Below are 57,671 nucleotides of genomic sequence, written 5' to 3'. Positions count from 1 at the left end.
CAATTTGTTGAGATAATGAACAAAATGCCTCAGGCTCCGCTTCGCATTTCCCGAAACGATTTGGCCACAACCGCTGGCATAGCAACGGAAAGCTTGATAAGAACACTTTCTGATTTTAAAAAAGACGGTCTCATTGAAATTGAAGGGCGCGATATTCGCATTATTGATTTGGAAAGTTTGCGGAATATTGAATAATCTCCACTGCATTTATTTTTTCCGTTAAACTGATTTTTATCATTTTCTGAACCGACCCATACAGATATTTTTGTCGGTAAGATTATGTTATAATGAAGAATGTTTTAATCCCGACAGATTTCTCTGAGAATTCACACAATGCCTTGCGGTATGCGTTGGATTATTTTGCGGATATTCCCGTGAATTTTTATATTCTTCATGTTTCGCTTAAAACTCCACATTACCAAGACGAAGAACCCGAAGGTTTTTTTGAGGAATTTGCAGAAAACCACACTATACATAGCCCAGGCGCACTTTTAAAAGAAGAACTGAAAACCTGCAGGTTACTTGCTAAGAATCCAAATCATGTTTTTTATCCGTTGCATGAAAATATATTGTTGGTGGAAGCGATCAGAAAATATGTTTCCGAAAAGGAAATCCATTATATTTTAATGGGAACCAAAGGATCTTCAAAAATGAACCGTAACGAAATTGGCAGCAATACCAGTGAAGTAATTACAAAAGTGAAATGTCCCGTATTGGTAATTCCTGAGCACGCGAAATTTACTAAAATTAAAAATGTGGCGTTCCCCACAGACTATAATTGCATGTATAAAAACCGTGTAATTAATACCATTTATGAAACCTTGAAACTACAAAAAGCCGCGTTGCGAATTCTAAATATAAAATCCACTAATCACGAATTTACCCATACACAGATGGAAAACAAAGGATTTCTTCAGGATTTTTTAAAGGAAACCAAGCACAGTTTCCATTTTTTGGAAAGCAAAAACATTGAGGCTGGAATACAGGAATTTGTGGAAACTTGGGAAATAGATATGATTGCCATGGTTGCAAAAAACCTGAATTTTATACAGCGATTGCTCTTCCGTCCAACCGTGAAATCAATTAGTTACCACACTAAAATTCCTTTTTTGGTGCTTCATGAATAGTGGTCAATGCTCAGTAATCTGCATTCAGTTGTGCGTTGCAGTATTTGTTACTTAAAACTTGACCAATTTTTAAATTATTCCTCTCGGCCAATGGGGTGGTCTTCATAAAAATCCTTAAAGGTTTTGGTTGTGGTATAATTGTCTTTTAAAACCTTAAAGACCGTAAATATTAAAAATGCTTGACCCAAAACGGTCAAATAGAATATCCAATTGAACGGAAAATCCAAAGCTGTAAAAAGGAAAACTGTTAGCAACAAAAAGGTTGTTGCGATTAAAAAATTTATGGCTGAAAATTTCATGATTTTTTATTTCAATTTACAAAATTTTGCGCGTTGATATTCTTAACTATTCCTTAAATGTCAATGGGTTAGCTGATATTTATCATACTTTTTTTGAAGTGGAATGGTTAACTTTACATATCGAATTTTATAAGAATATGCCATGCGAAAAGTTTTAATCCCAATTGATTTCTCTGAAAATTCAATGAACGCAATAAAGTATGCCACAGAGCTTTTTAAATATGACCGTTCTGAAATTTATTTGCTTCACGCCTTTTCTGAATCGGTCTATGAAGATAAAGCTCGACTGGCTGATTCGGTTTTTGAGGAATTGCAGCAAAAAGCACTTCAAAAAGCGAAAGATAATTTGGAGGAAACAGAGAAGCAAATCCTCAGTTTTTCACCAAACCCGAAACACAATATACACACCATTGCAGAATTTGGTTTGCTGGTAGATTCAGTAAATGACTGGGTGGAAAAAGAAAATATAGATGTGGTGGTTATGGGCACTAAAGGCGAAACTGCCGATAAAAAGATAACCTTCGGCAGCAACACGCTTCAGGTAATTAAATATGTAAAATGTCCCGTACATGCTATTCCGGCAGTTTATGGCGATGTGCATCCAAAGAATATATTGTTTCCCACAGATTATCAATTGCCATACAAACGCCGTGAATTAAAATTGGTGAGCAGTATTGCAAAATGCTTTGTTTCCAAAGTTGATTTCCTTTACGTTTCAAAATTTCCTTCACTTTCTTTGCGGCAGCAGGATAACAAGAAATTTTTGGAAGCTTCCTTCTGTGATAACCAAATCAATTTCCATCAAAAGAGCGGTACAAATGTTACTAAAGCCATCAATACTTTTATAATTGAAAATCCCATTGATATGCTGGTGATGGTCAATACGCGCCATTCTTATCTGGAAAACATACTATATCAATCCACCATTGAAAAAATAGGATTGAAAATAGATATTCCTTTTTTAGTACTTCAAAATCTACCTAGATAAAACTTTTAAAAATTATTGAAAATGAAAAAAATACTTGTTCCCACAGATTTCTCAAAAAACGCTTATGCAGCATTGTTTTACGTTACAAAACTTTTTAGTGATGAAGCATTGCAAATTACAATTCTACATTCCTTTGGTGAAGAAGTAGGTAAGCTAACAAGCCGTGTGGATATTGGCCGTTCCGAAAATATAATTGAAAAATTGTACCGTCAATCTGATGAAGACGGCAAACAATTGGTGCATCAAATTACGCTAGATTCTCCCAAGGTAGCACACAGTTTCGAAGTCATTTCCACGCCTGCAACTTTGTCGAAAACCATCAATAAACTAGTTTCTACCGAAGGCATAGATTTAGTGGTTATGGGTAGCAAGGGACGCACGGGAGCCGAAGAAGTTCTAGTGGGGAGCACCACGGTTAAAATCACAAAAACGCTGGAAGGTTGTCCGCTACTTATAGTTCCGCGCGAGGTAGATTTTGTTATTCCAACAAACATCGCTTTTGCCACAGATTTTAATGATTTTTTCCAACTTTCAAAATTGCGTCCTATAGTTCGATTGGTGCGCCAGTATAATTCAAACCTGCATATTGTTCACGTAGGTACCGAAGAAGGGCTGGATTTCAAACAAAAACAAAATTTGGAACAGTATAAAAATGATCTTACGGAATATGATACAGATTTTCACTTCATCCCCAAAAAAGACAGTGTTTCAAAATCACTTCACAATTTTATAGATACTAAAGGAATAGACCTTTTGGCATTAGTTTACCACAAAAATGCATTTTTAAAACAACTCTTCCGAGAGCCCGTGGTTAGTAGGGTAGGGAAGCATACTCACGTTCCAACCTTGGTTATTCCAATAAAAAGTTAGAAGTAATAATTTAAAAAATTAAAAATTATGAAAAAGCGAATATTAATTCCCACAGATTTTTCCAAAAATGCTTGGAACGCTATCAAGTATGCGGTAGAACTGTATAAAAGAGAATATTGCGAATTTTATATTCTTCATACCTATTTTCATTCGGGTTTTTCCAATGACAATTTGCTTATTCCAAAACCTACCGAGGCAGCACTCGGAATAATGCAGACTGTTGCGGAAAAAGATATGCAAAAGTTGAAGTTGCTGATGGGCTATTGTGAGGAAAATGAAAACCATAGCTTTCAGTATATAAATGAATTTGGGCAATTCTTCGATGTTTTAAAAAAGACAATTGAAAAGGAAGATATTGAACTCATTATCATGGGTACCCGTGGAGAAACCGATAACAAGGATTTTATTTTTGGAAGCAATGCCGTGAATGTGATGGAAAAAATGCGCAATTGTCCTGTGATGGCAATTCCCGGGAATGTAATCTACAAAGACCCGAACGAGATTGTTTTTCCCACCAGTTTTAAAACCCATTACAAACAAAAGGAGTTAAAAACCCTTATTGAAATGGCAAAATTAACCAATGCTCCCATCCGAATACTGCATATTCACAAGGGTAAGCCATTAAGTAAAGAGCAAGCGGAAAATAGAATATTATTGGAAAGTATTCTTGATTCGGTAAAATATACCCATCATCAGTTATACGATGTGGATTTACAAACTGGCGTACGCTGTTTTGTGCAAAGTAGGGAAAGTGAAATGATTGCTATCGTCAATAAGAAACACCATTTATTTGGAAGTGTTTTTTCCAACCCGATGGTCAAAGAACTCGGCAAACACAGTAATGTGCCACTTTTGGCAATGCACGATTTAAGAAATTGAGCAAATGGCAAAAAACCTTCCGGATATTGAAGTAATTAAGCATTCTGGCCAAAAGGCGAAATTTTCAATTGAAAAATTGAAAACTTCATTGCGAAAAAGTGGCGCGGAAGAAGCATTGGTCAATGAAATTGCTAATCACGTTCGTGATGAACTTTATCAAGGTATTTCAACTAAAGAAATTTACAATCGTGCTTTTGCGCTTCTCAAAAAAAAGAAAAAGGGATATGCTTCAAAATATAAGTTGAAGAAAGCAATTTATGAGCTCGGGCCCACAGGTTTTCCTTTTGAAAAATTTGTTGGAGCAATCCTTTTTTACAGTGGTTATGAAGTAAAAATAGGGCAATTTTTACAGGGAAAATGCGTAACCCACGAAGTAGATGTGGTTGCACATAAAAACGGACAGTATATTGTGGCTGAGTGTAAATTCCATAGTGATGAGGGGCGTAATTGTGATGTAAAAGTTCCACTCTATATACATTCCCGCTATCGTGATATTCTAAATTTTTACGGCGATAGTAATAAAGGTGAAAAACCAAATGAAGGTTGGGTAGTTACCAATACCCGTTTTACCGAAGATGCTATAAAATATGGGGAATGTATTGGCCTCCACCTTTTAAGCTGGGATCTTCCGAAAGATAACGGTATCAAGGATCGCATAGACCGATTGGGGCTCTATCCTGTAACCGTTTCCACTCTGTTAAGTCAGCGGGAAAAGCAGTTTTTGCTCAGTCGCGATGTCGTGCTTTGCAAACAATTGATAGATGATCATTTCTATTTGGACCATTTGGGAATTTCAGAAAAAAGAAAAGAGAGAATATTAAGTGAGATTGAACAATTATGCAAAAAATAAAAATCCATTTCCTCGGTGCAGCTGGAACCGTAACGGGTTCCAAATATTTAATTGAAACTCCCGAAAAGAACATTTTGATAGACTGCGGAATGTTTCAAGGTTTAAAGGAACTGCGTGAAAAAAACTGGGAATATCTTCCAATTGATGTTTCAGAAATAGATGTGGTTTTGTTGACGCACGGACATTTGGATCATACAGGTTATTTGCCGCGATTAGTAAAACAGGGTTTTCGCGGAAAAATTATTGGAACTGCACCAACGCTTGCAATTACAAAAATAATTTTGTTGGACAGTGCAAAAATCCACGAGGAGGAAGCTGAAAAAGCAAATGAAGAAGGCTATTCAAAACACAAACCCGCCGAACCGTTTTACAACGTTGAAGAAGCAGAGTTTACGCTAGGTTTTTTCCACGCTGAAGAAAAGGACAAATGGATTCAACTTTCAGAAAATATAAAATATCGGTTTAGGTATAACGGACATATTATCGGCGCCACTTTTATAGAACTTGAAATTTTCGGAAAAATCTTTGTGTTTTCGGGAGATATTGGGAGAGAACACGATTTGCTACTTTCTCCACCCGAAAAACCGGAGTGGGCAGATTATCTTTTTATGGAAAGTACCTACGGAAACAAACTCCATCCACAGGAAAGTGTTTCAGATAAATTGGTGGAGCTTATCAATAAAACCATCCACAATCGTGGCAATTTGATAATTCCATCCTTTGCGGTGGAGCGTTTACAAACTTTGATGTTTTTGCTTTGGAAGCTGTACGATGAAAACCGAATCCCAAACATCCCAATTTTTATTGATAGCCCGATGGGCAATAATGTGCTTTCGGTGTTTCAAAATTTTCCGGATTGGCACAAACTACCTATGAAGGATTTTAACGCAATGAACAATCGGATGAACATAATCACTTCCTATAAGGAAACTTGGGAAACCATAGATAACCCACAGCCAAAAGTGGTTATTGCGGGTAGCGGAATGGTTACTGGCGGAAGGGTTTTGACATATTTGAAGCAAATGATTGACAAGTCAAACACCACCGTTTTATTGGTTGGCTATCAAGCTGAAGGAACTCGCGGCCGACAACTTTTGGAAGGAGCTTACGAGTTAAAATTCTTCGGAAAATACTATCCCGTAAAAGCTGAAGTCCATCATATTGAAAGCCTTTCCGCCCATGCAGATCAGCAGGGACTTTTGGATTGGACGAGCAATATAAAAAATATACCCGAAGAAGTATTTCTAATTCACGGCGAGCCTACAGCGCAAGATGCTTTTCGGGTGAAATTGCGTGATACCTATGGATGGAATGTAACCATTCCGAAATTGTATGAGATAAAGGAAATTATGGTTTAGCGGTTTTCAATTCACTTTTTTATAGCTCCAAACCGCCAAACCGTTCATTATAATTGCATATAGCAACGTTTTCCAAAGTTGTGGTAAAATATCCATAAAACCGGAGCCTTTTAGCATTACCATTCGTACAATTTCTACAAAATATTTTATTGGGTTGAATTCGGTAATTAGCTGTGCCCACTTAGGCATACTTTCTATTGGCGTAAACAAGCCACTCATCAGAATAAAAATGACAATAAAAAACCAGGAGATGAACATTGCCTGTTGCTGGGTATCTGTGAAATTCGAAATCAGCAGCCCCATTCCGAGAATTACTAAAATATAAATAGAGGTGAAGCCATAAAGAAGAATAATATTGCCTATCATCGGAATATTAAAAATTACTTTTGCGAGAATCAATCCTATGGTTAAAAGTCCCATTCCTATTACCCAAAATGGAAATAATTTCCCGATAATAAATTGGCTTTTACGAATGGGCGTTACGTTTATTTGTTCCAAAGTGCCTATTTCTTTTTCCCGAACAATATTCATCCCAGAGAGAAATAGGGTTATCATGGTTACCAACAAAACTAAAATACCGGGCACCATAAAGGTTTTATAATCCAAAGTTGTATTATACCAAAAGGAAGGGATGCTCTCAATGGTGACGGGCTGTGCAATTTTATTGGATGTATTCCTAAAATTCATTTTTACATCTTTATTAAAACTTTGCACAATTTGGTTTACATAAACACTTTCCACACCAGCCGCCGCACCGTCAATCGCATTAATAGTGATGGATAAATCGGTGGTTTTTTCTTTTAGTAGCTTTTTTTCAAATTGATGTGGTATTTCCAGCACCACGTCAACTTCTCCAGCTAGCATTGCTGAACTTGCTTTTTCTTGTGAAGGAAAATCGGTTAAAACATCGAAATAGGTTGAAGCGTTGAACTTTTCAATTAAAGAGCGGGAAGTTGAAGTGTGATCGTTATCAATGTATGCGAATTTTATGTTTTTTACTTCATAGGTTGCCGCATTGGAGAGAATGACGAGCTGCAAAATCGGAAGGATAAAAATTATAGGCAACATCCCTTTATTTCTAAAGATTTGTTTGAATTCCTTTTGTATTATGTAGCCGATGGTCTTCATTATTCCAACCGGATTTTATATTTTTTCACACTTAGCCCAATAAAGAAAAGCGTCATTCCAATCAAAATCAACGTTTCTTTCCAGATAAAAGCCATTCCGACGCCTTTCAGCATTATCCCTTTTATAATGATGATAAACCATTTTGCGGGAATTATGTTACTGATTATTTGTAGTGGAACGGGCATACTCGATATTGGAAAAATAAACCCGGAAAGTAATATTACCGGTAGCATCAAACCCATTAAGGAAATCATCATTGCGGCCTGTTGTGTTTCTGCGATGGTTGAGATTAAAATTCCCAATGCCAAGGATGTGATTATGAATAAAACACTTTCCAACCCCAACAGAAGCAAACTTCCTTGGACTGGCATCTTAAATATAAAAATGCTCAAAACAACTATTACGATAGCATTTATAACAGATAGAAAAATATAGGGAACCACTTTCCCGATAATAACCTGAAAAGGTTTTAAGGGTGAAACTAGCAGAATTTCCATTGTGCCCAATTCCTTTTCGCGGGTGATGGAGATTGAAGTCATCATTGCCGAAACCAACATTAAAATAATCGTCATTACGCCGGGCACGAACATAAAAACACTTTTAAGTTCTGTGTTATAAACCATCCGCGTTTGGGGAATGATTTGATAGTCTATTTGAATGCTTTTATTTTCTGACTGCTGATAATTCTGAAGTATGGAATTTACGTAATTGGTTATCGAATTTGCGGTATTTGGGTCGGTGGCGTCAGTTATTATTTGAATGGTAGCTTTTCGTTCTTTGATTATATTTTTGCTGAAATCTTTTTCAAAATTCAGCACTGCTTTTATTTTTCCTTTTTTAAAAGCGGGTTCAATTTCCGCTTCGTTAGCGATCATTTGTTTTATGGTGAAGTATTTTGAAGCTGAAATTTTATTGATAATTTCTTCGGTTGAAGCATCTTTTGAGTGATCCAAAATAGCGATATCTACATTATTGATTTCATTGGTAATGGCAAATCCGAAAAGTAATATCTGGGCAATGGGCATCCCAAAAAGTATAAACAATGACCGCCTATCCCGAAAGATATGGTAGAATTCCTTTTTTATAAAACCTATAAATCGTTTCATTTTCCCCTCTAACTCCCCAAAGGGGAGAACTTATTTCATTGTTAATTTTTAATTGCGATCGATATTTTCTCCATTTCCTTTGGGAAGGGTCGGGGATGGGATTCTCGCCAATTTCAAAAACACATCGTTCATAGAATCAACCCTAAATTGCTCTTTCAATTTCTTTGGTGTGTCCAAAGCTTCTATTTTTCCTTCCACCATTATGGAAACTTTATCACAATATTCCGCTTCATCCATATAATGTGTTGTTACGAAAATAGTGGTGCCTTGATTGGCTGCTTTATAAATCATTTCCCAAAACTGTCTTCGGGTTATTGGGTCAACGCCGCCCGTGGGTTCATCCAAAAAAACAATTTTTGGTTCGTGTAAAAGTGAAACCGAAAAGGATAGTTTTTGTTTCCAGCCCAAAGGCAAGGAGCCAACCAATTTGTTGCTGATGTTTTCCAAACCCAATTCTGAAACTAATTCTTCCCTTTTCTCCTTAATTTTTTTCCTGGATAAACCGTAAATTCCTCCAAAAAAAGTAATATTTTCTTTTACGGTTAAATCATCATAGAGTGCGAATTTCTGGCTCATGTAGCCTATGTTTCTCTTTATTGATTCAGTTTGGGAATACACATCAAATCCTGCAACTTTCGCAGTTCCCGATGAAGGTTTGGAAATACCTATCAACATTTTCATAGCCGTAGTTTTTCCAGCGCCATTCGCTCCCAAAAACCCAAAGATTTCACCTTTTTTAACTTCAAAACTGATTGCATTTACAGCTGTAAAATCACCAAATGTTTTGGTTAATTGATTGACTTCTATTACATTTTCTTCTTTCATTACCGCGCCAATTCCATAAAGGCATCCTCGATGTTCGGTTTTGCCGTTTCAATGCTGATATCCGCCAGGCCCTCTTTTTCCAGATAGGATTGCAGATCGGCCATTTCAAATGAATCCCTTTTGTCAGTGTAGTGCACAAATTCGCCAAACGGAAAGACGCTATATACGTGCTCGTATTGCTGCAGCGATTGTATCAATTTGTACATATTATCTGCGCCCACATTGTAAATGGTTTTGGGGAATTCGCTTACAATGGCGTCGGGTGTGTCGATTTCCAAAATCTCGCCGCCCTGTATCAAGGCAATCCTATCGCATAATGCCGCTTCGTCCATATATGGAGTTGAAACCAAAATGGTAATCCCTTTTTTCTGTAAACGTTTCAACATTTCCCAAAATTCCTTTCGCGAAACGGGATCTACGCCGGTCGTGGGTTCGTCCAAAAAAAGTACTTTCGGTTTGTGGATCAAAGCGCAGGAAAGGGCGAGTTTTTGCTTCATCCCGCCAGAAAGTTTCCCTGCACGTCGGTTTTTGAAAGGTTCAATTTGAACGTAAATATCTTCAATCAAATCGTAATTTTCTTCTATGGTTGTTCCGAAAATAGTGGCGAAAAAAGTTAAGTTTTCTTCTACCGTTAAATCTTGATAAAGCGAAAACCGTCCTGGCATATAGCCTACGGAATTACGGATTGCTTTATAATCCTTAACAACATCAAATCCGGCAATGGTGGCCCTGCCTTCATCGGCAATTAACAGCGTGGTCAAAATCCTGAAAATGGTGGTTTTCCCAGCGCCATCGGGGCCAATGAGGCCAAAGAGTTCACCCGGATTCACATCAAATGAAATATCCTGAACCGCTTTCACCTTTTTATAGGATTTGCTGATATTGCTGAGGGAAATACTCATTTAAGCCTCTATTTTGATCGTAACCTCCATTGTAACCTTCGATTTTATTGAATTTGAAATCAAACAAGCCGCTTCAGATTTTTGGAGGATGCGTTCTGCGCGTTCCCGATCCTTTTCATCTTTGATGGTTACAGTGGGTTGTAGAATTACTTCCGTCATTAAATATTTGCCATCTACTTTTTCCAAAATGCCTTTTGATTTGCAGCTGAATCCTGTGAAATCCAGTTTAGAGTTTTCTGCAATCGCCAAAAAAGTAGTCATTAAGCAACTGCTAACTGCTGCTGTAAAAAGATGTTCGGGCGACCAAATATTAGGCATTCCCTTTGGAAATTCCGGCGGGGTGGCAACTTCAATACAATTTGCTGAATGCGCGTCGCCTTCTTTCAATTCTGGTGAGCACATCATTCCCTTTCGGTCTTGGCGCCAAGTGATATCTACGTTATAATTATGTTTTTCCATGATTTTGAATTTTATTTATTGAAAGTAATTGTAATAACCTTCCAGGTTTTCCTTGATGCTTGCTAAAATTTCAGCGCCTTCATCTGTAGTTGATATTTTTCCCAGAGCCTCTATTTTTTCAATAAGTGGATGTAAAAAAACATGCAGGTTGTCGTGCGAAGGACCTTCCATAGTACATTTTTTAACTACTACATTTTTATTGTCGTTCAGTTTTGAAGCAAGCGCGTGATAATCTTCCACGGTTTTGGGGGCGCTGGATTTTACCAAATTGAGCATTTTGTCCACCCCTTCAGTTGTTTCCAGATTGGCTTGCCATTTGTTGCCGTTGTCCAGTTGTATTTCGTTTACCCAAGCATTGTTCATCGTGTGGGTTTCGGCTGCCATTTCTTCCATTTCATGCTCATGAATTCCTTCAGTGGTTTCAACGATGTCGTTGTTTTCGGTTTTGTGCTTTGTTTCGTCACAGCCTATTAATAAAGCGGAAACGATTGCTGTTGTCAAGATTGTTTTTTTCATAATGTAAAATGTTAGGGGTTTATAGTTTAGAGTTTATTGTTGTTTTTGCAAAAGCTATGATATGGCCGTCAGGATCGGCGATATATCCCACAATGTCGCCCCAATCGCGAGCTTGTAATTCACTAATGTTCTTTCCGCCCGATTGAATGCCGCATTCCAAATAATCGGCGGGATTTGTCACTTTTAAATATAACTCGCAACGCGGGATGCCGTTTGCAATTTTGGGATGGGGCATCGCTGGACAAATAATATTCGAGATGCCACTTTCGGGCATCAACCCAAGTTTTACGGTTTTTGAAAGGTGGAACTCTGTCATGCCCGGCACATTCAAAGTAGGAGTTAAATCAAGCAATTTTCCATAAAATTTAGTACTCCGCACTTGCTCTGAAACATATAATATAAATTCAACTGTTTCCATATTTTTTTTGTTTTTTTTCCTACTGACTACTGAGAAATCCACATTTCCGCAGGCATACCAATTTTCAGGCTTCCGTCGTTTTTAACTATGATTTTTACGGCATAAACAAGGTTCACACGTTCTTCTTTGGTTTGAATTATTTTTGGAGTGAATTCTGCCGAAGCCGAAATCCAACTTATGGTTCCGGTATAATCTTTCATTGCTTCTCCAGAATCGATTTTTACGGTTACTTCCTGCCCAATTTTGATGTTCGGAAGCTGAGTTTCGCTTACGTAAACACGCAGCGTCATTTCTTCCAAATCGGCAATTTTGTATAGCGGTTTTCCAAAGGAGACAATCTCGCCCGGCTCGGCATATTTGGTCAAAACCGTTCCATTTATTGGGTTTGTAATTTTACTGTTTTCAATCTGTTCTTCAATTTGAGCAACCTTTGCACCGATGGATTTTACCTCGTTAACGATAGGTGAATTTTGGGTTTCCACATTTTGAATTTGTTTTTTCAAAACGTCCACTTGACTGTTGGCTTGATCCAATTGGCGCTGGGTGGCAGCATTTTCATTGAACATATTTTGAATGCGTTGTTGCTCCGTTTTTGCGGTTTGCAATTGTTGGTTCAAAACACTCACTTGCGACCAAACGCCGCCCGATTTTGAAGCAGCCGTTTCCTTTGAGGCAAGCAATTGCTGCTTGTTCAAATAAAGTTGAAGGGTATCTACGAGTCCGACGACTGTTCCTTTTTCCAAAATTTGTCCTTCCTCCAGATTCAAAAATTCCAACTTTCCCTTTGCTTCGGAAGAAATTGTGATTTCAGTGGCTTCAAAATTGCCGTAACCATCGGCTTTTTCACCGTTGGAACAGGAAGAAAGAAATCCAATTAGGATTGCTGTTATAATAATATTTGATTTTTTCATGTGAATTTTATTATTGTCTATTCGAGCCCTTCGGCATCGCTCAGGATAAACTAAAGTCGACAACTTCAACTTTTATTTATTTTATTGAGGTCTCGACTGCGCTCGACCTGACATTATGCTCTTTATTTAAAACTTCCTTTAATTATTCTGTAATTTGCCTTTGCGAGCGCCAATTGAACTTCGTGTAATTGTTGATCAATTTTCGCTTCGTAAAGATTGTTCAGTTCTGTTATATATTCCGAAGAAGTGATTGCACCATTCTGCAATTGGGAAGTCGTGGCCTGTAAAACTTGCTCACGCAATCCAATGATTTCTTCGTCTTTTTTTAACATTACTTCATATTTATTTATGTCACTTTCGGCTTCTTTTTGTTGAATTTCATTGTTTAACAAAAAGGTTTTCTTTTCGGTGGAAACTATTTCTTTTGAAATATCAACCGCCTGTTTTTTCTCCTTTATTTTTCCCCAATCGAAAATGTTCCAGTTCAATTTCAAGCCAACCATATAAAAATCCTGAAATGAATTGTCCAGCATATTCAATCCAGGATTTCCATAACCAGCCTGTGCGAAGCCTAATAATTTTGGATAATTGCTTTTGGAAATCACTTCTTTTGAAGTTTCCAACTGCATTTCCTGCAAATTGAAAAGTTCCAGTTCAGGTCGCTGCGATTCATTTTCTACCGGAACCAAAATCTCTGGATTAGTTAAAGTTGTAGTATTGTCCAAATTCTGAAAAATCAACAAGGAGAGGTTTTTCAAAGCTTTTTCCCTGTCGAAATTTACTTGCGAAAGTTGCTGTTCCAGTTTCAGTTGTTCGGCTTTCAATAGCTGCTCGGAAGCGGGAAGGATTGCGCCATATTTTACCCCGACGCTTGTTTCTTTTAAGCGTGCTTCGAGCTGTTCCATTTTTGAAAGCAGCAACTTTTCCTGTTCTTGAAAAAGTAAAACGTTGAAATAATTTTGATTAATCCGTGACTTTAATGTGTAAAGATTTACCGCAATTTGTTGTTGTTGCGCTGCAAGTTCGGCAGTTTTCAATTTTGCATTTGCAGAAATATTTCCGCCGTTATAAATCAATTGGTTGGCATCCAGCGTGGCGCGATATTGGTCTTTGTTGGGCGGTTCAATATTTGAATTTGGAATTTGCAGAGGAAACTCAATAACATCTGACTGATAAGTGGCCTGCGCATTCAAATCCAGTTTCGGCAGCCTTTCTTTTTCCAAAACCTTGATTTCAGAATTTGTTTTTGCTTCCAATAAAGCGGTTTGCTTCGCAATAGGATAGTTTTTTTCGGCAAGCGAATAACATTCTTCCAAAGTCAAAACTTGCTGTGCAGAAAGGAATAGGGGAGCGAGGCTGAAGATTATAATGAGAAGCCGTTTCATTTTTTACTTTTTTATAGAATTGATTATAAATTCAGAAACAGAAACCTTTCGGTCTTCCATCATTTTTTTGAAAGCCTTGTCGTCAATCTTCAAAAACCCTTTTATTAAAGGCGTTGCCACAAAAGGAAAAATATTCAGCGAAATAATATTTACGAAAAGTTGCTCTCCATCGATGGGTTTCAGAATGCCCTTTTCAACTTCCAATGTCACTTGGTTTTTAAATTTATCCAGTGTGGGAAACGCTGCGTTTTGTTGGATTTTCTCAAAAAACTTTGGATTCCGATTCAATTCTTGAATTATGAAATTGGGCAGATAGGGATGCTTTGATATAAAAGTGATGTAATTGTGAGTGAAATTTTTCACTTTGTCTTCAATGGAAGAATCATCGTTCAAAATTTTATTGAGTTGAGGCGCCAAAAGTGAAAATGCCTTCGTAAAAACTGCCTCAAAAAGCAATTGTTTGTTGCGATAATAATAATGCAACATCGCTTTGTTTATGCCAGCCTCGTCAGCAATTTCCTGCATGCGCGCGCCATCCATTCCTTTCTTTTGGAATACATTTTCAGCAGCATTCAATATTTGCCCTTCCGTATCCTGATTTTTATTTGTCTTTGCCATTTTTTAACTTTATGGTTTAACCATTTGGTTAACAAAGATACATATTATATCTTTACACAAAATATTTTCAGCAGAATTTTAAAAATTTAATAGCGATTGATGAATGTCATATATAAGCTTGAGGAAATACTTTAAGTTTATTATTTCTTTTGAGATTTCATCAAAATTTGAAAAAAGAGAAGCGTATATTTACAAATACTTGATTAACAAGGGTGTGCGATTCTGAATATTAGACTTTAAAATAAACTTCTATGCAAAAATTATTGGCAACAGCAGTATTTTCAGTACTTCTTCTGGGTTGTTCAAGCAGCCGTTTGGTTGATGAATACATAAATATAGAAGCACCAAATTTTCAAGCTAATAAAGTTTTGGTAGTTGGTTTAACACCCGATGAAGGACTGCAGCGCCAATTTGAGTACAGTTTGCAACAAGCTTTGGAAGCCGAAGACGTGGTTGCTATAAAAAGTGTTGATTATTTTGAAAGTAGTTTCAACGAAAACAATCAATCTGAAGAGAATTTGGGCAATATTGAGAAGGAACTTTTAAACGCTGGATTTGATGCGGTTCTATTTTCAAAAGTAACGGGGCAGGAGAGCAAGGTTACCATCGGGCAATCCTACCGAAACCTCACAAAATCCTTTGAGTCATTCAGTGATTATTATAATGAGAATAAACCTATTTACGGCAACTCACAAACTGAGGATTATCCAGTTTATAATACCGAAACTTCATTATATTGTCTTTGTCCCGGAAAAGAGCAGGATTTAATTTGGCGCGGAAAGATAGACATTGTTGATCCGCCGGGAGCGGCTACAAGCATTCGCGATTATGTAAAAACATTGGTGGGCACGCTTAAAAAGAACAATCTTTTAATTATAAAATAGTTTAATTATTTATTGGTGAAGTATTAAGATTGGGACGGAAGAACCGTAGCTTATTTTTGAGGTCTCCGACCCAAAAATGAAGCGGTCCAAAAAGCTTCTGCGCTCCACAACCATTGCGTGAAGCTGTATTGGAATTAATTGCTCAAACACATTTATTGCCATTGCTGCAGGAATATTCTTAATTGAAAACCGTTCAAAACCTATTTCCTTAAAAACTTCTTCAGTGTAGTTCCTTTTTGTGGCAAGTTCAATGCTTTCTTCCTCAATTTCAAGAATTTTTAGGGATGCTTTGTGTTTTTTCACTATTTCTGAAATAATATTTAGGGATTTTTCCGAAACTATATATTGATAATTAAGCGACAGCAATACGGATTCTATTTTGCTGAAAGTATATCCTTGCGGAACAGCAATAACGGGGCAATTAACATTCCTAATTATTTTAAGTGTATTGCTCCCAAAAATAACCTCGGCAGCACCAGTTGCGCCGTTTGTTCCCATAACTATTAATTCGATATTGTTTAAAGCTACCGCTTGATTCACGGCATCCACGATATTGTCAAAATCAATTTTTGGGACGAAGGTGTACTTTTCCTTTTCAGCAATCGATTCACAAAACCGAATCGTTTTTTCAAGTTCAATTTTATTATCGTTCAAAATCGCTTCATGGATTGTAGTGCCGGGGGATCCATAGAGCACATCTGCAGTAATATAGCTTGAGGGTTTTTGCGAATTGAGTATATGGAAAGTACAGGTTTCACCCTCAAAAAAATTCATCGCAAACCTAATCGCATTCTTCGAATTTTCTGAAAAATCTGTTGGTAGAAGTATGTTTTTCATTTTGAAAAGTATAAAAATAGATCCATCAAAAATAAGGTCTATTAATTCCTTTAAAAATGATTTTCCTCATAAACCCATAAAGGGATTTTTTCAAACTTTGTTTCAAAATAACCGAAAGACTAATAAAATCCATTATTGAAAATAAAAAAGATAAAATTATCCTTTAGTATGATAAAAATCATATTCTGTGTCTGTTCTGATGGCTAATTTTGTGATGTAAATTAAATCTAACAACAATGAAAAACATAATGAAATCACTTGCTGCAGTTGCAATCTTAACCTTGATAAGCTGTGGCGGAAAAGAAGAAAAAAAGAAAGATAGCATTCAAATTGGCCAAAAGCCAACTGCCACCGAAACTCCAAAAGAGGAGCCAGCTGTTACTGAAACCAAACCTTCGGAAACTATTGATTTAACAAACAAAGGAGTTGGACCAATTAAAAACTTGGAACTTCCGGCTGAAATTGATCAAGCTATGGCGGCGAAAGGGATGGAGGTTTATAAAACAAAATGTATGGCTTGCCACAAACCGGACAAAAAGTTCATCGGGCCAGCGCCAAAAGACATTTTGAAAAGACGTACGCCAGAGTGGATTATGAATATGATTTTAGATCCTGAGGATATGATTCAAAAAGATCCATTGGCCAAAGCACTTTTGATAGAGTTTAACGGTTCGCCAATGGCAAATCAAAATCTTACCGAAGAAGAGGCGCGACAAGTACTTGAATATTTTAGAACACTTTAATATACACTTAAACAACCAAACCCCCTTGCAGGGTTTATAGCCCTGCAAGGTTTTAAAAAATCAGAAGTAAAATGAAAACAACACTCAAACTGCTATTTTTTTCAGCTGCAATTCTCGTGTTTTCAGCTTGTAAAAACGAAACAAAGACCGAAGGGGAAGAAACCGTTTTGGAAACTTCCGCAAAAAGTGATGCCCAAACCGGAAAGCAGGGCCAAGCTTTTATTGAAAATGATGAATCTGTACCTAACGTACTTCAAATTGCAATAGGTTCACCAGATCACACAACGCTTGTGGCCGCTGTTCAAGCAGCAGGATTGGAAAATTCACTTGTAAATGCTGGGCCATTGATGGTTTTCGCTCCAACAAATGTTGCATTTGATGCACTACCAGCCGGAACAGTTGAAAACCTTTTGAAACCTGAGAACAAAGAACAACTAGCTTACATTTTGAAAAACCATGTTACTCCGGGCAACTATTCAAAGGAATTTCTGAAAAAATTCAAAAAACTGGGACAAGCAAGTGGCGAAAGTATTCCCGTGGAAGTGAAAGGTGAAGATGTGTATGTGGGCGGGGCTAAAATTATTGCAAGCGTGCCTGCAGGTAACGGGATTGTTCACGTGGTGGATAAAGTGATATTGCCAGCAAACTAATCAATTAATTATATAAATAATAGAACAATGAAAAGAACAATCAATATTTTGGTTTCCCTGATTATGGTCGCCGGTCTGGTGAGCTGTAACAACGGCGGAGACAAAAAAGGAAACAAGGGAAAAGGTGGCTTGGCTACCAACGCCGCTGAAAAAGTGTACGTAGCTCCAGGAGAGCACGATGAGTTTTACGCCTTCATTTCAGGTGGATTTAGTGGACAGCTTTCTGTTTACGGATTGCCATCGGGACGTTTGTTTAAGGTAATTCCTGTGTTTTCACAAGATGCTGAAAAAGCTTGGGGCTACAATGAAGAAACCAAACCTATGCTGGAAACTTCCTATGGTTTTGTGCCTTGGGACGATAGCCACCACCCGGATATTTCGCAAACAAATGGAGAATTGGACGGACGTTGGGTTTTCATAAACGGAAACAATACACCACGTATCGCACGTATCGATTTAACCACTTTTGAAACTGCTGAAATTATTGAGGTGCCAAACAGTGCCGGTAACCACAGTTCTTCTTTCATTACTGAAAACACGGAATATGTTGTTGCTGGAACTCGTTTCTCTGTGCCAATTCCGCAGCGTGATATGCCTATTAAGGATTATAAAGGAAACTTTAAAGGTGCGCTTTCCTTCATTAGTGTAGATCCCGAAAGTGGCCGTATGGCTATAAAATTCCAATTGATGATGCCGGGTTTTGATTACGACCTTTCTCACCCTGGCCGTGACAAATCTCACGGTTGGTTCTTCTTTACCACTTATAACACCGAAGAAGCAAATACTTTGTTGGAAGTGAACGCTTCACAAAACGATAAGGATTTCATCGCAGCCGTAAACTGGAAAAAAATTGAGGAATATGTGAACAATGGCGGTGGAATAAAAGTTCCTGCAAAATATGCACATAATGTGTATGACGATGAAACCCACACGGCAACTTCAACAATGATGAACGAAGTGCTTACCGTAAACCCATTGGATGTTCCGGGCGCGGTATATTTCCTTCCAACTCCAAAATCCCCACACGGTTGTGACGTTGACCCAACGGGTGAATACATAGTAGGTAACGGAAAACTTTCAGCCGATTTAACGGTTCACTCCTTCACCAAAATGCTTGCGGCTATTGAAAACAAAAAATTTGATGGCGAAGCTTACGGTATTCCAATCCTAAAATTCGAAGATGTACTTGCCGGAACTGTAAAACAACCAGGCTTAGGTCCATTGCACACCGAGTTTGATGGAAAAGGAAATGCTTATACTACCTTCTTTATTTCTTCCGAAGTTGTAAAATGGAAAGTTGGAACCTGGGAAGTTGTTGATCGTCAACCAGCATATTATTCAGTGGGTCACGGGATGATTCCCGGTGGAAATTCACGTAAGCCTTTCGGAAAGTATTTTGTTTCGATGAACAAGATTACCAAAGACCGTTACTTACCAACGGGTCCAGAGGTTACACAATCTGCGCAGTTGTATGATATTAGTGGCGATAAAATGGAACTTTTGCTGGATTTCCCAACCATTGGAGAGCCACACTACGCTGCCGGTATTCCTGCAGATATTGTAGCCAAAAATTCAAGACAGATTTTCAAACTGGCAGAAAACAAACACCCTTATGCCACAATTTCAGATGGTGGTGCAAGGGTAGAGCGCAAAGGAAACGAAGTGCATATTTATATGACAATGATTCGTAGCCACTTCAACCCAGATAATATTGAAGGTGTGAAAGTGGGCGATAAGGTTTTCTTCCACGTAACAAACCACGAACAGGATTATGACGTACCGCACGGTATCAGTATGATTGGTGCAAACACTTCAGAATTGTTGATAATGCCCGGACAGACTGAAACCTTCGTTTGGGAACCAAAACAAGTTGGGGTATGGCCATTCTATTGTACCGATTTCTGTTCCGCATTGCACCAAGAAATGCAAGGATATATTCGCGTAAGTCCAGCAAATTCAAGCACTGAACTTAAATGGTCTTTAGGCGAAGATTAAAAGATTTTTTTAGTTGTGAAAATACCTGATTAGTGATTTTTATCACGGTGTTTTCAGTCAAAAAAGACGGGGGTTGTTGATTTCCCCCGTCTTTTAAAAAAGCTTTCAAAAATCAGCAATCTAAATATCCGCACAAATACTTAAACAAAACCGACCACACTGAAGTTTAAGATTTTAAATTCAAACAAAATGAAAAAGGCAGGAATAATAATGATAATTGGCTCCTTGCTGCTGTTGGGACTTTTTAAATTCCCTCTGTGGAACATTATGCTGGGCGCTCCCCAGTACCCAGATCCGCTGGGAATGGATATTTATATAGAAGGAATAAAGGGTGTGCAGGAATTCGACATTAAAAATATTGACGGATTGAACCATTATATTGGGATGAAAACCATTCCCGAACCAAAAGATATGTGGGAATTTCAAGTATTCCCGATGGTAATTGGCGTTATGGTTGCCATTGGCGTTATCATCGGGTTGCTTGGATTCTTCGGAAAAGTAAGCTATAAATGGTTTATTGGTTGGTTTTTAGTGATGTCAATACTGGGAATTATGGGAATGTATGATTTCAATTCCTGGCTCGCTGAATACGGAAGCGACCTTAATCCAAAAGCTATTATGAAATTGCTCAATCCAGACGGCACCCCAATGACATACAAACCACCGTTAATTGGCTACCAAAAAATGCTTAATTTCGATGTGGATTCCTGGCCCGCAATGGGCGCGTATATGATGTTTGTTGGGATGATGTTAACTATAGTAGCATTCTTCGTTGGAAAAAAAGAATACAAAAAAGTAGCAAAAAAACCAATTTTAAAAACTGTAACCGCATAATGAAATATTTCATCTTTATAGGATTAATTACTGCGCTGCTAGTTTCTTGCAACGTAAGCCCGCAGCAAATAGAATACGGCACGGATGCTTGCCACTACTGCAATATGACCATTGTAGATAGACAACACGCCTCACAGCTGGTAACCACAAAGGGTAAAGCCTATAAATATGACGCCATAGAATGCATGGTCCATTCCCTAAAAGACGAATTGAAAGACACCGAAATCGCTTTGCATTTAACTGCAGATTTCAACCACCCGGGAGAATTGATGGACGCAACCATGGCTTCCTATCTTGTAAGCGATCAAATTTCCAGCCCGATGGGTGAAAATCTTTCCGCTTTTGAAAACGAAAAAGCAGCCCAAAAAGCACAGGAAAAATTCACTGGACAATTGTTTTCTTGGGAAGAAATTCAAAATCACTTAAAGCAATAAAACTATGTATCAAATAAACGATACCATTAATAATCAGGGTTTCAACAAGCTTCAAGTTTCAAAATTGAACAATGGGCCTGCTGAAACCCTTCTTATTACATTGGAAAAAAATGCTCTTTTTCCCGAACACACTTCGCCACGCGATGCACATTTAATTGTTTTGGAGGGCGAAATACAATTTCATATTAATTCTGAAGTATTCAATTTAAAAAAGCATCAGGATTTTAAATTTCCAAAGGAAACCCCTCACTGGGTAGAAGCTGTGGAAAATTCAAAATTCTTGATTATACGTTAAGTTCAAAATTTCACTTCAAACTTGAAAAAATCTCTTCAAATATTTATTTCCCTTTTCTTGGTTTTTTGCACTGCCCAAGGTTTTGCTAAAACCATAACGGTTTGCAATTCATGTTCCGCGAAAACAATTCAGGAAGGAATTGCCCAAGCCCTGGACGGCGACACGGTTTTGGTGAAAAAAGGAATCTATAAGGAAGTAAACATAATTATCGACAAAAGTATAATCCTCTTGGGCGAAAATTTGCCAACCATCGATGGCGAGGACAAAGGCGAAATTATTAAAATAACAGCTGATAATGTTACTGTTGACGGTTTCAAAATTATAAACGTTGGCACCAGCTATACTTCAGATTACGCCGCGATTCGTGTTATAAAACGAAACGGATTTTTAATCCAAAATCTGCAGCTCGAAAAACTTTTCTTCGGAATTTATCTCGAAAAATCAAACAACGGAAAGGTGCTCAACAACACAATTATGGGTGATGCCGTGAACGAATACAATTCCGGTAACGGTATTCAACTTTGGTATTGTAAGGGAGTTGAGGTTCGTGGGAACAAGGTTCAAAACGTTCGCGATGGCATTTATCTTGAATTTTCAGACAACATTAAAATCAGCCACAATCTCAGTAAAAATAACCTACGCTACGGATTGCATTTTATGTTTAGCAACAATAACATTTATGAATACAACACTTTTGAAAACAATGGGGCAGGAGTGGCGGTGATGTTTTCGAAATTTGTGGAAATGAACCACAACGTTTTTAAGGAAAATTGGGGCACAGCGGCGTTCGGGCTACTTTTGAAAGAGATAAACGACGCCAAAATAACCAACAACGTTTTTAAGGAAAACACGGTTGGGATAAATATTGAGGGCAGCAACCGCATAGATTATAAAAACAATGATTTTATAAGTAACGGCTGGGCCATAAAAGTGCGCGGAGCCTGCTATACCAATAATTTCGAGAACAACAATTTTCTCTATAATTCCTTTGATATTTCATATAATAGCAACCTGAACGACAATAAGTTCAGCCATAATTTTTGGAGCAATTATACTGGTTACGATTTGGACAAAAACGGCATTGGAGATGTGCCGTACCGTCCGGTAAAACTGTTTTCGTACATAGTGAACCGCACGCCGGAAACCATTATTTTATTGCGAAGTCTTTTTATAGACATTATTGATTTTTCAGAAAAAGTTTCTCCAGTTTTTACACCAGATAATCTGGTGGACGAAAACCCAAAAATGAAGACCATAAACCATGATAGAAGTTAAGGATTTATATAAAAGATTCGGCAAAAACGAAGTATTAAAAGGCATTGATCTTCACATTCAGCGAGGCGGTATTTTCTCGGTTTTGGGCCCGAACGGTTCCGGAAAAACGACACTTATAAAATGTATTTTGGGAATGGTTTTGCAGGATTCCGGACAAATTTTTATCGACAAAAAACCCTTGAAAAACAATTTCAAATACCGAAACGAAATTGATTATCTGCCGCAAATTGCCAATTTCCCTGGAAACTTGAAAGTGAACGAACTTATTGCGATGATAAAAGATCTTCGCGATTCAAAAGCCACAAAAGACGGAGAATTAATTGAGCTTTTCAAACTTCAACCTTTTCTAAATAAAAAACTGGCGAACCTTTCCGGGGGAACAAAACAGAAAGTGAATTTGGTACTGACTTTTATGTTTGACAGTCCGCTGATTATTTTGGACGAACCCACGAACGGTCTCGATCCCATTTCGCATTTGCGGTTAAAAAACCTTATAAATGCTGAAAAAGCAAAGGGAAAAACCATTTTGATCACTTCGCACATTTTGAGTTTTGTTGAAGAAGTTTCGGACGAAATTGTGTTTCTTTTGGAAGGAAAAATCTATTTCAAGGGAAGTATTTCAGAACTGAAATCAAAGACCGAACAGCCCGATTTTGAACACGCAATAGCCTCCATTTTATCCGCTAGTTATGCTTAAAATATTAAAATACAGTTTTTACGATTTAATGCGCAGCCGTTGGAGCTACGTGTATTTTCTGTTCTATTTACTGCTTGGCGTTGTGTTGTTGTTTTTGAACAACGATCTTTCAAAAGCCGTAATAACGCTAATGAATGTAATCATTATTTTGGTGCCGCTTATCGGGACCATTTTTGGGGTGATGTATTATTACAACTCCCGCGAATTTACCGAACTGCTCTTGGCACAACCCGTAAAACGCAGTTCCATCTTTTTGGGGCAATATTTTGGGGTAGCAACCTCGCTTTCTATGAGTTTGGTAATTGGCCTCGGAATGCCTTTCGTTTTCTACGGAATTTTCAACAGTAGCGCCATTTGGGATTTTTCACTTTTGCTAATAACCGGAGCTTTTTTAACTTTTATTTTTACTGCGCTGGCTTTTGTGATTGCGCTTCGTAATGAAAACAAAATAAAAGGTTTTGGGTATGCCATTCTGCTTTGGTTGTTTATGGCGGTAATTTATGATGGCATCTTTTTAATGTCTTTGCTCTATTTTGAAGATTATCCGCTCGATAAGTTTTCACTCGTGGCCACAATGCTCAACCCGGTAGATTTATCGCGCGTATTGATACTTTTAAAACTTGATATTTCTGCACTGTTGGGTTATACGGGTGCTGTTTTCCAGAAATTCTTCGGAACCAATTTTGGGTTAATCCTTTCTTCGGCTTTATTGGCGCTTTGGGTTTTGGTGCCTACTTTCTTTATTTGGCGGATTGCTAAGAAAAAAGATTTCTAACGGTCTCGTATATGAAAAGTAGCGTGTAAAAAGACACTAACTTTTCGGATTAAACACGAGCCGAATTTTTAAATTTTCTTTTTATCATAAATTTCTCAAAAAGCCAAATTTAAATTTGGCGGTCTTAACAAATATACAAAAGCCTTTCGAAAAGCCTGTAATAGCTATGTTTTATATACATTGTTAGCACAAGTACTTATTCCAAATGTTTAATCAGCCTGTTCATCTACTTCATAAACAGACTTAATTAATTCCATAACTTCCGTTTCTATATCGTCATCATCTTCAAATTCTCTCTCAAAGAAATAAAAGAAGACTTTGTTGTATTTAGGTATTTCAAGATGTATGAACCGTCCTGATTTATGGAAATAATTAAATGTTTTAACTTTAGTTGTTCCAACAATTAGGGAATTAGCTCTTTTACTTTTGTCCTTTGTCGAAATCCTTTTTAAGGATAATCTGGCATTGGATTTAATAGTTCGAATTGAGAAATCTCGCATTTCCGCTATTGAGAAATCAGCTAAAAAGGGTATATATCCAGCCTCTTTGTGAGCTCTAAATTTCGTTGTAATGTCCATTAGCTGAAATTTATAATCAATAGTCTCAAGCCACCTTATTATATTTTCCCAATTTTCAGAACTATAATATTTGGTTTTTAGGTCAACTTCTGAAATTGTTTTTTGAATGTAAAGTTCAAGAGTATTTAGAATATCCGTATTGCAAGTCGAACACATAGGTAATGTTGTTCCGATGTATTTCTGAGGTAATTGATTAACATCAGTTGTAAAAGTCCGTTTTGGGTCACTTTCAAACACCCATTTTGGCAAAACGTGTTCTTTAGTTATGTTTGATTCAGAGCCACATAATAGACAAGAAACAGTTCTTTCTTTATCAAAAGCTCCAGTTAGATAATCATCAAATAATTTGTTCATTACGTACTTACCTTTCTTTCGAGCGATTAATCTTAATTGTAATAATGTTTCATCGAAAGACATAGATTAAATGGTGTTCGGTAAGTTTTTTCGTATTTGTGCTAACGGTTTTGTGTATGGCTCGTTGCGGTAAAATCCGTGTGGATTTTTCCGCATAGCTCAAATGTAGTGAATTGCAATGAATTCCAGTAAGGAATTCAGTAGCAATGAGCTATACACGGTGTTGCCCACAGTATTTTATTCAGTCACATTAATTTGAAAATCGGCTGGGATAATCCATTCAATTCCGTTGATATTCATAACCACTTCGAGTTTAATTCTATCATCATCAATATTTTCGGGCTTAAACTCAAAATCAAATTCACTTAATCTTTGATTTTTTAAAATCAACTCTCTTTCTTCATGATTTTTACCATATAATCTGTAAACATCATATTCTGAAACGTAATTTTTATATCCGAAATCGAAATGAATTTTACTAGTTTCATTTACTTTGAAATTATCATTATCTAAATTCTCTATCAGATAAAAAGAAGATATGTTTTTTTCTTGTAAGGTTTGAATCGAGTCTATCAATTTAGAGTTCAATTCGGTTAATTCCGATACAGAATTTTCCAAGTCAGTTATTCTGCCATCTTCACAAGAAGATGTGATAACCGAAAAGATTATAACTGTAAAAGTGAGTGTTTTTCTCATATTGTGGGCAACTAGTAAATATCAACATGCAGTTTATTTCACATGTCTTTGCTAATATACAAAATTACCCTTTCCAAACCCTTCCATATACGTTCAGAACCCCATCAGACACGTCCAATAACCCTGGAGGATACGTTCCGAACCCCAACGTTAGGGTTCTAGACCCCAAAATATACGTCTACCAACCCCAACGTTAGGGTCCTGAACCCTAAAATATACGTCCCATAACCCTACGTATACGTTTACCAACCCTAACGTTAGGGTTCTAAACCCCAATGAATACGTTAACCAACCCTAATGCATGTGTCTTGAACCCTAACCGATAGTTTCCAAACCCCGTTGGAGCAATTTAGAACCCATGTCTAAACCTTAAAAGGATAAATGATTTTCTATTTAAAGACAAATATGTATTTTTTATGACTTTGGTCATAATCTTTGATTTCTGGATTTCTCAACTTTACCACATTTTCAATCCAAATTCACTTTTAAATGCAAACTACTAGTCCGCATACTTTTCATATTCCCGTGATGGGAATTGCTTACACTATCGATACTCCCATTAAGGTTGCCTGTTTTGGCATAAATTCAGCAATTTCAGTTATTGAGGACAATATTTTGGAAGTAATGCGGAAATATTACTATCAGCAAAACAATGAGCCTTACGTAGCCATAACAACAAAAGAAGAAGATTATAGAGCACGCCGAATTACAGATTACCTAAACCTGATGCAGCGAATTGTGACTTCAAAAATGGAAAAACTAAAAGCCTCTACTTTTGAAGCAGGATCAGATTTAGTAAAATATTTTGAAATGCTACCAGATACAAGCCTTCTGAAGGAAAAGTATCACGAATGGCGCTTTACCTCAAATGCTGAAAAGAAGGGAATGTTGGAGAAATTTCTACTAAAGCTAGTAGTTCCCGGTTCAGTTGAAGTAAATATCATGACCAAGGTTGACAAGGAAAATCTGGATAAAAACAAGGATATAATTGAAAATGGTTCGGATGCTTTGACGGCCTTAAAAGGCTACGCTAAAAGTGAACTTACCAATTCATCCCTCATTTTTTCTGCGGGAATGAATCCGCGGCTCTATAACTATATGGAGAGCTTTTCAGACTTTGATGCTTATGGCTGGGGCTGTTTTCATAAGAAAGTAGTTATTAAGGTAAGCGATTACCGTTCGGCCTTGATTCAAGGAAAATATTTGGCGAAAAAAGGAATCTGGGTCAGTGAATTCAGAATAGAATCTGGGCTAAATTGCGGCGGGCACGTTTTTGCCACCCAAGGTTTGCTTATGGGGCCGATACTTCAAGAATTTAAGGATAATAAGCAGGAATTGCAGGACAGTCTTTTTGAACTTTACAATCCTGCAATTATCGCCAAAGGAAAACCTAGTTTTCCGCAACCACATCCCATAAAAATTACGGTACAGGGTGGGATTGGAACAGCGGAAGAGGATAGTTTACTTAGAGAATTTTATGAAGTGGACGGCACAGGTTGGGGCACACCTTTTTTGTTATGCCCAGAAGCCACGACGGTTGATGAAAATACGCTTGAATTATTATGCCAATCCAAAGAAAAAGATGTGGTTCGCAGTAAGGCATCACCTCTGGGCGTGCAGTTCAACTATTTAAAGGGAACCACTGCTGAAAAGGAACGTTTTGACCGAATAGCCAAGGATAAACCCGGAAGTCCGTGTACTGAAAAATTGCTGATTTCAAACACAGAGTTTACAAAAGAACCAATTTGTACCGCTTCCAGTAAATATCAAAAGTTGAAATTGCAGCAATTAGAAAGTTTAAATCTTCCCAAAGAAGAATTAGAGCAGCAACGCGAAGATGTTTTGAGTAAGGAATGCCTATGCATCGGCCTGAGCAATGCTGCGGCAATCAGTTATGATGTTCCATTTCTTAAAAAACTAACTGCTGTTACCATTTGCCCTGGACCAAACATTGTGAATTTTTCAAGGATTGCCAGTTTGCGCGAAATGACAGATCACATTTACGGACGTAAAAACAGTTTACAAAAAGCTAATAGACCCGTTATGTTTGTTGCAGAATTACGTTTGTATATAGATTTTTTGAAAAAAGAAATAAAGCAGATAAAACAACCAACTTCTCGCGACCTTAAAAACTGGGAGGGCTTTAGCAATAATCTTTTAGATGGAATTGAACATTACCGTCATTCAATGCCAAATTACTTTTTATTGAATACCCTTCAATTTGAAAAGGATTTAGCCAATGCGCAGATTGAAATAGAATATTTGCAGAAAACACAGTTGCAACCTTTAGTTATGGGGTAATGAATGGTTTTGGCCAAATCATTTTGATGTAAACGATTAATCTTCCTAAAACTTTTTAGTCATCTTAATCGCACCCGCGCACCCGCGCATCCACCGCAGTAATCGCCCGTTGCGTACCAATCAACGGATTGATGTCCATTTCTGTAATTTCCGGCGCAGCTTCCACCAATGCGGAAAGCCGTTGGATAATTTCCACAAATTGGTCTTCGTTAACGCCTTGCTGACCTCTCGCGCCTTGAATGAGTTTATAGCCGCGAAGCGATTGCACCATTTTCTGTGCTTCCTCTTTTGAAATAGGGCTCAAGCCAGCAGCCACATCGTTTAGCACTTCAATAAAAATTCCGCCCAAACCACAGAGAATTGTGTGGTTGAAACCAGGCTCTTTTATTACGCCCACAAACAGTTCCAGCCCAACTAACTGTGGCTGCACCATTACTGCGGTAGCGGAATCTATTTTCATAAGCAAATCAAAGGTTTCTGAAACTTCTTCTTTGGAAGTAATATTTAGCACCACACCTTTTGCATCACTTTTATGGAGTGGTCCCACAACTTTCATCACTAAGGGAAAATCCATGGAGCCCATTTTGGAGAATATTGCTTCCTTCGAATTTTCAACAATTTGCACTACGCGGGGAATTCCGGCAGCTTCCAGCAACTTTTCAGTTTGTGAAGTATTCAGATAACCTTCAGAAGCAGTATCGATAACGCTTCGGGTTTTTTCTACATCAATTTTTGGCAATGAAATTTCTACCGAAATAGGCTCTGGCGTATTAAAAACTTGTGAAAGCGCTTTTCCCAAAACCACTTCATCTGGGAAGTTGATGTGTCCTTTCTTCAAAAAGGATTGAATCTCTCGTTGTGCGTTCACCACGGAAGGCAAAACTGGGAAAATTGGTTTGTTGCAAACCTCCAATTTTACACTCAAAACATTGTAAACATTCTCAACGTCGAAAAGTCCAGGGCTACCAAAAACCACGGCCATTGCGTCGATGTTATCAAATTTATGTTCGCAGTAGTCTATGATAATGCCCAACTGTTCGGCCGTTCCCGTTGCCAAAAAATCTATAGGATTGCTAATGGAAGAGCCGGGATAAAGAAGGGTTTTCAGTTTTTCTGCATCGGTTCCGGAAATTTCGGGAACCTTTAACCCGCCTTTTGAAAGTTCATCGGCAAGCATTACTGCCGAACCGCCTGCATGGGTTATGATGGCAATGTTTTTCCCTTCCAACTTTTTATAGTTGAAAATGGAAGCCACACTCAACAGTTCCTCGCGGCTGCTGCAATACACAATGCCAGCTTTGTTGAATAGCGCTCGCACCGTCATATCGCTACTCGCGATTGCTCCCGTATGCGAAGTCGCTGCACGACTGCCCTCGGCGGTACTTCCAGCTTTAATGGCAGCTATTTTAGCACCTTTTTTTATGAGAGAAGAAGCGTGTTTCAACAATTTTTGCGGATTGGAAATGGTTTCCAAATAAAGCAGTTTTATATGCGGATCTTTTTCGGCATTGAAATGTTCATCCATATATTCCAAAATATCCTCAACGCTTGTCTGTGCTGCATTGCCAACGGAAAAGACGTTTGCAAAGGAAACACCCAAAGCCATTCCAGCTTCCATAATGAAAACGGCAGTCGCACCCGAACCTGAAATAAGGTCACATCCTTTTGGATTGAAATGTGGCACCGGAGCGGTAAAAACGCCTTTGTAATTGTCAGTGATTACGCCTATACAATTTGGTCCAATCAGGCAGCCATTTACGTTGTCAACCGTTGCTTTTATTTGTTGTTCCCATTGCTTCCCCTTTTCGCCCGCTTCGCCAAAACCTGCGGAAATGATTATAAACGCTTTGGTATTTTTTTCTTCAGCTAAAATCTTCACCGTTTCTTGGCAATATTTTGCGGGAATGGCAAGAATAGCGAGATCGGTTTGCGGAATTTCCCTTACTTCAGAATAACTTTTAATGCCCTGAACTTTTTCTTCTTTTGGATTGACAACATATAAATCTCCCTTGAAATTTCCTGAAATAATGTTTTTCAGCATATTGCCGCCAGGTTTTTTGGTGTCGTTGGAAGCGCCAATAATTACGATACTTTTAGGGTTGAGCAGTTTTTTGTTGACCATAATTTTGAAAGTGAAATCCAAACTAAAATCGAAATCGTCTCTAGTTTGAGCATTCGCGAAATTAAAAGATACATTTATCTTAAAAACTGATAAATATCATATTTAGGGCAAGTATGAAGCGGTATTTTTATCGGCAATTATGATATTTCGAAATGTCCACCAATTCAAGGCCTTACATTTTTGCAATTGCCATTTTGCTCGCCATTTTTGGCTTTTATAATTATGTGGTTTACAATACCGATGGCTATGTGGCTGTTGAAAAATTATCCCCTATGGCAGTAAAAGGCCAGCAATTATTTCAAAATAATCGTTGCTGGTCCTGTCATCAACTCTACGGTTTGGGCGGTTATCTTGGCCCGGATTTAACCAATGTTTATTCCGCAGAAGGCAAAGGACCAACTTACATAAAAGCATTTTTAAACAGCGGTGTGAAAAGTATGCCTCAATTCACTTTTTCGGAAGAAGAAAAAAATGAATTGGTGGAATACTTTAAACAGGTAGATGAAACGGGAATTTACCCCAACTACGACGCCGAAATTGAAGCTACGGGCTGGGTAAAACTGAAGTATAGAAATGAAACATCCGAGCATTAACTTTAGAATACATAGCGTAATGACTCATTGGATGTTTCATATGTCCATTAAAAAACAAATATTATAGGCAGATGAAAAGTAAAGCCCCAATTTATTTCCTTCTTTTCGCCATGAGTGCATTGTTTTTAGGAATGTTCTTCGGCTTAACGGCTTCGTTTCAATATTTAATGCCCGAATTTTTGAAGGAACAAATCCCTTTTTCAAAAATGCGACCTTTTCACGTTACATCGGTCATTTCGTGGATTGTACTTTGTGCTACCGGAAGCATCTATTTTTTCCTCACTTATGTTGAAAAATTCAAACTTTTTTCACCATTGTTGGCAAAAATCCACTTCATCATTTTCCTGTTAACGGGCATCGCCATTTACTTTTCGTTTGCATTTGATTATACGGAAGGAAGGGAATATTTTGCCTTTACGCCGGTTTTGATTGTTCCAATTTTGATTGGCTGGGTACTCTTCGGAATAAATTATTTTAAAACACTTTATAAAAACGTAAAAGGTTGGCCAGTTTATTACTGGATGTGGGGCACGGGCATCGTTTTTATGTGTTACCATTTGCTGGAAGCGCATTTTTGGTTGTTTGATTTTTTTAGGTTGAATTTTATCAAGGATTTTTCCATTCAATGGAAGAGTTACGGCTCCTTCACCGGATCATGGAATATGCTTGTGTACGGAATTTCCATTTATTTGATGTCGAAAATTAAGAAGGACAGTAATGTAGCCACGAATAAAATTGCCTTTTTCTTCTACTTTTTGGGGTTGACAAATTTAATGTTCGGCTGGGCGCACCATACCTATTTATTGCCAACACAGCCGTGGATTCGCTATGTTGCTTATGCAATAAGTATGACGGAATGGGTTGTTTTGGCTTCCATTATTTATAATTGGAAACGCTCCGTTTTAAAGGTTGAAAAGGAAAACCACCCAATGGCATACAGGTTTTTGCTTTCCACAGATTTGTGGATTTTTCTGAATATAATTCTCGCACTTCTTTTTTCTATTCCAGCCATCAATTTCTTTACCCACGGCACGCATATTACGGTGGCGCATTCCATGGGAACAACCATTGGTATTAACACAACGATACTTTTTTCGGCCTTGTTTTTTATCGTGCACCAAATTTATCCCGACTTCAAAACTGATAGGAAATGGATCCAACGAGGCTTCATTTCATTCAACATTTCGCTGTTCTTTTTTTGGATTTCACTGCTGATTGCCGGCGGAAAAAGAAGCTATTGGATGTATGTTTCAAAAACCGGATTGTTTTCTGAAATGCAGGATTCGCTCGTGCCGTATTACATCTCTTTTTTCATCTTTGGAATAGGGATTTTCATTTCACTGTTGATTGTTGCAACACCTATTTTCAAAGCATTTCTTCAAAAAATTAAACCATAATTACGATGGATTTACATCAAAAAATAACCGAACTGAAAAAACAGAAAAATGCCGTCATCCTCGCGCACTATTACCAAGTACCCGAAATTCAGGAAGTGGCAGACTATGTGGGTGACAGTTTGGGTCTTTCGCAAAAAGCTGCAGAAACGGATGCAGAAATTATCGTTTTCGCAGGCGTACATTTTATGGCGGAAACTGCGAAGATTTTAAACCCCAATAAAAAAGTTTTGTTGCCCGATTTGATGGCGGGCTGTTCTTTGGCAGATTCGTGTCCACCCGATGTTTTTCAGAAATTAGTTGAGGCTCATCCGGACCATGTGGTTATTACCTACGTGAACTGCTCTGCGGAAGTAAAAGCCCTGAGTGATATTATCTGTACCTCTTCCAACGCCGAAAAAATAGTGAATTCCGTGCCAAAAGACGTGCCTATTATTTTTGCACCCGATAAAAATTTGGGGAAATATATTCAGAAAAAAACTGGAAGGAAAATGCTGCTTTGGGACGGCGCGTGTATAGTGCACGAAGTTTTTTCAATCGATAAGCTTTTAAAATTGTACAAAGAACATCCCGGTTCAAAAATAATAGCGCATCCCGAAAGCGAGAGCCATATTCTGGAAACTGCGAATTATATAGGTTCTACCGCTGGAATGATTGATTATGTGAAAAAGCATCCTTCGGAAAAATTCATCGTTGCCACCGAAGCTGGAATTCTTCATAAAATGCAGCAGGAAGTACCGCAAGCTGTATTGATTCCCGCCCCTGCGGAAGAGGACAATACTTGCGCCTGCAGCGAATGCGCGTTTATGAAAATGAACACGCTGCAAAAATTGTACAACTGTTTGCTCAATGAAAATCCGCAAATAGAAGTTTCCGAAGAAATACGAAAAAAGGCCTTTTTGCCCATTGAACGAATGCTGGAATTATCAAAATGACGATGGAAACAAATTTCTTGATTATCGGTTCGGGCGCTGCGGGTTTAACACTTGCTGTGAAACTTGCTGCTGAATTTCCGAAGAAAAAAATAACCGTTGTTACAAAAGCCAACGAGTCCGAATCGAACACCAAATATGCCCAAGGCGGCGTTGCCGCGGTTTTCGATTTAAAGGAAGATTCCTTTCAAAAGCACATTGAAGACACGCTGATTGCGGGCGACGGACTTTGCGACAAAGCCGTTGTGGAAATGGTAATAAAGGATGGCCCAAAAAGGTTGAAGGAATTGATGGAATGGGGTGCCAAATTTGACAGAGATGACGATGGCGAACTCAATTTAGGTAGGGAAGGAGGCCATTCCGAATTTAGGGTAATCCATCATAAAGACACAACGGGCAATGAGATTGAGCGTGCGCTTTTGGAACGTGCCAATCAACTTGTGAACATCACACTACTGCCGCATCATTTCGCAATAGATTTGATAACGGAGCACCATTTTTCTGAAGAGAAACCGAATGAAATTTCGTGTTACGGCGCTTATGTTTTGGACCAGATTTCGGGAAATATTTTCACAATAAAAGCAGATTGTACAACACTCGCTTCTGGTGGAATGGGGCAGGTTTACGGACACACCACAAATCCGGCCGTGGCTACGGGTGATGGTATTGCGATGGTGTATCGCGCAAAGGCGAGAATCCAAAATATGGAGTTTATACAATTTCATCCCACTGCACTTTACGATGGAAATAACGGAGCTTCATTTTTAATTTCCGAGGCAGTGCGCGGGTTTGGAGCGTTTCTTCGGAATAGAAATGGCGAACGGTTTATGTTGAATTACGACGAACGGGGCGAGTTGGCTTCACGAGATATCGTTTCGCGCGCAATAGATTCTGAAATAAAAAAATCCGGTGATGACTGGGTTTTCTTGGATTGTACACATTTGAATATCGAAGATTTTAAAAAACATTTTCCAAATATTTATGAAACCTGTTTGCAGAAGAATATTAACATTGCAAAAGATTGGATTCCCGTAGTGCCGGCATCACATTATTTATGTGGCGGTATTGTTGTAGATATGGAAGGAAAAACTTCCTTGAAAAATCTTTTTGCCTGTGGCGAATGTTCATACACGGGTTTACATGGCGCCAATCGGTTGGCTTCCAATTCATTATTGGAAGCATTGGTTTATGCAGATCGCATTTTTAAGTATCTACGTAAACATCAGCCTTCACGTACGACCAAAATCATTCCTGAATGGAATGACGCAGGCACGGTTTTATTAAAAGACTCTGAAATTCTTCAGCTGAAAATAATGGAATTGCAACGGTTGATGCGAAGATTTGCAGGAGTGGTGCGAAATAATAATGATCTAAATGAAGCTTCCCTTCAACTTGAAAAATTGTATTTTGAAACGGAAGCGCTTTACCAAAAACACAAGCTAAACACGGTGCTTTCCGAGCTTCGGAATATGGTAAATGTGGCACATTTGATTATTCAGCAATCCTTAAAACGAAAAGAAAATCGTGGGGGGTATTTTAATGAAGATTATAAAAAAAAATTAGAAGAAAAAGTATGAAGACTTTACTAGAAAATTCGGTAAAAAAGGCAATGGACTATTCGGAATACAACTTGCTTTTCAAACAATTGGTTGAAGAAGGTAGAACTACTGGCGAACAAACCCAGGAAAAAATTGACTATACAAAACTAAACTTTAGCCGCACAAAAAGACTGGACAAAACCGCTGAAATTTCAGAAGAAAGTATTGAAATTTTCAAAAATATTTCAGAAAAGCAAACTTGGCTTGTAATTAGCGAACCGTGGTGTGGCGATGCTGCGCAAACGCTTCCTTTTCTAAACAAGATTGCAGAAATTTCAGAGAATATAGATTTGAAAATTGTGCTTCGCGATGAAAACCCAGAATTGATGGATGCGTTTTTAACCAACGGTTCCCGTTCCATTCCTATAGTTATTATGCTTGATGAAAATTTCAATGTGCTTAAAACTTTCGGCCCACGTTCCAAAGCCGCAACAAAATTATTAAACGATTACAAATTGCACCACGGAAAGATTGATGATGCCTTTAAGGAAATGCTTCAAATTTGGTATAATAATGATAAGGGCGTTTCCATTGTGAACGATATTTTGGAGACATTAGAAGTTCGGGCTTAAATTTAGAGAAAACCTTTGTGACCTTTGCGCCTTCCCTCCGTGGACTTTGTGGTTAAAAAAGGTGCGTAAATTAACCACAAAGTTCACCAAGATTTTTACAAAGAGCACAAAGAAAAAAATATTCTTTTTATAGTTAAATCTGACTAAAATCATATTCAGAATCGACAAGATATCCAACCTTTGCATAAAATTAAAAACATGCAAATCGTTTCCGCCGAAGAGGCTGTATCTATAGTAAAATCAAATAATCGCGTATTTTTTCAAGGCGCGGCAATGACGCCCAATTTGTTAATAAACACTTTGTGTGAAAGATATCGTGAACTTAAAAATGTTGAAATAGTCCAAATTCATACCCACGGCGAAGCTAAATATACACAAGCTCCTTACACCGAAGCTTTTCATCTTTCCAGCTGTTTTGTGGGCGATAATGTTCGGAAGGGCGTAAACACCATTCACGGAGATTATATTCCCGTTTTTTTAAGTGAAATCCATTGGCTTTTTAGAAGAAATATTTTACCGTTGGATGTAGCTTTCATTCAGGTTTCACCACCTGATAAGCACGGCTATTGCTCGCTTGGCGTTTCGGTGGACGTAACTTTACCAGCAATTCAAACTGCAAAAAAGGTTATAGCACAAATAAATCCACAAGTTCCAAGAACCCATGGTGATGGTATAATTCATATAAAAAATATAGACTTTGCAGTGGAAATTGATGAACCTATCCATGCTTCAGTTTTGGGAATACCTACAGAAGTTGAAGCTACTATTGGCAGGCACGTTGCTGGATTGGTGGAAGATGGCGCCACCCTGCAAATGGGCATCGGCAATATTCCGAACGCTGTACTTCATAATTTGGGCAACCATAAAAGATTGGGAATTCACACAGAAATGTTCAGCGACGGCATTCTTCCCTTGGTGGAAAAAGGCATAATTACGGGTGAGGATAAAGAGATAAAAACCGGAAAGATAGTTACCTGTTTCGCAATGGGAACCCAAAAGCTATACGATTTTATTGACGATAACCCAATTGTGCATTTTAAGGAAGCGGGCTATACAAATGATACCGCTATAATTCGCAGAAACCCAAAAGTAACGGCAATAAACAGCGCTATTGAAATTGATTTAACCGGCCAAGTTTGTGCAGATAGCATTGGGATGTATCAATATTCCGGAGTGGGTGGACAGATGGATTTTATTCGTGGTGCTTCACTTTCGGAAGGAGGTAAGCCAATTATTGCAATGCCTTCCATTACCAATAAAGGTGTTTCTAAAATCACGCCGTTTTTGAAAGAAGGTGCCAGCGTTACAACTACCCGGGCACACGTTCATTATGTGGTTACGGAATATGGCGTGGTGAATCTCTTCGGAAAAGGGTTGGAGCAACGTGCAAAAGCACTTATTTCCATAGCACACCCAGATCATCGGGAAGCTTTGGATATTGAAGCCCGAAAAAGATTTAATAATTAATCTTTTTTAAGAAGATTTTTAGGATAATTACATCTTTAAATAGCAATACGATGCTTACTTTTGAATAAAACAAAAAAATATGTTTTCAAAAGCATGTGAATACGGCATAAGGGCCGTTCTTTTTATAGCAAAACAATCGCTGCAGGATTTGCGTCCAAATATTACAGAAATTGCAAAAGCCGTAGATTCCCCCGAGCCATTTACGGCAAAAGTATGCCAGCAATTGGCAAGGGAAAATGTGATACGTTCTAGAAAAGGACCAAACGGCGGATTTTATTTGGAAAAGAATTCAACACTAAAATTGGCTGAAATTGTTGCCGTAATTGACGGGGATGCTATTTTTAACGGTTGTGGTTTGGGGCTTCGCGAATGCTCTTCCGAAAAACCTTGTCCGGTGCACGATCAGTTTATGGTTGTGCGGAATGGTTTGAAACATATGTGTGAAAATACATTGGTAATGGATCTCGCATCAAACTTGGAGGAGGGTGAAACTTTTTTAAAAGTATAATTAAAATACTGGTTCAAAATATATTCAATAATGGAAAAGAAAAAGCCAATAAAACGTCACAAAGCATTACAGCCACTGAGCCGCCAACATCATTTCGGCTTGCTCTTCAGTTGGAAACTGCGGAAAGGTTTTAGTAAAAATATTGAAACTGAACGGCTTAGTGAATATGCAAAATGGTTCTTTCAGCATGAAATTAAACCACATTTCAGTGATGAGGAAAAATATGTTTTTCCAATTCTTGATAAGGACAATGAATTGATTGAACGCGCCCTAAAAGAACACCGCCGTATAAAACGTCTTTTTACCGACACGAAAAATCCCGAAAAATCACTTAACCGTTTGGAAGAGGAACTGGATGCACATATTAGGTTTGAGGAACGGATCCTTTTTAATGAAATTCAAAAAGTAGCAACTGAGGAACAGCTTGAAAAAATTGAGGAAATTCATAGCCACCTTGAAAAAACTCCAGAGTATCACGATCCATTTTGGGAATAAACATTTAAAATAAGATAAATTTATCCTTTTATGATTTAGGTCATATTTTATTCCTTCCTTTCTTCTGAAATTTGCAGAGTATTATTCGTAAAAATTCAGAAAAAATGACAACATTTCAAGAACGCACTGTAGCCGATATGGTTACCGAAAACATAAAAGCCGCACATATTTTTAAAAAACACGGAATAGACTTTTGCTGTGGCGGCGGAATTAGTATCAAAAAAGCCTGTGAAAAAGCGAAAATTGATCCTGTTATTTTAGAAGCAGAGCTTTTAAGTTTGGATGCCATAGAGGATCGCGCAAAGGATTTCAACAGTTGGAAGCTTGACTTTCTAACAGACCATATTATTAACGTGCACCACGGTTATGTGGAAGAAAGCAGCCCAATGTTGCTTCAGTATTCCAAAAGGGTGAACCACGTGCACGGCCATCATTACACCGAGCTGGGTGAAATTGAAGCTTTGGTAACTCAAGTGGTGCAAGAATTGGCAGCACACATGAAAAAGGAAGAGCTGATTCTTTTTCCTTTCATAAAAAAATTGGTAAAAGCAGAACGGGAGGGAAGTGATATTCCCGCAATCCATTTTGGAACCGTTGAAAATCCAATAAAAATGATGGAAGCCGAACATGAGGAAGCTGGTGAAATTATGCGAAGAATTGCCGAACTAAGCAATAATTACACGCCGCCCCAAGGCGCTTGCAATACCTACCGCGCCTTTTATGCAAAACTGGAAGAATTTGAGCAGGATTTGCACCAACACGTGCATTTGGAAAATAATATCCTTTTCCCAAAAGCTTTGAATTTGGAAAAGAAATTAAAGAAAAATTAAAGTTTAGAAGATTTTTTCTAGCCCCAAATCTAGATTTTTATTTGATTGGTTTTTAGGACAGTTCGGAAGCATGGCAATTATGAATGTTTATAGCCATATTCCGGACTGTTTTTTTAATTTTAAAGCTTGTTAGACTTAAAAAAACATATTGGCATTGCGTTGGGATATTTCTTAATTGTAGCATTAATGGGTGTATTGCTTCGGTTTTTCTTTGTAACCCCAATTCAGCTTAATTATAAATTTATCCTGCACGCCCATTCACATACGGCATTGTTGGGCTGGATTTATTTGGGATTGACGACCTTGATTTATAAAATTTTCCTTTCCGAAGCGCAAAAACCAAACCTTTACAAACACATTTTCATCTTTACAAACATCTGCATTATTGGAATGTTGGTAACCTTTCCAATTCAAGGGTACGCACTATTTTCCATCATTTTTTCCACACTTTTCTTGTTCGCGTCCTATTGGATTTCGTGGTTTGCGATGAAAAATATTCCGCGGAAATTTAAAAATCGCTTTTCGTGGAAACTTATAAAAACTGCGCTTTTATACCTCGTTTATTCCAGCATTGGGCCGTGGGCTATTGGCGGGGTAATGGCTACTTTGGGCCCCGAATCCATTTGGTACAAAACCTCTATTTATTTCTACCTGCATTTTCAGTATAACGGCTGGTTTATTTTGGCGCTTTTGGGCGTTCTCTTTTATATTTTTGAGGAAAAGGGAATTGTTTTCAATCCCCAAAAATTGAAATCTTTTTTCCTTCTTATAAATTTCGGGGTATTATTTACCGTTTTCCTTTCTGTGCTGTGGTTTCATCCGCCAGTCATTTTTTACTTATTCGGATTAGTTGGAGCGGTGGCGCAAGTTTTAGCCTTTTATGAATTATATCTTTTGCTAAAGAAACACTTTCCAATTTTGAAAAAATCCATTGCTCCCAGGGCTTTTTTTCTTCTGAAAATCGCCGGAAGTTTAATGGTTCTGAAATTAGTGATGCAACTTTTTTCGGCATTTCCCTATATCGCCAATCTGGCTTTTCAACTGAAAGATTTTGTAATCGGCTATTTACACCTGGTTTTCCTCGGAATTGTAATCACAACATTGCTGGCTTTTTTGAATTATTTTAAATTGCTACGCCTTCCAAAAAGTTTCGTTTCTATTTTCCTTTTGGCATTTGTGACTACGGAATCGCTTATATTTTACAAAGCAATTGCGTTTTGGATCAGTCTCCCATTTTTTCAACATTATTACGTATGTCTCGCAATACTAAGTTGTCTTTTCCCCATTTCGGTAGGAATTTTATTTTTTGGAAATTTTAAAATCGTAAATCGTAAATCGTAAATCAAAACTGACATTTGTCATTTTTCAAACCACAATCATTCCCAACCTTTGCAGCAGGTATAACGAGCAAATTTTAGATTGATGGTAAACTGTTTCCACTGCGGTGATGCGTGTTTGGACGTTGAAATTAAGCACGATGAAAAATCGTTCTGCTGCCACGGCTGCAAAACCGTTTACGATATTCTGCACGATAACGATTTAAGCTATTATTACGATCTTGAAAAAAACCCCGGCATTTCCCCAAAGGAAATTGCTGGCAAATATGACTTTCTCGACAATGAAACCATTGTTGAAAAACTGCTCGAATTTAACGACGGAACTACACAAATCGTTTCTTTTTTAATCCCTTCCATCCATTGCAGCAGTTGTATTTGGATTCTTGAAAATCTTAATAAACTAAATCCTTCCGTAAAATCCTCACAGGTAAATTTTCCGGAAAAAACGGTTCGGATAACCTTTTCTGCCGAAGAGAATTCGCTGAAAAATTTAGTAATTCTTTTAAGCCGAATTGGTTACGAACCCTACATTTCATTGGACGATTCCGATAAAAAGGAGAAAAACATAAACCGAAGCCTGATTTATAAATTGGGAATAGCTGGCTTCGCCTTTGGAAACATCATGTTTCTTTCCTTCCCCGAATATTTTGAACATTCCGAATTTTGGCTCGACCAATTTAAGCCCTTTTTCCGCTGGCTGATGTTTGCGTTTTCGCTGCCCGTGGTCTTTTATTCGGGAAGTGGTTATTTTGTTTCGGCATACAAAGGTCTGCGTTCCAAAATTTTGAATATAGACGTGCCAATCGCTTTGGGAATTGCCGTTCTTTTTATACGAAGTACGATTGACATTGTTTTCAATTTGGGCACTGGTTTTTTTGACAGCCTCTCGGGCTTGGTTTTCTTTTTATTGCTTGGGAAATTTTTTCAGCAGAAAACCTACAGCTATCTCTCTTTTGAGCGCGATTACAAATCCTATTTTCCCATTGCCGTTACGCGACTTTTTAAAAATTCCGAGGGGAAAACGGTGGAGGAGCAAGCTGAAGTTTACACCGTAAAAAAAGGCGATAGATTATTAATTCGAAATAATGAAATAATTCCCGTCGATGCCATTTTGATAAAAGGAAATGCGCTGATAGATTACAGTTTCGTTACGGGCGAAGCTGAGCCAATTTCCAAACAAAGCGGCGACAAACTCTTCGCGGGGGGCAAGCAACAGGCAGGAATTTTAGAGGTTGAGGTTTTAAAACCCGTGGCCCAAAGTTACTTAACGCAACTTTGGAGCAACGACGTTTTCAGCAAGGATAAAACGGGCGTTTTTGAAAATATAACCGATAATATCAGCAAGCGTTTTACCGTCGTATTGCTTTCCATTGCCTTTATTTCCACCATTTTTTGGTTGATGGTTGATCCTTCAAAAGCTTTTAATGTGTTCACTTCGGTTTTAATTGTTGCCTGTCCGTGCGCCATTGCGCTTGCGGCACCCTTCACTTTGGGCAACGTGCTTCGAATCTTCGGAAGGGAAAAATTATATTTAAAGGAAGCTTCCGTAATCGAGCAAATGGCGAAGTTGGATACCGTAGTTTTTGACAAAACCGGAACGTTGACAACAAACCAAAAAAACCTGATTACTTATGAAGGTGTCGCGCTTTCTGCTGAAGAAAAACAACTGCTCACCAGCACACTTCGCGCTTCCAGCCACCCTTTGAGCCGTTCGCTTTACAATATTCTCGACAAAAATGACATCCAAACCTTGGACGATTTTGAGGAAGAAGTAGGGAAGGGGATTACCGCAACTTTCAATCACAATTCAATAAAAGTGGGTTCGTATGAATTTGTTGGGTTTTCTGATGAAACCAATTCAGAATTTAAAAATAGGACCACCGTTCACATCAGCGCCAATAGGGTTTATAAAGGTTGTTATATTTTCAACAGCGAATACAGAAAAGGCGTTGCGCAGATTTTTAAACAGCTGGGAACCGATAAGGAAGTAATCGTGCTTTCCGGCGACAACGAAGGCGAGCGCGAACGTTTGGAAGCGCTGCTGCCAAAAGGCACAAAACTCCATTTCAACCAAAAACCGGATGATAAACTCAATTTTATAAAAAACCTTCAGCAGAACGGAAAGCAAGTTTTGATGATAGGCGATGGACTGAACGATGCCGGAGCTTTGAAGCAAAGTAATGTAGGGTTTGTTGTTTCAGAAAACACAAACGTTTTTTCACCCGCTTGTGATGGAATTTTGGACGCTTCCCAATTCAAAAAGATTGGCGATTATTTGAATTTTTCAAAAAAAGGTGTGCAGATTATAAAATGGGCATTCCTGCTTTCCCTGTTTTACAACTTGGTTGGTTTGTCGTTTGCGGTAACGGGACATTTAAAACCAGTAGTTGCGGCTATTTTGATGCCTTTGAGTTCCATTAGTATTGTTGTTTTTACCACAATCGCCACACAATATATTGGGAAGAAATTAAGAATGGATATAAATAAGCAAAGTTGACGGATGTCATATTTTAAGGCCTCTTGCAATAATATTTTTGAACTATAAATTTCAGGTATGAACATCATTTATATGCTTCTGGCAATCAGCGTTTTTGTAGCGATCGTCTTTTTTGTGCTGTTTATTGTTTCGGTAAGAAAAGGACAATATGATGATACCTATACACCTTCCGTAAGAATGCTTTTTGAAGATGAACTTGTAAAAGAAGGTGGTTCCATAAAAAGTGAAACTTCAAAAGAAAAAATAACCAATTCAAAAAAATAATTCCATTAATTCTATGCAAACAGAACAGTTTTACTACGACAACCAGATTGTCAAAAAATTCATCAATGCGACCATTTTTTGGGGACTCATCGGGATGAGTGTTGGCTTATTTCTGGCTTTTTTGTTTTTGTTCCCTAATATGACGGAAGGTATTTCCTGGCTAAGTTTTGGTCGTTTGAGACCGTTGCACACCAACGCCGTTATTTTTGCTTTTGTTGGGAACGCAATTTTCGCAGGGGTTTATTATTCTTCGCAACGGTTGCTGAAGGCACGTATGTGGAGCGACTTTTTAAGTAATTTAAACTTCTGGGGTTGGCAAGCCATTATTGTTGGTGCTGCCATTACGTTGCCATTGGGTTATACCACATCAAAGGAATATGCTGAGCTAGAGTGGCCTTTTGACGTTGCAATTGCAGTAATCTGGGTAGCTTTTGGTGTGAACTTGATTATGACAATGGTGAAAAGACGCCAACGCCATCTTTACGTTGCGCTTTGGTTCTACTTGGGAACTTGGGTGACCGTAGCCGTTTTGCATATTGTGAACAGTATGGCCATTCCCGTAACTGCTTTAAAAAGTTATTCAATGTATGCTGGCGTACAGGATGCGTTGGTGCAATGGTGGTATGGGCATAATGCGGTAGCGTTTTTCCTTACAACTCCTTTCCTAGGGTTGATGTATTATTTTGTACCGAAAGCGGCAAACAGACCGGTATATTCCTACCGACTTTCTATCGTTCACTTTTGGTCTTTGATCTTTATTTATATCTGGGCAGGTCCGCACCACTTGTTGTACACCGCGCTTCCGGAATGGGCGCAGAACTTGGGCGTTGCCTTTTCGGTAATGCTTTTGGCTCCGTCTTGGGGTGGTATGATCAACGGTCTTTTAACGCTTCGTGGCGCTTGGGATAAAGTACGTGTTGATCCAGTTTTGAAATTTATGGTTGTGGCTATTACTGGCTACGGGATGGCAACTTTTGAAGGCCCAATGCTTTCGCTCAAAAACGTAAATGCAATTGCCCACTTTAGTGATTGGATTATTGCGCACGTACACGTTGGAGCACTTGCTTGGAATGGATTCCTGACTTTTGGTATGGTCTATTGGTTGGTTCCAAGGCTTTTCAAGACAAAATTATACTCCATTAAACTGGCAAACGCACATTTCTGGATCGGTACTTTGGGTATCATAATGTATGCGCTACCAATGTATGTTGCAGGATTTATGCAATCTTCTATGTGGAATCAGTTTGATCCCGATGGAACACTTAAATATCCAAACTTCCTTGAAACGGTAACCCAAATCATGCCATTTTACTGGATGCGCGCCATTGGGGGAACACTTTATATAACAGGTGCATTTATTCTGCTTTATAATATTGTAATGACAGCCAGAAAAGGCAGCAAAGTTACGGACGAACTTGCCGAAGCGGCTCCGTTAACTCCAGTAACCAAAAAACAAACCGCTGGCGAAGGATGGCACACTTGGTTAGAGCGTCGTCCGGTTAAATTAACGATTTACGCAACTATTGCCATTTTGATTGGAGGTGCCGTACAGATTATTCCTTCGTTGATGGTGGATGATTACGTGCCGAAAATTTCCAGCGTGAAACCTTATACACCTTTGGAATTGGAAGGTCGTGATATATATATACGCGAAGGTTGTGTGAACTGTCATTCGCAGATGATTCGTCCTTTTAGGAGCGAAGTGGAACGCTATGGCGAATATTCAAAATCTGGAGAATATGTATATGACCACCCATTCCTTTGGGGAAGTAAACGTACAGGACCCGATCTGCACCGCGTGGGTGGAAAGTATTCAGACACTTGGCACTTAAACCACATGTACGATCCGCAAGCCATATCTTCTGGTTCTATAATGCCGCGCTATAATTGGTTGATAACTTCCGAATTGGATAAATCTGACACAGAAGCAAAAATGCGGGCTATGGTTTCTTTGGGCGTGCCTTATACTGAAGAAGAAATTGCAAATGCCCAAACATTGATGGATGAGCAGGGCGAAAAAATAGAAAAGAACCTTTATGGAGATCCAGATTTTGCGAAAACGTATGAAGCCGATAAAAAATATGCACAAGAAAACGGTGAAGAATTCATAGACATGAAAAACCGTGAAATTGTTGCATTGATTGCTTATTTGCAGCGTTTGGGAACTGATATTAAAGTAGAAACCACCGAAGATGCTTCGGCCAAAAACGAATAGCCATGTTGAAATTTGTAAAAGGAAACCTCGAAAACATAGATAATGTTCAAATATATCCAATGATTTCACTTTTAATATTCTTCGTCTTCTTTGTGGTGCTTTTTTATTGGGTAATCACAGCCAAAAAAGACCATATTACAGAAGTGAGCAATATTCCATTGGAAAATGATACTAACAACCAAAACGACGAATTGTTATGAAAACCACAGCCTCATATTTAAGAGTCATCGGCTTTATGATCCTTGCTTTTTTTCTACTGGAAATCACGGTTGATTCGGGTGAAGAATGGGCAATATTAAAATATCCAATTATTTGGGCAGTGTTGGGAATGGTGTTTTTTTTCGCCATTGCTATGGAAATTATTGCAGCAGCATTGCAGCGCATTCTTTATAATGGCCTTAGTGAAGAAGCCAAGTCACGTTATGTAGCTGCCGAAACGTTGCGCCAACAAAAGCGTTTTGGGTGGTTTAAAAGAAAATATACCGAAATGCTCGGCGCCAAGCCTATTGAAAGCGAACAGGAAATTGTTTTGGATCATAATTATGACGGTATTCGCGAGTTGGACAACAAACTTCCGCCTTGGTGGACATCTCTTTTCTATATTACAATTGTTTTCGCGGTTGTGTATTTTGTGTATTATGAAGTGTTTGACGGCCCAACCCAAATAGACGAATACGAAACTGAAGTAGCAATTGCAGATAAGGAAATAGCAGAGTTTAAGAAAAACAACAAAGATTTAATTGACGCAGAAACGGTAGAATTATTGACGGAACCTTCCGATCTTGCTGCTGGAAAAGCGGTCTTTACCGCAAACTGCGTAGCCTGTCATAAAGATGATGGCGGTGGGGGGATAGGCCCAAACCTTACGGATGATTATTGGATTTTGGGTGGTGGCATCAAAAATGTTTTCCATACCATTAGCGAAGGTGGCCGTGCCGGAAAAGGAATGATTCCTTGGAAAACAGATCTTAAACCGAGTGAAATAGCGCAGGTAGCTAGTTATGTTTTAAGCCTTCACGGTACCAAACCCGCTGAGCCAAAAGCTCCCGAAGGTGAAATTTGGGTTGACGCAAATGCTCCCGTTGACAATTTACAAGTTAAACAAATTGATTCAACTCAAGCAGAAGCGAACAATGATACTGTTTCAGACGGTATAGAATTAGATAAATAGAACGCCTCAAAATATAAAAAACAAAGTTGGATACTCCAGAAAACGAAAGGTTCCGCGACACACTCGGAACAATGACAGAAGAAGGTAAAAGGGCTTGGGTATATCCCAAAAAGCCTTCGGGCAAACTTTATCAATACAGAAAATATGTAAGTTATTTTCTGCTCGCTTTTTTGTTTGCTGCACCTTTTGTGAAAATTAACGGCAACCAGTTTCTACTGTTTAATTTGCTAGAGCGCCGTTTCAATATTTTTGGGTTTCCTTTTTGGCCACAGGATTTTTATCTTTTCGTGATAATGATGATTATCGGCGTGGTTTTCATCATTTTTTTTACTGCTGCTTTCGGAAGAATTTTTTGTGGATGGATTTGCCCCCAAACTATTTTTATGGAAATGGTTTTTCGAAGAATAGAATATTGGATCGATGGTGACAGAGGCGCCCAAATTCGTTTGGACAAACAGGCCTGGAATGCTGAAAAAATCAGGAAACGTGTTTTAAAATGGACTATATTCTTTATCATTTCATTTTTGATCGCCAATATATTTCTGGCCTATTTTATAGGTAGTGATAGGCTAATACAATATGTTTTTGAAGGGCCTTTGGATCACATAAGTACGCTAATTTCATTGATTATTTTTACTGCGGTATTCTACTTCATCTTTGCGTGGTTTCGCGAGCAGGTTTGTATCATAGCTTGCCCATACGGTAGATTGCAAAGCGTTTTGCTGGATACTAAATCCATTGTTGTGGCCTATGATCATAAACGTGGCGAAAAAGAAGCGGGCCGTGCAAAATTCAAGAAAAACGAAGACCGTGAGGCTTCCGGAAAAGGAGACTGTATAGATTGTTTTCAATGTGTAAATGTTTGCCCAACAGGCATCGATATCAGAAATGGAACACAGTTGGAATGTGTTAACTGCACAGCCTGTATTGACGAGTGTGATAGTATAATGGAAGCCGTAAATCTTCCGAAGGGATTGATTCGTTATGCCAGCGAAGAGAATATAGAAAAAAAGGTTCCATTTAAATTTACACCGCGATTAAAAGGTTACGTAGCCGTTTTGGTTATTTTGATTGGCGTGCTTACGGGAATGCTATTTTTAAGAAGTGATGTGGAAGCAAATATTCTGCGCCTTCCCGGCCAGCTTTATGAGCACAAGGCAGACAATATTATCAGCAATGTTTTCACCTATAAATTGTTGAACAAGACAACGCGGAATATAGAAAAAATCCACTTTAAGCTGAAATCTCCCAAAGGAACCATACATACAGTAAAACAAGGAGAAATTACCGTTCCTGCCCAAGATTTGGCAGAAGGAACGCTCTTTATTGAAATTAACAATTCAGCTCTAAGCGGCGATAAAAACCGCGCAGTAATTGAGGTTTACAGCGGTGACGATTTAATTGAAACCACAAGCGTTACATTTCTTGGACCGAGAAGTTATAAATAAGTCAAAAAAAAGTTATGAAAATAAATTGGGGTACTGGATTGGTGATTGGGATGGCGCTATTTATATCGTTTATATTGTATTTCGTTATAAAAATAAGCACCGACAAAAAGTATGATTATGATTTGGTGACCGAACAATATTATCAAAAGGAAATGGTCTTTCAAAAAGAATTTGATGCCGAGGAAAACTCAAATTCGCTAGAAACCAATATTTCTGGTGAAAAGACTGCAGAAGGTTGGATGCTAACCTTTCCGAAGAATATTGATTACACAAAAATAGAAGGCACCGTGTTCCTTTACAGGCCGTCCAATAAACAACTGGATTTTCAACTTCCGCTGAAGCTTTCAAGTCCAAATTTGCTCATACCTGACAAACGTTTGGTGGCCGGCCGTTGGAACACGATCGTGCAGTGGAGTTATGAAGGAGAGGATTATTTGTATAAAAAGGAAATAGTTTATTGAGTCGATGAGTTGAGAAGTTTATGAGTTGAGAAGTTTATGAGTTGAGAAGTTTAAAAGTTTAGGTTTCATTCAAATTTTGAAATTTTATTAAATTAACACTTAACACTTAACACTTAACACTTAACACTTAACACTGTAACCTGTAACCTGCAACCTGCAACCTGAAACCTGAAACCTGAAACAAAAAAATGCTATACACCGCACTTATATTCGGACTATTGGGAAGTTTCCACTGCGTGGGAATGTGCGGCCCCATTGCGTTTTTGTTGCCGGTAGATAGAAATAACAACTTTAAAAAATTGGGGCAGATATTTCTGTATCACTTCGGAAGGGTTTTAGCATATAGTATTCTCGGGTTGGTTTTTGGACTGGTAGGCAAAAGTCTGAACCTGTTTGGCTTTCAGCAGCAACTTTCAATAATTATAGGGGTTTTGATGCTTTTGGTAATTTTTCTTCCGCAGAAAACCTTCAATAAATACAATTTTTCAAAACCGATTTATAAAATTATTTCAAAAGTGAAATCGGCTTTGGGAAAGGAACTGAAAAAGAAAACCCCAGACACTTTTTTAACAATAGGCTTTTTAAACGGATTTCTTCCGTGCGGCCTGGTTTATATGGCTGTGTTCGGTGCAATTGCTTCTGGAAATACGTTGCAGGGAAGTTTATATATGGCGCTTTTCGGCATCGGAACCATTCCGCTTATGACTTCGGCGATCTACCTCGGAAATTTTTTAAACGGACAAGTACGTCAACGGATCCGTCGCGCAATTCCTGTTTTTGTTGTGATTATCGGCTGTCTTTTTATTGTGCGCGGATTAGGATTGGGAATTCCCTATGTTTCACCCAAGCCAATGACCGAAACTATTGACGCCAATTACAACTGCCACGAGATGGCTTCAGAAAATATTACAATCAATAACCATTAAAATATTCAGACTATGACAAATTCAATCTTGCCATTGGCCAATTGGGGAATGGGAACCGGAATTATTATCTTTTTTGCAATTTTGTGTATTGTGATGACCGCCCTCGTGCTCAGTTTTGTATTTGGCGGAAAAAAGAAAGGCAAAGACGAAATAAATTCTTCAAAAGATGACAACCTTTAAAAAACGTAAGCTATGAAACTTATAAATTCTATTCCATTAGTTGATTTTACGGGTGGTGTAGTTGCTACCGTTATTTCGATTATTGTGTGTTTTGCCATTATTGGCGGCCTTATTTTTTATGTGAAGAAAAGTAAAAAAAGAAAAAATATGGTCCACAATAAGAAAAAGAAGAATGACAATCCTGAAAAAGGACGTTAAACTTTAAACAATCTGGATTTTTTCTGAAAGAAGAAATAATTACTTCGCCAGATCAATAATAGCCTGCACTGTTTCTTTATTATCAACGCCCAAACCTTCCTGTTGGTGGGCAAGTTCGCCAGCTTGATTGAAAACGCTAATGATGTTTGAGTGCGAAAAATCCATTGGCGAAATCTGTTTGTAATTTACGGCAAGAACTGCTGCAAATTCACGGGTATCGTCCTCGCTGCCGCGCAGGAAAAGCCATTTTTCGTCCTCCATTTTATTTTCCTTTGCAAAGGCAGTCAAGCGTTCCGGCGTATCGGTTTTGGGATCTATGCTTACAAAAACGTATTGCACATCCTCTTTTTTATCTTCGGGAATTTGTTTTTCAATATTGCGCATATCTGCCACCAGTCTTGGGCAGGCGGCTTGGCAGGAAGTATAGATCATCACCATTACAAGCACTTTTCCCTGTAATTGTTTCAGTTCAATTTCGCTGCCATCCTGGGTTGTCCAATGGGAGGGAAGATTGTAGATGGACATATCTGAAATTTTGGTATTTCCCTTATTTTCAGAAGTATTTTCCGCAGTTATTTCAGTGTTTTTTTTTGAAGAATCGTTGCAGGAAATGGCAAACAACGAAATGGCGAGTAAAATAAATTTGAAGTTTCTCATAAGTATTATATCTAATTTTCTAAATCCTTTGCGCAGCGAAAACCCAAGTTTTGGGAAGAATAGCGCGCTTTCATGCTGCCGCGAAAGGCATAGCGCATAAAGGCTGCATAATTCATTAAATCTGAAGCGCCAATGGCAGCACTTCCGCAGAAAAGATTTGAATCTTTGTCAACGTCTTTCCGGGATTCGCCAGAAATAAGTACCGTATTGAAATCCATCGTCCATTCCCACACTAACCCGTGAAGATCATAAATACCCCAATAATTTTTAAATGTGGAACCAACAGCCTTGTTAAAGGTTTTTGGGGTTTCGTACCAATTCAAAATGTATTGGTTGTAAGTTTCCACTTTTCGAGCATCGGGCACATTTTCATTCGCCATTGCAGCAAATTCCCACTCGTCCATTTTTGGTAAACGCTTGCCCTGGCATTCGCAATATTTTTTTGCGGCAAACCAAGAAACGTTTGTTACGGGAGCGTTCGGAAGCCCGGTGAAACTTTCGTCAGTTTTCCACTTTGTTAAATAACTCTCATCGGCAAACAGACTTTTTATGTTGCTTTTTTTCCACTGTGGATTTTCGTTTACAAATTTTAAAAATTCTGCGTTTGTAACAGGGTAAACATCCATCATAAATGGATCAACTTTTACGGTTTTATCTGCCGCACCGTAAAGGGGAAGATAAACACCGCCCTTTACAGTAGCCATTCCTTTACTTTGGGCTGCGACCTCGCAAAACAATAAGGAACAGGATATGAAAAGGACGATGTTGAAAAATTTCAGTTTGAACACGGTTTTATTTATTTCTAACGGCTTTCACCATTTCTGGGGTAACTTCTTTTTTGGAATTGCCCCAACTATTATAAACATAGGTAAGTACGTTTGAAACTTCTTCGTCAGACAGGGCTTGTGCGGTCATAACACTGTTGTATTTTTTTCCGTTTACGGTAATTTCTCCAGTTTTACCGTGTAGCACGATATCGATTGCACGGTCCACATCAGCATTTAAGTAATCTGATTTTGCCAAAGGAGGAAAGGCTCCGGGAATTCCCTGCCCATTTGCTTGGTGGCAAGCAGCACAGGTAGCCATAAATTTATCTTTTCCGAAAGTCATTCGTTCTTCAAAGCTTAAAGCTTTCATTTCTTCTTTTTCCACTTTAGGACCGCCCGTTGGCATAGATTGGATTACACCACCTTCGGGAAGATAGATACCATCGCGGATTTCTCCGGAATAGATTGTTTTGTTTTCTTCGCCTTCCACTTTTAACATTGCTAAAGCACCTTTATTGAAAGCCCTAAAAATAGAGTGGTCAACCAAAATAAAGGTACCCGGAACATCCACGCGGAATTCCACGATTGCCGCACCGCCGGCAGGAATCAATGTGGTTTGTACGTTTTCATTTACCATATCTCCGCCTTCAATATGCACCTTGTCAAAAATCTCCCCGATAACGTGGAAGGATGAAACAAGTCCCGGACCTCCATTCCCTACAAAGAGGCGAATTTTTTCGCCCACTTTTGCAGTTATGGCATTATCCCCGGTCATAGCGCCCACGTGGCCGTTAAAAACTACATAGTCTGGAGTTTCATTGATTGCTTTTTGCATATCAAAAGCTTGCAGGCCTCGATCCCCATATTTGCCTTCAGTATAAAAATCGCCTTGCATAATGTAATATTCTTTGTCAACGGGTTCCAAACCACCTTCAGGTTCCACTAAAATTAACCCATACATTCCGTTGGCAATATGCATTCCCACTGGCGCGGTGGCGCAATGGTAAACATAAAGTCCCGGATTCAGCACTTTAAAGGAAAACACCTTTTCGTGACCGGGAGCCACAAACGAAGATTCCGCGCCACCGCCGGGACCGTTCACGGCGTGAAGGTCAATGTTGTGCGGCAACTTATTATCTGGGTGGTTTTTTAGGTGAAACTCCACTTCATCGCCCACGCGGGTTCTGATGAAACTTCCGGGAACGGTTCCGCCGAAGGTCCAATAAACATATTTAACGCCGTCGGTCATTTCACCTTCGCGTTCTTGGATTTCAAGATCAACGATCAGTTTTTTTGCCATGCGTTTTCCAACTGGAGTTGGAACAAATGGTGGCGAAGTGAGTTCCGCAATCATTTCTTGGTTCACGGGAATGTCTACCGTGTCATTGTATTTTTTGTCCGATTGGTCATTTACACAGCTCGAAAGAAAAGCCACTACGCCAAGCCCAAGAAGCATTTTTGTTACAAGATTCTTTTTGATAGTTAAATACATAATTTGCGATTTAAAGTTGGTTTTATTGTTATTGGTTATTTGGTTGTGTGTCTTGTTTTTGCCAAGTAAATAGCAAAGGATCAATGGTCAGCATTGCCCAAGCCCAATTATTGGAATTGCCATCAAAATTATTTTTTACGGTTTCAATACCATTTGAAGCAAAAAATTGTGAATATCCAGCCTGGACAGTCACAAATTCACTCAATTTATGTGAAGTTACTAAATCTATTTCAAAACCTAAATATTTTGAACTTTCATTAATAATTTCCGCAGCTGCGAAAAACTTGTGAATGCCAACGAATAAGTTCGATTTTTCATTGAACGAATATTTCACATTTCCATAAATATCCACCAACCCAACGTTGTTGGTATGATTCCCCACGTAGAAGTAATCCATAAATCCGTTAAACTTGTGATTGGTGCCATAAAGCGGATTGAAAGCCTTATTTTTTCCGTTTGAAGGCGCGCCGAAATCATTTCCACTTTGCAACTCACCGCCCAAAGTAAAATTTAAATTTTCCATTGCGGAATAACTTGCTTCCAATGAAACCAAATAAGCGCTCAAATCATTATTGGCAACATCGTTCCCGAATTGATAATATAAATTTGAGGCAAAATTGAATTTATTCGCTTTGGCTTTTAAATAAATTCCAGCGGTTTGGCTGAAGCGGGTATCGTTTTTGGATTCGTCATTTTCGTCAATATATTGCATACCGTTATTTAAGAAGAGAAAACTTGCTGAAAGTTTTTCCCAATCCTTATGAAACCATAAATATTGAAAACTTTTGTAGGTGTTCTTGGTAAGAATATTTCCGGTCAATGCCTCGCCATCTTGATTGTAAGCTGCGCCAAGGTGAAGTTTCAAAGAGGTAGGTTCAAATTTTAGGATTGCGGCGTCGTGGCTTCGGCCTTGCTGCGCCCAGTCAACATTTCCGAAGAAACGCTGATCGTCATATACAATTTCCTGCCGTCCAATTTTTAGGTCAAATTCCTTAATTAATTTTATTTCTGCCCAGGCTTGATGCAGGGAGAAACCATTTTCATCAGCAACATTTAATTGTGGCACATCTCCCCAAATCCGAACGTCTTGCGGACTTATATAGAAATGTAATTTTTCGGTTTTATAACCGAAATTCAATCGTGTTCTTTGTGAAACAAATGCAGCGGGATTTGTATCATCCGGAAAAAGCGTTTTATACCCATGACGAAACTCAAAACGCGGGCGCAGTTGTGCATCCACGGTAAATTGTGAGTAGGTTTTAGTTATTGCAAAAAATAGAAATATGAAGAAAATATTTTTTGAAATGTTCATTTTAGGGTTCAATTTATTTTACGATACAAATGTCTGAATATCGTTTTTCTGAAAATATGACCAAGGTCAGTATGCGAAAAAAAGTTGTAAAAAATTTACACCGTCATTGAAAAGAGCTGCGTTTCCGGTTGGCTTCGCTGCAAAAGAACATCAAAGGCCATACACACATTGCGAACAAAAGGACGGCCCTTTTCTGTAATCTGAAGTTTGGTGGAATCGATTTTAATTAAACCATCCTCTTCCATTTCTTTCAATTTTGAAAGCGTCTCGGGCAATTCCTTAAATTGAAGCGAAACATCTTCCCACGAAGTTTCCAAACGGCACATCATATTCAGAATATGTTTGCGGTTAATTAAATCTTCTTCATTCAAAATATGGCCGCGATACACGGGGAGAATTCCCTTTTCAACCAGTTCCTGATATTCCTCCACATTTTTTGAATTTTGCCCAAAACTATACCAACTGTCGCCAATGGCAGAAACACCGAGGCCGAGCATCAACTGGGTTTTACTATCTGTATAGCCCATAAAGTTGCGGTGCAGTTTTTTTTCTTCCACAGCTTTGTAGAGGCTGTCGTTTTTTAGCGCAAAGTGGTCCATCCCAATTTCAATATAGCCTGCCTCTTCCAGCATTTTTTTCCCGGTTTCATACATCTCTCGCTTTTCTGCTGCAGTGGGCAGATCTTCCTCTTTAAAGCCACGCTGGCCGTTTCCTTTTATCCACGGCACGTGCGCGTAGCTGTAAAACGCAATCCGGTCTGGCATCAATTCCTTCGTTTTTTCTATGGAATAGATTACGTGTTCCTTTTTTTGGAATGGCAGCCCAAAAATAATATCGTGCCCAACGGAAGTATAGCCAATTTCACGGGCCGTTTCCGTAACTCGTTTCACATTTACAAAAGGTTGCAACCTGTGTATTGCAATCTGCACCGTAGTATTGTAATCCTGCACGCCGTAACTAACACGGGTAAAACCGCATTCAAAAAGCGTTTGCAAATGTTCGCCTTTTGTATTGTTTGGGTGGCCTTCAAAACTGAAAGAAGGGTTTTCGGCAAAAGTTGCATCCCGAAAAATTCCCTTTATCAGCAGTTTTAAATTTTCTGCGGAAAAAAAGGTGGGCGTGCCGCCGCCTAAATGTAACTCCTTTATTATGGGGCGTTCCGGAAATAATTCCAAATAAAGCCGCCACTCCTTTAAAACCGACTCCAAATAGGGGGTCTCAACACCGTGATTTTTAGTAATACGTTTGTTGCAGCCGCAAAAAGTGCAGAGACTTTCGCAAAACGGCAGGTGGATATAGAGACTTATTCCTTCAGCAGAATTACTTTCTGAAAAACTTTGGAATACGTTTTTCTTCCATTCCCCCAAAGAGAAATTATCATTGTTCCAATAAGGAACTGTGGGATAACTGGTATAGCGCGGGCCGGGAACGTTATATTTTGAAACTAAACTACTTTGCATGGCTTTTAACTTAAAGCGCCAAAAGTACTTTTGCTTTACTTTTTATGAAATGATAAATATCAGTTGGGCAGAACCTTTCAAAAAAATAGATTCCCTAAATTAAAGATTTGAACAAGAAATGTGGGGATATATTATAAATAAGTAAGCTTGGTCAAGCACCAAAGTTTCTAAACCAATAATTATTCAAATTTTTTAAATAACGGTTCAGTGGTTTATATGGTTATCTTATTTTTTATAGATGCTCATATTTGAATCGTAAATAGGGCTATCTATCGCTAAAAAGTCCAAGACACTGTGAAAAATGTTGTGTTGTGAATATTCTTGGCTATCCTTTAGTTTTCTGGAATCGTCAGAAAGCCAAACAATAAAGGGAATGTCCAATTGCTCTTTTGGGGCTATACTTGCGGGTATTCCGTGCATATACAGGTTGTTTTCCCCTAAAGATTCGCCGTGGTCAGAAATAAAAATCATGGAAGAATTGTATCCTTCCAAATGTTTTAAATCGTCTATTAGGGTGGCTAAAATATAGTCGGTATAGACAATGGTGTTATCGTACGCATTTATCAATTCTTCCTGAGTGCAATTTGCCAATTCCACACTTTTACATACTGGAGAAAACTTTTCAAATTGTGCTGGGTATTTTTTAAAATACGTAGGGCCGTGGCTAGTGCTTGTATGCAAAACAACCAATATTTTATCTTTTTTACTCGCCAATATCTGTTCTGTCAGACCGTTTAATAATATCTCATCAAATTCACAACTTTCCCCTTCACACCGTTCGCGTAAAGCTTCCTTGTTGTCAAAATTTTTCACGTGTACCGGCGGCTCTCCCCAGTTGGTGGATCGCCAGATGACTTCTACGTCGTTTCTGAATAAGTAATTCGGTAAAATTTCATAAAGGTCACCCGTGTCTTTATGTTCTAAAATACACTTAAGGCCAGCCGTGGTATATGTTGCACAGGATTGGGCATTGTAGTGATGCACATTTTCTATTTTTGAAAGCAAAGGGTTGGTCTCTTTTTTATAACCGTAAAGCGAAAAATTTTCACTCCTGGCAGATTCTCCAATGACAAGAACAAATACGGATTTTTCAGTATTTTTTATGGTAGCGTTGGGCAATAAAATTTCTTTTTCATTTTTCTCGCTCTTGTGTTTGTAAAATAAACTGATATTAACAGCATAAGACCAAGGCATTGCCAAGCCACCGAGGGTTTTTGAGTTTTTATCAATCCAAAGCCAATTTGAAGCGTTGGCAAAAGCAATAAAAACCAGCACTATTAAGGTTAAAAATATATGGATTAAAAACTTTTTTGGTTTTACACGAACGAACTTAATTTTAAAGAGTAAAATACTTGGTATAATTCCTATTAAGATTACATAAAGAACCAATCCAAAAGAGAAGAAACTGCTGGACTCTTCATAATTGGTGTTTAGCACATTGCCAATCATTGTTTCGTCTATAATAACGCCATAAGTGTTTACAAAATACACAGCAATTGCGTTGATGATGAAAAACAGAGCCATTAGCCATTTTCCAACCTTTCGCAATAAAAACAACACTAAATAAAAAAAGAAAGCATTAGCAAGTATGGCCGCAATAGTTAAACTGACCAACAGTAAAATGCCGTTCAAACTTTTAACATCAATACTGCCAAAAACGAATTTAAAAAAAGGGTAGTGGTATAGAACTAAATTAATAAAGCTAAAAAGCAGGGCAAAATAACTTGCTTTAATTTCTTTTGACATAAGCATTTGTAATTATAAAAAATGTTATAACTAATGATAGCAATGATAAATAAAATATCGGCAAATTTAGAGCTACTATTTTTTTTATAATAAGAAATGCCCCGATTAATAAGATTAATATAAAAAAAGGATAAACTTTTTTATTCTTGATCCATTCCAACCAATTCACATTATTATTTAGCTTAATTCCGATAATTGCCACAAAATAACCAATAGCACAACCTATAATAACATCAAAAGGATAGTGTGCCGCAATCCCCACCCTAGAAAACGCAATCATAAAACCAAACGTAAACAGCAACACAGACCACGCTATTTTATGTGAAATTTTCTTTGGCATAAAAGCATAAAGCAGTATGGTTATAATCATAAAAGCTGTTATGGAGTGACCTGACGGTAAGGATGTTAATCCTATGGTTCTTTTGCCAATAATCACAAGACTATTATTATCATAGATGGCGGTGGGCCTTGGTACGGCAAAAACCGCTTTAAAAGTGGCAGATATGAGTAATGAAATTATGGATGATGTTAATAACGCTTGCCAAAGTTTCGGGGCATAGTAAAGGAATATAATTAAAAATGGAAAAAATATCAATGCATCCCCTAATTGAGTTATGTTGAACTGAAAGTTTGGATATTTTGACATTTCACTATTGAGAAAGTGAAATAAATCTTTTTGACATGCCGCATATTCTTCAATGAAATTGGGAGCTTTAGAAAAGAAAAAGTAAATAAAAAACGAAATCAACAGTAACAAAGGGGGATCAAAAACCATAATTTTACAATTTTAAAATTATTTGTCACTTTATTATTTAATTCGAATTTATTTATCATTTATTATAGATTTCATGAGAATATTTAAGCTTTTAAGGCAATTTGATGGCTAAAATATCAGTTATTTTTAATAGACCAAAGTTTACAAATCAATTCTTAAGAAAATCTGAAGATTATTGATTTGCTCTGCTTTAATATATCTTTAGAATTTAAGATGACTTTTATAGCGTAAAACCTGAGAAATGAAATATCTAATAGCCGAAGTTGA

General features: G+C 38.1%; 60 protein-coding genes (1 of these 60 running past the window's edge). 38 read left to right on the top strand and 22 right to left on the bottom strand.

Annotated elements, in window-relative coordinates; translation table 11 throughout:
- Positions 1-195, top strand: partial view of a response regulator gene (locus A7A78_RS13260; protein ID WP_068762951.1) — the 3' end only. It extends 858 nt beyond the left edge of the window; the window shows 195 of its 1,053 coding nt (coding positions 859-1,053); its start codon lies off the left edge, out of view; its stop codon occupies positions 193-195.
- Positions 196-287: 92 nt separating this feature from the next.
- A complete protein-coding gene (locus A7A78_RS13255; protein WP_068762950.1) occupies positions 288-1,127 on the top strand; it encodes a universal stress protein in 840 nt (279 codons plus the stop codon).
- A 74-nt stretch (positions 1,128-1,201) separates the two neighbouring features.
- On the opposite strand, the gene A7A78_RS13250 is transcribed toward A7A78_RS13255, so the two are convergent.
- Complete coding sequence (locus A7A78_RS13250) at positions 1,202-1,426, bottom strand: hypothetical protein (protein ID WP_068762949.1); 225 nt, start codon at positions 1,424-1,426, stop codon at positions 1,202-1,204.
- Positions 1,427-1,568: 142 nt separating this feature from the next.
- Here A7A78_RS13250 and A7A78_RS13245 point away from each other — a divergent pair, with 142 nt between their 5' ends.
- Genes A7A78_RS13245 through A7A78_RS13225 form a run of 5 tightly spaced genes read left to right on the top strand, consistent with a single transcriptional unit; the run spans position 1,569 to position 6,371 of the window.
- The gene (locus A7A78_RS13245; RefSeq protein WP_068762948.1) at positions 1,569-2,414 is read left to right on the top strand and encodes a universal stress protein; all 846 of its coding nucleotides are present in this window, start codon (positions 1,569-1,571) and stop codon (positions 2,412-2,414) included.
- A 21-nt stretch (positions 2,415-2,435) separates the two neighbouring features.
- On the top strand, positions 2,436-3,284 hold the full coding sequence (locus A7A78_RS13240) for a universal stress protein (protein WP_068762947.1): 849 nt from the start codon (positions 2,436-2,438) through the stop codon (positions 3,282-3,284).
- A gap of 27 nt (positions 3,285-3,311) precedes the next feature.
- Positions 3,312-4,163, top strand: a complete 852-nt coding sequence (locus A7A78_RS13235; RefSeq protein ID WP_068762946.1) for a universal stress protein — start codon at positions 3,312-3,314, stop codon at positions 4,161-4,163.
- Between the two features lie 4 nt (positions 4,164-4,167).
- Complete coding sequence (locus tag A7A78_RS13230) at positions 4,168-5,013, top strand: ATP cone domain-containing protein (RefSeq protein ID WP_068762945.1); 846 nt, start codon at positions 4,168-4,170, stop codon at positions 5,011-5,013.
- Positions 5,001-6,371, top strand: a complete 1,371-nt coding sequence (locus A7A78_RS13225) for an MBL fold metallo-hydrolase RNA specificity domain-containing protein (RefSeq protein ID WP_068762944.1) — start codon at positions 5,001-5,003, stop codon at positions 6,369-6,371. The genes A7A78_RS13230 and A7A78_RS13225 overlap by 13 nt, the downstream gene beginning before the upstream one ends.
- A gap of 6 nt (positions 6,372-6,377) precedes the next feature.
- Here the strand turns inward: A7A78_RS13225 and A7A78_RS13220 are convergent, their stop codons facing one another.
- The 10 genes from A7A78_RS13220 to A7A78_RS13175 all read right to left on the bottom strand — a co-directional run bounded on the left by A7A78_RS13220 (position 6,378) and on the right by A7A78_RS13175 (position 14,639).
- Positions 6,378-7,499 (bottom strand): ABC transporter permease, encoded by a 1,122-nt coding sequence (locus tag A7A78_RS13220; RefSeq protein WP_068762943.1) that lies wholly within the window; start codon positions 7,497-7,499, stop codon positions 6,378-6,380.
- Entirely contained in the window at positions 7,499-8,605 is a 1,107-nt protein-coding gene (locus tag A7A78_RS13215; RefSeq protein WP_068762942.1) for an ABC transporter permease, read from the bottom strand. The genes A7A78_RS13220 and A7A78_RS13215 overlap by 1 nt, the downstream gene beginning before the upstream one ends.
- A gap of 48 nt (positions 8,606-8,653) precedes the next feature.
- On the bottom strand, positions 8,654-9,430 hold the full coding sequence (locus A7A78_RS13210) for an ABC transporter ATP-binding protein (protein WP_068762941.1): 777 nt from the start codon (positions 9,428-9,430) through the stop codon (positions 8,654-8,656).
- Entirely contained in the window at positions 9,430-10,332 is a 903-nt protein-coding gene (locus tag A7A78_RS13205; protein WP_068762940.1) for an ABC transporter ATP-binding protein, read from the bottom strand. The genes A7A78_RS13210 and A7A78_RS13205 overlap by 1 nt, the downstream gene beginning before the upstream one ends.
- Complete coding sequence (locus A7A78_RS13200) at positions 10,333-10,791, bottom strand: OsmC family protein (RefSeq protein WP_068762939.1); 459 nt, start codon at positions 10,789-10,791, stop codon at positions 10,333-10,335.
- A gap of 15 nt (positions 10,792-10,806) precedes the next feature.
- A complete protein-coding gene (locus tag A7A78_RS13195; protein WP_068762938.1) occupies positions 10,807-11,307 on the bottom strand; it encodes a hypothetical protein in 501 nt (166 codons plus the stop codon).
- 19 nt (positions 11,308-11,326) lie between these two features.
- Positions 11,327-11,725 carry a VOC family protein gene (locus tag A7A78_RS13190; protein WP_068762937.1) on the bottom strand — a complete coding sequence of 133 codons (399 nt, stop codon included), beginning with the start codon at positions 11,723-11,725 and terminating at the stop codon, positions 11,327-11,329.
- Positions 11,726-11,751: 26 nt separating this feature from the next.
- Positions 11,752-12,636, bottom strand: coding sequence for an HlyD family secretion protein (locus A7A78_RS13185; RefSeq protein ID WP_068762936.1), 885 nt, complete (start codon positions 12,634-12,636; stop codon positions 11,752-11,754).
- Between the two features lie 122 nt (positions 12,637-12,758).
- On the bottom strand, positions 12,759-14,021 hold the full coding sequence (locus A7A78_RS13180) for a TolC family protein (protein ID WP_068762935.1): 1,263 nt from the start codon (positions 14,019-14,021) through the stop codon (positions 12,759-12,761).
- 3 nt (positions 14,022-14,024) lie between these two features.
- Complete coding sequence (locus A7A78_RS13175; protein WP_068762934.1) at positions 14,025-14,639, bottom strand: TetR/AcrR family transcriptional regulator; 615 nt, start codon at positions 14,637-14,639, stop codon at positions 14,025-14,027.
- Between the two features lie 251 nt (positions 14,640-14,890).
- Here A7A78_RS13175 and A7A78_RS13170 point away from each other — a divergent pair, with 251 nt between their 5' ends.
- The gene (locus A7A78_RS13170; protein ID WP_068762933.1) at positions 14,891-15,523 is read left to right on the top strand and encodes a hypothetical protein; all 633 of its coding nucleotides are present in this window, start codon (positions 14,891-14,893) and stop codon (positions 15,521-15,523) included.
- Between the two features lie 9 nt (positions 15,524-15,532).
- On the opposite strand, the gene A7A78_RS13165 is transcribed toward A7A78_RS13170, so the two are convergent.
- Entirely contained in the window at positions 15,533-16,360 is an 828-nt protein-coding gene (locus tag A7A78_RS13165) for a universal stress protein (RefSeq protein WP_068762932.1), read from the bottom strand.
- A gap of 236 nt (positions 16,361-16,596) precedes the next feature.
- Here A7A78_RS13165 and A7A78_RS13160 point away from each other — a divergent pair, with 236 nt between their 5' ends.
- The 9 genes from A7A78_RS13160 (at position 16,597) to A7A78_RS13120 (ending at position 24,058) form a co-directional block, all read left to right on the top strand.
- A complete protein-coding gene (locus tag A7A78_RS13160) occupies positions 16,597-17,103 on the top strand; it encodes a cytochrome c (RefSeq protein WP_068762931.1) in 507 nt (168 codons plus the stop codon).
- Between the two features lie 71 nt (positions 17,104-17,174).
- Complete coding sequence (locus A7A78_RS13155; protein ID WP_068762930.1) at positions 17,175-17,753, top strand: fasciclin domain-containing protein; 579 nt, start codon at positions 17,175-17,177, stop codon at positions 17,751-17,753.
- 27 nt (positions 17,754-17,780) lie between these two features.
- A complete protein-coding gene (gene nosZ / locus A7A78_RS13150; RefSeq protein WP_068762929.1) occupies positions 17,781-19,748 on the top strand; it encodes a Sec-dependent nitrous-oxide reductase in 1,968 nt (655 codons plus the stop codon).
- A gap of 189 nt (positions 19,749-19,937) precedes the next feature.
- Complete coding sequence (locus A7A78_RS13145; RefSeq protein ID WP_068762928.1) at positions 19,938-20,582, top strand: hypothetical protein; 645 nt, start codon at positions 19,938-19,940, stop codon at positions 20,580-20,582.
- Positions 20,582-21,016: a nitrous oxide reductase accessory protein NosL gene (locus A7A78_RS13140; RefSeq protein WP_068762927.1), complete on the top strand. Its 435-nt coding sequence runs from the start codon at positions 20,582-20,584 to the stop codon at positions 21,014-21,016. Before A7A78_RS13145 ends, A7A78_RS13140 begins: the two co-directional genes overlap by 1 nt.
- Before the next feature lie 4 nt (positions 21,017-21,020).
- Positions 21,021-21,311, top strand: a complete 291-nt coding sequence (locus tag A7A78_RS13135; protein WP_068762926.1) for a cupin domain-containing protein — start codon at positions 21,021-21,023, stop codon at positions 21,309-21,311.
- Positions 21,312-21,332: 21 nt separating this feature from the next.
- On the top strand, positions 21,333-22,586 hold the full coding sequence (locus A7A78_RS13130; RefSeq protein WP_068762925.1) for a nitrous oxide reductase family maturation protein NosD: 1,254 nt from the start codon (positions 21,333-21,335) through the stop codon (positions 22,584-22,586).
- The gene (locus tag A7A78_RS13125; RefSeq protein ID WP_068762924.1) at positions 22,573-23,283 is read left to right on the top strand and encodes an ABC transporter ATP-binding protein; all 711 of its coding nucleotides are present in this window, start codon (positions 22,573-22,575) and stop codon (positions 23,281-23,283) included. Before A7A78_RS13130 ends, A7A78_RS13125 begins: the two co-directional genes overlap by 14 nt.
- A complete protein-coding gene (locus A7A78_RS13120; RefSeq protein WP_068762923.1) occupies positions 23,276-24,058 on the top strand; it encodes an ABC transporter permease in 783 nt (260 codons plus the stop codon). The genes A7A78_RS13125 and A7A78_RS13120 overlap by 8 nt, the downstream gene beginning before the upstream one ends.
- Positions 24,059-24,267: 209 nt before the next feature.
- Here A7A78_RS13120 and A7A78_RS13115 read toward each other — a convergent pair whose 3' ends face one another.
- Together A7A78_RS13115 and A7A78_RS13110 are read right to left on the bottom strand one after the other, a co-directional pair.
- The gene (locus tag A7A78_RS13115) at positions 24,268-25,053 is read right to left on the bottom strand and encodes a hypothetical protein (protein ID WP_068762922.1); all 786 of its coding nucleotides are present in this window, start codon (positions 25,051-25,053) and stop codon (positions 24,268-24,270) included.
- A gap of 174 nt (positions 25,054-25,227) precedes the next feature.
- The gene (locus tag A7A78_RS13110; RefSeq protein ID WP_068762921.1) at positions 25,228-25,686 is read right to left on the bottom strand and encodes a hypothetical protein; all 459 of its coding nucleotides are present in this window, start codon (positions 25,684-25,686) and stop codon (positions 25,228-25,230) included.
- Positions 25,687-26,175: 489 nt separating this feature from the next.
- Between A7A78_RS13110 and A7A78_RS13105 the strand changes: the two genes are divergently transcribed.
- The gene (locus tag A7A78_RS13105; RefSeq protein WP_068762920.1) at positions 26,176-27,987 is read left to right on the top strand and encodes a hypothetical protein; all 1,812 of its coding nucleotides are present in this window, start codon (positions 26,176-26,178) and stop codon (positions 27,985-27,987) included.
- Positions 27,988-28,051: 64 nt separating this feature from the next.
- Here the strand turns inward: A7A78_RS13105 and A7A78_RS13100 are convergent, their stop codons facing one another.
- Positions 28,052-30,109, bottom strand: a complete 2,058-nt coding sequence (locus A7A78_RS13100) for an acetate--CoA ligase family protein (RefSeq protein ID WP_068763027.1) — start codon at positions 30,107-30,109, stop codon at positions 28,052-28,054.
- 152 nt (positions 30,110-30,261) lie between these two features.
- Here A7A78_RS13100 and A7A78_RS13095 point away from each other — a divergent pair, with 152 nt between their 5' ends.
- The 20 genes from A7A78_RS13095 to A7A78_RS13005 all read left to right on the top strand — a co-directional run bounded on the left by A7A78_RS13095 (position 30,262) and on the right by A7A78_RS13005 (position 49,195).
- Positions 30,262-30,702, top strand: coding sequence for a c-type cytochrome (locus A7A78_RS13095; RefSeq protein ID WP_068762919.1), 441 nt, complete (start codon positions 30,262-30,264; stop codon positions 30,700-30,702).
- Positions 30,703-30,773: 71 nt separating this feature from the next.
- The gene (locus tag A7A78_RS13090; protein ID WP_068762918.1) at positions 30,774-32,099 is read left to right on the top strand and encodes a cbb3-type cytochrome c oxidase subunit I; all 1,326 of its coding nucleotides are present in this window, start codon (positions 30,774-30,776) and stop codon (positions 32,097-32,099) included.
- Between the two features lie 5 nt (positions 32,100-32,104).
- Positions 32,105-33,031, top strand: a complete 927-nt coding sequence (gene nadA, locus A7A78_RS13085; protein WP_068762917.1) for a quinolinate synthase NadA — start codon at positions 32,105-32,107, stop codon at positions 33,029-33,031.
- Positions 33,032-33,033: 2 nt separating this feature from the next.
- Positions 33,034-34,605, top strand: coding sequence for an L-aspartate oxidase (nadB, locus tag A7A78_RS13080; RefSeq protein WP_068762916.1), 1,572 nt, complete (start codon positions 33,034-33,036; stop codon positions 34,603-34,605).
- Entirely contained in the window at positions 34,602-35,198 is a 597-nt protein-coding gene (locus A7A78_RS13075; protein ID WP_068762915.1) for a thioredoxin family protein, read from the top strand. Before nadB ends, A7A78_RS13075 begins: the two co-directional genes overlap by 4 nt.
- A gap of 198 nt (positions 35,199-35,396) precedes the next feature.
- Positions 35,397-36,665, top strand: coding sequence for an acetyl-CoA hydrolase/transferase family protein (locus tag A7A78_RS13070; protein ID WP_068762914.1), 1,269 nt, complete (start codon positions 35,397-35,399; stop codon positions 36,663-36,665).
- A gap of 79 nt (positions 36,666-36,744) precedes the next feature.
- Positions 36,745-37,173, top strand: coding sequence for an RrF2 family transcriptional regulator (locus A7A78_RS13065; RefSeq protein ID WP_068762913.1), 429 nt, complete (start codon positions 36,745-36,747; stop codon positions 37,171-37,173).
- A gap of 30 nt (positions 37,174-37,203) precedes the next feature.
- Entirely contained in the window at positions 37,204-37,668 is a 465-nt protein-coding gene (locus A7A78_RS13060) for a hemerythrin domain-containing protein (RefSeq protein WP_068762912.1), read from the top strand.
- A 104-nt stretch (positions 37,669-37,772) separates the two neighbouring features.
- Complete coding sequence (gene ric / locus A7A78_RS13055) at positions 37,773-38,498, top strand: iron-sulfur cluster repair di-iron protein (RefSeq protein WP_068762911.1); 726 nt, start codon at positions 37,773-37,775, stop codon at positions 38,496-38,498.
- A gap of 159 nt (positions 38,499-38,657) precedes the next feature.
- Positions 38,658-39,839 carry a hypothetical protein gene (locus tag A7A78_RS13050; protein WP_242649281.1) on the top strand — a complete coding sequence of 394 codons (1,182 nt, stop codon included), beginning with the start codon at positions 38,658-38,660 and terminating at the stop codon, positions 39,837-39,839.
- A gap of 81 nt (positions 39,840-39,920) precedes the next feature.
- Positions 39,921-42,332: a heavy metal translocating P-type ATPase gene (locus tag A7A78_RS13045; protein ID WP_068762910.1), complete on the top strand. Its 2,412-nt coding sequence runs from the start codon at positions 39,921-39,923 to the stop codon at positions 42,330-42,332.
- Between the two features lie 57 nt (positions 42,333-42,389).
- Positions 42,390-42,596, top strand: a complete 207-nt coding sequence (gene ccoS / locus A7A78_RS13040) for a cbb3-type cytochrome oxidase assembly protein CcoS (RefSeq protein ID WP_068762909.1) — start codon at positions 42,390-42,392, stop codon at positions 42,594-42,596.
- A 13-nt stretch (positions 42,597-42,609) separates the two neighbouring features.
- The gene (ccoN, locus tag A7A78_RS13035) at positions 42,610-44,811 is read left to right on the top strand and encodes a cytochrome-c oxidase, cbb3-type subunit I (RefSeq protein ID WP_068762908.1); all 2,202 of its coding nucleotides are present in this window, start codon (positions 42,610-42,612) and stop codon (positions 44,809-44,811) included.
- A gap of 2 nt (positions 44,812-44,813) precedes the next feature.
- Positions 44,814-45,011 carry a cytochrome C oxidase subunit IV gene (locus tag A7A78_RS13030; protein ID WP_068762907.1) on the top strand — a complete coding sequence of 66 codons (198 nt, stop codon included), beginning with the start codon at positions 44,814-44,816 and terminating at the stop codon, positions 45,009-45,011.
- Positions 45,008-45,982, top strand: coding sequence for a cbb3-type cytochrome c oxidase N-terminal domain-containing protein (locus A7A78_RS13025; RefSeq protein WP_068762906.1), 975 nt, complete (start codon positions 45,008-45,010; stop codon positions 45,980-45,982). The genes A7A78_RS13030 and A7A78_RS13025 overlap by 4 nt, the downstream gene beginning before the upstream one ends.
- A gap of 26 nt (positions 45,983-46,008) precedes the next feature.
- A complete protein-coding gene (gene ccoG / locus A7A78_RS13020; RefSeq protein ID WP_068762905.1) occupies positions 46,009-47,430 on the top strand; it encodes a cytochrome c oxidase accessory protein CcoG in 1,422 nt (473 codons plus the stop codon).
- Between the two features lie 14 nt (positions 47,431-47,444).
- Complete coding sequence (locus A7A78_RS13015; RefSeq protein WP_068762904.1) at positions 47,445-47,891, top strand: FixH family protein; 447 nt, start codon at positions 47,445-47,447, stop codon at positions 47,889-47,891.
- A 188-nt stretch (positions 47,892-48,079) separates the two neighbouring features.
- Positions 48,080-48,817, top strand: coding sequence for a sulfite exporter TauE/SafE family protein (locus tag A7A78_RS13010; protein ID WP_068762903.1), 738 nt, complete (start codon positions 48,080-48,082; stop codon positions 48,815-48,817).
- A gap of 12 nt (positions 48,818-48,829) precedes the next feature.
- Positions 48,830-48,997, top strand: coding sequence for a hypothetical protein (locus tag A7A78_RS15170; RefSeq protein ID WP_165593575.1), 168 nt, complete (start codon positions 48,830-48,832; stop codon positions 48,995-48,997).
- A gap of 12 nt (positions 48,998-49,009) precedes the next feature.
- A complete protein-coding gene (locus A7A78_RS13005; RefSeq protein ID WP_068762902.1) occupies positions 49,010-49,195 on the top strand; it encodes a hypothetical protein in 186 nt (61 codons plus the stop codon).
- A 39-nt stretch (positions 49,196-49,234) separates the two neighbouring features.
- On the opposite strand, the gene A7A78_RS13000 is transcribed toward A7A78_RS13005, so the two are convergent.
- The 7 genes from A7A78_RS13000 to A7A78_RS12970 all read right to left on the bottom strand — a co-directional run bounded on the left by A7A78_RS13000 (position 49,235) and on the right by A7A78_RS12970 (position 57,404).
- Entirely contained in the window at positions 49,235-49,852 is a 618-nt protein-coding gene (locus A7A78_RS13000; protein ID WP_068762901.1) for an SCO family protein, read from the bottom strand.
- 11 nt (positions 49,853-49,863) lie between these two features.
- Complete coding sequence (locus A7A78_RS12995) at positions 49,864-50,556, bottom strand: formylglycine-generating enzyme family protein (RefSeq protein ID WP_165593576.1); 693 nt, start codon at positions 50,554-50,556, stop codon at positions 49,864-49,866.
- A gap of 88 nt (positions 50,557-50,644) precedes the next feature.
- Positions 50,645-52,111 (bottom strand): copper-containing nitrite reductase, encoded by a 1,467-nt coding sequence (nirK, locus tag A7A78_RS12990; RefSeq protein ID WP_068762900.1) that lies wholly within the window; start codon positions 52,109-52,111, stop codon positions 50,645-50,647.
- A 28-nt stretch (positions 52,112-52,139) separates the two neighbouring features.
- On the bottom strand, positions 52,140-53,423 hold the full coding sequence (locus A7A78_RS12985) for an alginate export family protein (RefSeq protein WP_068762899.1): 1,284 nt from the start codon (positions 53,421-53,423) through the stop codon (positions 52,140-52,142).
- Between the two features lie 95 nt (positions 53,424-53,518).
- The gene (gene hemN / locus A7A78_RS12980; protein WP_068762898.1) at positions 53,519-54,883 is read right to left on the bottom strand and encodes an oxygen-independent coproporphyrinogen III oxidase; all 1,365 of its coding nucleotides are present in this window, start codon (positions 54,881-54,883) and stop codon (positions 53,519-53,521) included.
- 225 nt (positions 54,884-55,108) lie between these two features.
- Complete coding sequence (gene eptA / locus A7A78_RS12975) at positions 55,109-56,635, bottom strand: phosphoethanolamine--lipid A transferase EptA (RefSeq protein ID WP_068762897.1); 1,527 nt, start codon at positions 56,633-56,635, stop codon at positions 55,109-55,111.
- Positions 56,613-57,404: a phosphatase PAP2 family protein gene (locus A7A78_RS12970; RefSeq protein WP_068762896.1), complete on the bottom strand. Its 792-nt coding sequence runs from the start codon at positions 57,402-57,404 to the stop codon at positions 56,613-56,615. The genes eptA and A7A78_RS12970 overlap by 23 nt, the downstream gene beginning before the upstream one ends.
- Positions 57,405-57,671: the final 267 nt, after the last annotated feature.

Source organism: Aequorivita soesokkakensis, from assembly GCF_001641085.1.
Taxonomy (GTDB): Bacteria; Bacteroidota; Bacteroidia; order Flavobacteriales; family Flavobacteriaceae; genus Aequorivita; species Aequorivita soesokkakensis.
This window is presented reverse-complemented; position numbering and strand designations above follow the sequence as displayed.

What these genes read in the sequence shown, in the direction of transcription:
- A7A78_RS13160 (WP_068762931.1), top strand. Translation starts at nt 16,597, where the DNA reads ATGAAAAACATAATGAAATCACTTGCTGCAGTTGCAATCTTAACCTTG.
- A7A78_RS13145 (WP_068762928.1), top strand. Translation starts at nt 19,938, where the DNA reads ATGAAAAAGGCAGGAATAATAATGATAATTGGCTCCTTGCTGCTGTTG.
- ric (WP_068762911.1), top strand. Translation starts at nt 37,773, where the DNA reads ATGACAACATTTCAAGAACGCACTGTAGCCGATATGGTTACCGAAAAC.
- A7A78_RS13255 (WP_068762950.1), top strand. Translation starts at nt 288, where the DNA reads ATGAAGAATGTTTTAATCCCGACAGATTTCTCTGAGAATTCACACAAT.
- A7A78_RS13095 (WP_068762919.1), top strand. Translation starts at nt 30,262, where the DNA reads ATGTCCACCAATTCAAGGCCTTACATTTTTGCAATTGCCATTTTGCTC.
- A7A78_RS12970 (WP_068762896.1), bottom strand. Translation starts at nt 57,404, where the DNA reads ATGGTTTTTGATCCCCCTTTGTTACTGTTGATTTCGTTTTTTATTTAC.
- A7A78_RS13155 (WP_068762930.1), top strand. Translation starts at nt 17,175, where the DNA reads ATGAAAACAACACTCAAACTGCTATTTTTTTCAGCTGCAATTCTCGTG.
- A7A78_RS13045 (WP_068762910.1), top strand. Translation starts at nt 39,921, where the DNA reads ATGGTAAACTGTTTCCACTGCGGTGATGCGTGTTTGGACGTTGAAATT.
- A7A78_RS13115 (WP_068762922.1), bottom strand. Translation starts at nt 25,053, where the DNA reads ATGTCTTTCGATGAAACATTATTACAATTAAGATTAATCGCTCGAAAG.
- A7A78_RS13210 (WP_068762941.1), bottom strand. Translation starts at nt 9,430, where the DNA reads ATGAAAGAAGAAAATGTAATAGAAGTCAATCAATTAACCAAAACATTT.
- A7A78_RS13245 (WP_068762948.1), top strand. Translation starts at nt 1,569, where the DNA reads ATGCGAAAAGTTTTAATCCCAATTGATTTCTCTGAAAATTCAATGAAC.
- A7A78_RS13075 (WP_068762915.1), top strand. Translation starts at nt 34,602, where the DNA reads ATGAAGACTTTACTAGAAAATTCGGTAAAAAAGGCAATGGACTATTCG.
- ccoN (WP_068762908.1), top strand. Translation starts at nt 42,610, where the DNA reads ATGCAAACAGAACAGTTTTACTACGACAACCAGATTGTCAAAAAATTC.
- A7A78_RS13125 (WP_068762924.1), top strand. Translation starts at nt 22,573, where the DNA reads ATGATAGAAGTTAAGGATTTATATAAAAGATTCGGCAAAAACGAAGTA.
- A7A78_RS13190 (WP_068762937.1), bottom strand. Translation starts at nt 11,725, where the DNA reads ATGGAAACAGTTGAATTTATATTATATGTTTCAGAGCAAGTGCGGAGT.
- A7A78_RS13100 (WP_068763027.1), bottom strand. Translation starts at nt 30,109, where the DNA reads ATGGTCAACAAAAAACTGCTCAACCCTAAAAGTATCGTAATTATTGGC.
- A7A78_RS13220 (WP_068762943.1), bottom strand. Translation starts at nt 7,499, where the DNA reads ATGAAGACCATCGGCTACATAATACAAAAGGAATTCAAACAAATCTTT.
- A7A78_RS13000 (WP_068762901.1), bottom strand. Translation starts at nt 49,852, where the DNA reads ATGAGAAACTTCAAATTTATTTTACTCGCCATTTCGTTGTTTGCCATT.
- A7A78_RS13065 (WP_068762913.1), top strand. Translation starts at nt 36,745, where the DNA reads ATGTTTTCAAAAGCATGTGAATACGGCATAAGGGCCGTTCTTTTTATA.
- A7A78_RS13060 (WP_068762912.1), top strand. Translation starts at nt 37,204, where the DNA reads ATGGAAAAGAAAAAGCCAATAAAACGTCACAAAGCATTACAGCCACTG.
- A7A78_RS13070 (WP_068762914.1), top strand. Translation starts at nt 35,397, where the DNA reads ATGCAAATCGTTTCCGCCGAAGAGGCTGTATCTATAGTAAAATCAAAT.
- A7A78_RS13090 (WP_068762918.1), top strand. Translation starts at nt 30,774, where the DNA reads ATGAAAAGTAAAGCCCCAATTTATTTCCTTCTTTTCGCCATGAGTGCA.
- A7A78_RS12985 (WP_068762899.1), bottom strand. Translation starts at nt 53,423, where the DNA reads ATGAACATTTCAAAAAATATTTTCTTCATATTTCTATTTTTTGCAATA.
- A7A78_RS13235 (WP_068762946.1), top strand. Translation starts at nt 3,312, where the DNA reads ATGAAAAAGCGAATATTAATTCCCACAGATTTTTCCAAAAATGCTTGG.
- ccoS (WP_068762909.1), top strand. Translation starts at nt 42,390, where the DNA reads ATGAACATCATTTATATGCTTCTGGCAATCAGCGTTTTTGTAGCGATC.
- A7A78_RS15170 (WP_165593575.1), top strand. Translation starts at nt 48,830, where the DNA reads ATGACAAATTCAATCTTGCCATTGGCCAATTGGGGAATGGGAACCGGA.
- A7A78_RS12995 (WP_165593576.1), bottom strand. Translation starts at nt 50,556, where the DNA reads ATGGCTACTGTAAAGGGCGGTGTTTATCTTCCCCTTTACGGTGCGGCA.
- A7A78_RS13105 (WP_068762920.1), top strand. Translation starts at nt 26,176, where the DNA reads ATGCAAACTACTAGTCCGCATACTTTTCATATTCCCGTGATGGGAATT.
- A7A78_RS13010 (WP_068762903.1), top strand. Translation starts at nt 48,080, where the DNA reads ATGCTATACACCGCACTTATATTCGGACTATTGGGAAGTTTCCACTGC.
- nosZ (WP_068762929.1), top strand. Translation starts at nt 17,781, where the DNA reads ATGAAAAGAACAATCAATATTTTGGTTTCCCTGATTATGGTCGCCGGT.
- A7A78_RS13250 (WP_068762949.1), bottom strand. Translation starts at nt 1,426, where the DNA reads ATGAAATTTTCAGCCATAAATTTTTTAATCGCAACAACCTTTTTGTTG.
- A7A78_RS13240 (WP_068762947.1), top strand. Translation starts at nt 2,436, where the DNA reads ATGAAAAAAATACTTGTTCCCACAGATTTCTCAAAAAACGCTTATGCA.
- A7A78_RS13205 (WP_068762940.1), bottom strand. Translation starts at nt 10,332, where the DNA reads ATGAGTATTTCCCTCAGCAATATCAGCAAATCCTATAAAAAGGTGAAA.
- A7A78_RS13135 (WP_068762926.1), top strand. Translation starts at nt 21,021, where the DNA reads ATGTATCAAATAAACGATACCATTAATAATCAGGGTTTCAACAAGCTT.
- A7A78_RS13175 (WP_068762934.1), bottom strand. Translation starts at nt 14,639, where the DNA reads ATGGCAAAGACAAATAAAAATCAGGATACGGAAGGGCAAATATTGAAT.
- A7A78_RS13180 (WP_068762935.1), bottom strand. Translation starts at nt 14,021, where the DNA reads ATGAAACGGCTTCTCATTATAATCTTCAGCCTCGCTCCCCTATTCCTT.
- A7A78_RS13215 (WP_068762942.1), bottom strand. Translation starts at nt 8,605, where the DNA reads ATGAAACGATTTATAGGTTTTATAAAAAAGGAATTCTACCATATCTTT.
- A7A78_RS13165 (WP_068762932.1), bottom strand. Translation starts at nt 16,360, where the DNA reads ATGAAAAACATACTTCTACCAACAGATTTTTCAGAAAATTCGAAGAAT.
- A7A78_RS13120 (WP_068762923.1), top strand. Translation starts at nt 23,276, where the DNA reads ATGCTTAAAATATTAAAATACAGTTTTTACGATTTAATGCGCAGCCGT.
- A7A78_RS13185 (WP_068762936.1), bottom strand. Translation starts at nt 12,636, where the DNA reads ATGAAAAAATCAAATATTATTATAACAGCAATCCTAATTGGATTTCTT.
- eptA (WP_068762897.1), bottom strand. Translation starts at nt 56,635, where the DNA reads ATGCTTATGTCAAAAGAAATTAAAGCAAGTTATTTTGCCCTGCTTTTT.
- hemN (WP_068762898.1), bottom strand. Translation starts at nt 54,883, where the DNA reads ATGCAAAGTAGTTTAGTTTCAAAATATAACGTTCCCGGCCCGCGCTAT.
- nadB (WP_068762916.1), top strand. Translation starts at nt 33,034, where the DNA reads ATGGAAACAAATTTCTTGATTATCGGTTCGGGCGCTGCGGGTTTAACA.
- A7A78_RS13225 (WP_068762944.1), top strand. Translation starts at nt 5,001, where the DNA reads ATGCAAAAAATAAAAATCCATTTCCTCGGTGCAGCTGGAACCGTAACG.
- A7A78_RS13110 (WP_068762921.1), bottom strand. Translation starts at nt 25,686, where the DNA reads ATGAGAAAAACACTCACTTTTACAGTTATAATCTTTTCGGTTATCACA.
- A7A78_RS13025 (WP_068762906.1), top strand. Translation starts at nt 45,008, where the DNA reads ATGAAAACCACAGCCTCATATTTAAGAGTCATCGGCTTTATGATCCTT.
- A7A78_RS13195 (WP_068762938.1), bottom strand. Translation starts at nt 11,307, where the DNA reads ATGAAAAAAACAATCTTGACAACAGCAATCGTTTCCGCTTTATTAATA.
- nirK (WP_068762900.1), bottom strand. Translation starts at nt 52,111, where the DNA reads ATGTATTTAACTATCAAAAAGAATCTTGTAACAAAAATGCTTCTTGGG.
- A7A78_RS13015 (WP_068762904.1), top strand. Translation starts at nt 47,445, where the DNA reads ATGAAAATAAATTGGGGTACTGGATTGGTGATTGGGATGGCGCTATTT.
- A7A78_RS13230 (WP_068762945.1), top strand. Translation starts at nt 4,168, where the DNA reads ATGGCAAAAAACCTTCCGGATATTGAAGTAATTAAGCATTCTGGCCAA.
- A7A78_RS13005 (WP_068762902.1), top strand. Translation starts at nt 49,010, where the DNA reads ATGAAACTTATAAATTCTATTCCATTAGTTGATTTTACGGGTGGTGTA.
- A7A78_RS13170 (WP_068762933.1), top strand. Translation starts at nt 14,891, where the DNA reads ATGCAAAAATTATTGGCAACAGCAGTATTTTCAGTACTTCTTCTGGGT.
- A7A78_RS13140 (WP_068762927.1), top strand. Translation starts at nt 20,582, where the DNA reads ATGAAATATTTCATCTTTATAGGATTAATTACTGCGCTGCTAGTTTCT.
- A7A78_RS13200 (WP_068762939.1), bottom strand. Translation starts at nt 10,791, where the DNA reads ATGGAAAAACATAATTATAACGTAGATATCACTTGGCGCCAAGACCGA.
- A7A78_RS13030 (WP_068762907.1), top strand. Translation starts at nt 44,814, where the DNA reads ATGTTGAAATTTGTAAAAGGAAACCTCGAAAACATAGATAATGTTCAA.
- nadA (WP_068762917.1), top strand. Translation starts at nt 32,105, where the DNA reads ATGGATTTACATCAAAAAATAACCGAACTGAAAAAACAGAAAAATGCC.